39 protein-coding genes and 1 other RNA gene (1 of these 40 running past the window's edge) are annotated in these 57,671 nt (G+C 71.6%); 21 read left to right on the top strand and 19 right to left on the bottom strand.

The window, feature by feature from the left end:
- The 5 genes in view from ACLVWQ_RS28800 to ACLVWQ_RS28780 are tightly spaced (at most 29 nt apart) and all read left to right on the top strand, a layout consistent with a single transcriptional unit that may run on beyond the window.
- Nucleotides 1-1,133: the 3' portion of an extracellular solute-binding protein gene (locus ACLVWQ_RS28800; RefSeq protein ID WP_414112121.1), read on the top strand. It extends 163 nt beyond the left edge of the window; only the last 1,133 of its 1,296 coding nucleotides appear in the window; its start codon lies beyond the left edge, outside the window; its stop codon occupies nt 1,131-1,133.
- The gene (locus ACLVWQ_RS28795; protein WP_414112120.1) at nt 1,130-2,122 is read left to right on the top strand and encodes a carbohydrate ABC transporter permease; all 993 of its coding nucleotides are present in this window, start codon (nt 1,130-1,132) and stop codon (nt 2,120-2,122) included. The genes ACLVWQ_RS28800 and ACLVWQ_RS28795 overlap by 4 nt, the downstream gene beginning before the upstream one ends.
- A complete protein-coding gene (locus ACLVWQ_RS28790; protein WP_414112119.1) occupies nt 2,119-2,988 on the top strand; it encodes a carbohydrate ABC transporter permease in 870 nt (289 codons plus the stop codon). The genes ACLVWQ_RS28795 and ACLVWQ_RS28790 overlap by 4 nt, the downstream gene beginning before the upstream one ends.
- Before the next feature lie 29 nt (nt 2,989-3,017).
- Nucleotides 3,018-5,330: an alpha-xylosidase gene (yicI, locus tag ACLVWQ_RS28785; RefSeq protein WP_414112118.1), complete on the top strand. Its 2,313-nt coding sequence runs from the start codon at nt 3,018-3,020 to the stop codon at nt 5,328-5,330.
- Nucleotides 5,331-5,332: 2 nt separating this feature from the next.
- A complete protein-coding gene (locus ACLVWQ_RS28780) occupies nt 5,333-6,343 on the top strand; it encodes a LacI family DNA-binding transcriptional regulator (RefSeq protein ID WP_414112117.1) in 1,011 nt (336 codons plus the stop codon).
- An 84-nt stretch (nt 6,344-6,427) separates the two neighbouring features.
- Here the strand turns inward: ACLVWQ_RS28780 and dacB are convergent, their stop codons facing one another.
- The 6 genes from dacB to ftsE all read right to left on the bottom strand — a co-directional run bounded on the left by dacB (nt 6,428) and on the right by ftsE (nt 12,270).
- A complete protein-coding gene (gene dacB / locus ACLVWQ_RS28775) occupies nt 6,428-7,963 on the bottom strand; it encodes a D-alanyl-D-alanine carboxypeptidase/D-alanyl-D-alanine-endopeptidase (protein ID WP_414112176.1) in 1,536 nt (511 codons plus the stop codon).
- Between the two features lie 230 nt (nt 7,964-8,193).
- Nucleotides 8,194-8,582, bottom strand: a transfer-messenger RNA (tmRNA) gene (ssrA, locus tag ACLVWQ_RS28770).
- Between the two features lie 137 nt (nt 8,583-8,719).
- Entirely contained in the window at nt 8,720-9,253 is a 534-nt protein-coding gene (gene smpB, locus ACLVWQ_RS28765; RefSeq protein ID WP_414112175.1) for an SsrA-binding protein SmpB, read from the bottom strand.
- Between the two features lie 129 nt (nt 9,254-9,382).
- Nucleotides 9,383-10,549: a S41 family peptidase gene (locus tag ACLVWQ_RS28760; RefSeq protein ID WP_414112116.1), complete on the bottom strand. Its 1,167-nt coding sequence runs from the start codon at nt 10,547-10,549 to the stop codon at nt 9,383-9,385.
- Between the two features lie 67 nt (nt 10,550-10,616).
- Entirely contained in the window at nt 10,617-11,534 is a 918-nt protein-coding gene (gene ftsX, locus ACLVWQ_RS28755; RefSeq protein WP_414112115.1) for a permease-like cell division protein FtsX, read from the bottom strand.
- 46 nt (nt 11,535-11,580) lie between these two features.
- Nucleotides 11,581-12,270, bottom strand: a complete 690-nt coding sequence (gene ftsE / locus ACLVWQ_RS28750; protein WP_149514170.1) for a cell division ATP-binding protein FtsE — start codon at nt 12,268-12,270, stop codon at nt 11,581-11,583.
- A 306-nt stretch (nt 12,271-12,576) separates the two neighbouring features.
- Here ftsE and ACLVWQ_RS28745 point away from each other — a divergent pair, with 306 nt between their 5' ends.
- On the top strand, nt 12,577-12,768 hold the full coding sequence (locus ACLVWQ_RS28745; protein WP_414112114.1) for a hypothetical protein: 192 nt from the start codon (nt 12,577-12,579) through the stop codon (nt 12,766-12,768).
- Nucleotides 12,769-12,956: 188 nt separating this feature from the next.
- Here the strand turns inward: ACLVWQ_RS28745 and ACLVWQ_RS28740 are convergent, their stop codons facing one another.
- The 4 genes from ACLVWQ_RS28740 to ACLVWQ_RS28725 all read right to left on the bottom strand — a co-directional run bounded on the left by ACLVWQ_RS28740 (nt 12,957) and on the right by ACLVWQ_RS28725 (nt 18,694).
- Nucleotides 12,957-13,574: an LPXTG cell wall anchor domain-containing protein gene (locus ACLVWQ_RS28740; protein ID WP_414112113.1), complete on the bottom strand. Its 618-nt coding sequence runs from the start codon at nt 13,572-13,574 to the stop codon at nt 12,957-12,959.
- A gap of 326 nt (nt 13,575-13,900) precedes the next feature.
- Nucleotides 13,901-15,007, bottom strand: a complete 1,107-nt coding sequence (gene prfB / locus ACLVWQ_RS28735; protein ID WP_414112112.1) for a peptide chain release factor 2 — start codon at nt 15,005-15,007, stop codon at nt 13,901-13,903.
- Nucleotides 15,008-15,619: 612 nt separating this feature from the next.
- Complete coding sequence (locus tag ACLVWQ_RS28730; RefSeq protein WP_414112111.1) at nt 15,620-16,858, bottom strand: serine/threonine-protein kinase; 1,239 nt, start codon at nt 16,856-16,858, stop codon at nt 15,620-15,622.
- A 168-nt stretch (nt 16,859-17,026) separates the two neighbouring features.
- Nucleotides 17,027-18,694, bottom strand: coding sequence for a serine/threonine-protein kinase (locus tag ACLVWQ_RS28725; RefSeq protein ID WP_414112110.1), 1,668 nt, complete (start codon nt 18,692-18,694; stop codon nt 17,027-17,029).
- 442 nt (nt 18,695-19,136) lie between these two features.
- Here ACLVWQ_RS28725 and ACLVWQ_RS28720 point away from each other — a divergent pair, with 442 nt between their 5' ends.
- The 8 genes from ACLVWQ_RS28720 to ACLVWQ_RS28685 all read left to right on the top strand — a co-directional run bounded on the left by ACLVWQ_RS28720 (nt 19,137) and on the right by ACLVWQ_RS28685 (nt 35,525).
- Nucleotides 19,137-23,033, top strand: coding sequence for an FHA domain-containing protein (locus ACLVWQ_RS28720; RefSeq protein ID WP_414112109.1), 3,897 nt, complete (start codon nt 19,137-19,139; stop codon nt 23,031-23,033).
- 405 nt (nt 23,034-23,438) lie between these two features.
- The gene (locus ACLVWQ_RS28715) at nt 23,439-24,857 is read left to right on the top strand and encodes an ABC transporter substrate-binding protein (protein ID WP_414112108.1); all 1,419 of its coding nucleotides are present in this window, start codon (nt 23,439-23,441) and stop codon (nt 24,855-24,857) included.
- A gap of 9 nt (nt 24,858-24,866) precedes the next feature.
- The gene (locus ACLVWQ_RS28710; protein ID WP_414112107.1) at nt 24,867-26,219 is read left to right on the top strand and encodes a carbohydrate ABC transporter permease; all 1,353 of its coding nucleotides are present in this window, start codon (nt 24,867-24,869) and stop codon (nt 26,217-26,219) included.
- A gap of 119 nt (nt 26,220-26,338) precedes the next feature.
- Nucleotides 26,339-27,142, top strand: a complete 804-nt coding sequence (locus ACLVWQ_RS28705; protein WP_414112174.1) for a carbohydrate ABC transporter permease — start codon at nt 26,339-26,341, stop codon at nt 27,140-27,142.
- A 182-nt stretch (nt 27,143-27,324) separates the two neighbouring features.
- Nucleotides 27,325-29,607: a CDP-glycerol glycerophosphotransferase family protein gene (locus tag ACLVWQ_RS28700; RefSeq protein ID WP_414112106.1), complete on the top strand. Its 2,283-nt coding sequence runs from the start codon at nt 27,325-27,327 to the stop codon at nt 29,605-29,607.
- Between the two features lie 79 nt (nt 29,608-29,686).
- Nucleotides 29,687-31,909, top strand: a complete 2,223-nt coding sequence (locus ACLVWQ_RS28695; protein ID WP_414112105.1) for a CDP-glycerol glycerophosphotransferase family protein — start codon at nt 29,687-29,689, stop codon at nt 31,907-31,909.
- 71 nt (nt 31,910-31,980) lie between these two features.
- Nucleotides 31,981-34,212 (top strand): CDP-glycerol glycerophosphotransferase family protein, encoded by a 2,232-nt coding sequence (locus tag ACLVWQ_RS28690; protein ID WP_414112104.1) that lies wholly within the window; start codon nt 31,981-31,983, stop codon nt 34,210-34,212.
- Entirely contained in the window at nt 34,209-35,525 is a 1,317-nt protein-coding gene (locus ACLVWQ_RS28685) for a hypothetical protein (protein ID WP_414112103.1), read from the top strand. Before ACLVWQ_RS28690 ends, ACLVWQ_RS28685 begins: the two co-directional genes overlap by 4 nt.
- Before the next feature lie 55 nt (nt 35,526-35,580).
- On the opposite strand, the gene ACLVWQ_RS28680 is transcribed toward ACLVWQ_RS28685, so the two are convergent.
- Complete coding sequence (locus tag ACLVWQ_RS28680) at nt 35,581-35,994, bottom strand: organic hydroperoxide resistance protein (RefSeq protein ID WP_414112173.1); 414 nt, start codon at nt 35,992-35,994, stop codon at nt 35,581-35,583.
- A 135-nt stretch (nt 35,995-36,129) separates the two neighbouring features.
- Between ACLVWQ_RS28680 and ACLVWQ_RS28675 the strand changes: the two genes are divergently transcribed.
- Nucleotides 36,130-36,645, top strand: coding sequence for a MarR family winged helix-turn-helix transcriptional regulator (locus ACLVWQ_RS28675; RefSeq protein WP_414112102.1), 516 nt, complete (start codon nt 36,130-36,132; stop codon nt 36,643-36,645).
- A 7-nt stretch (nt 36,646-36,652) separates the two neighbouring features.
- Here ACLVWQ_RS28675 and ACLVWQ_RS28670 read toward each other — a convergent pair whose 3' ends face one another.
- Complete coding sequence (locus ACLVWQ_RS28670; RefSeq protein WP_414112101.1) at nt 36,653-38,305, bottom strand: hypothetical protein; 1,653 nt, start codon at nt 38,303-38,305, stop codon at nt 36,653-36,655.
- Between the two features lie 102 nt (nt 38,306-38,407).
- Between ACLVWQ_RS28670 and ACLVWQ_RS28665 the strand changes: the two genes are divergently transcribed.
- The 3 genes from ACLVWQ_RS28665 to galE all read left to right on the top strand — a co-directional run bounded on the left by ACLVWQ_RS28665 (nt 38,408) and on the right by galE (nt 42,441).
- Entirely contained in the window at nt 38,408-39,694 is a 1,287-nt protein-coding gene (locus tag ACLVWQ_RS28665) for a glycosyltransferase 87 family protein (protein WP_414112172.1), read from the top strand.
- Nucleotides 39,695-39,787: 93 nt separating this feature from the next.
- Complete coding sequence (locus tag ACLVWQ_RS28660) at nt 39,788-41,464, top strand: glycosyltransferase (protein WP_414112171.1); 1,677 nt, start codon at nt 39,788-39,790, stop codon at nt 41,462-41,464.
- On the top strand, nt 41,461-42,441 hold the full coding sequence (gene galE, locus ACLVWQ_RS28655; RefSeq protein WP_414112100.1) for a UDP-glucose 4-epimerase GalE: 981 nt from the start codon (nt 41,461-41,463) through the stop codon (nt 42,439-42,441). The genes ACLVWQ_RS28660 and galE overlap by 4 nt, the downstream gene beginning before the upstream one ends.
- Nucleotides 42,442-42,638: 197 nt before the next feature.
- Here galE and ACLVWQ_RS28650 read toward each other — a convergent pair whose 3' ends face one another.
- The gene (locus tag ACLVWQ_RS28650; protein ID WP_055517933.1) at nt 42,639-42,860 is read right to left on the bottom strand and encodes a hypothetical protein; all 222 of its coding nucleotides are present in this window, start codon (nt 42,858-42,860) and stop codon (nt 42,639-42,641) included.
- A gap of 152 nt (nt 42,861-43,012) precedes the next feature.
- Nucleotides 43,013-43,663, bottom strand: a complete 651-nt coding sequence (locus ACLVWQ_RS28645; protein WP_414112099.1) for a TetR/AcrR family transcriptional regulator — start codon at nt 43,661-43,663, stop codon at nt 43,013-43,015.
- A 137-nt stretch (nt 43,664-43,800) separates the two neighbouring features.
- Here ACLVWQ_RS28645 and ACLVWQ_RS28640 point away from each other — a divergent pair, with 137 nt between their 5' ends.
- Nucleotides 43,801-44,712, top strand: coding sequence for an ABC transporter permease (locus tag ACLVWQ_RS28640; RefSeq protein ID WP_414112098.1), 912 nt, complete (start codon nt 43,801-43,803; stop codon nt 44,710-44,712).
- Between the two features lie 31 nt (nt 44,713-44,743).
- Nucleotides 44,744-45,565 (top strand): ABC transporter ATP-binding protein, encoded by an 822-nt coding sequence (locus tag ACLVWQ_RS28635; protein ID WP_414112170.1) that lies wholly within the window; start codon nt 44,744-44,746, stop codon nt 45,563-45,565.
- A 108-nt stretch (nt 45,566-45,673) separates the two neighbouring features.
- Here ACLVWQ_RS28635 and ACLVWQ_RS28630 read toward each other — a convergent pair whose 3' ends face one another.
- The 5 genes from ACLVWQ_RS28630 to ACLVWQ_RS28610 form a co-directional block, all read right to left on the bottom strand.
- Nucleotides 45,674-46,810, bottom strand: a complete 1,137-nt coding sequence (locus ACLVWQ_RS28630) for a glycosyltransferase (RefSeq protein WP_414112097.1) — start codon at nt 46,808-46,810, stop codon at nt 45,674-45,676.
- The gene (locus ACLVWQ_RS28625; protein WP_414112096.1) at nt 46,807-49,731 is read right to left on the bottom strand and encodes a CDP-glycerol glycerophosphotransferase family protein; all 2,925 of its coding nucleotides are present in this window, start codon (nt 49,729-49,731) and stop codon (nt 46,807-46,809) included. Before ACLVWQ_RS28625 ends, ACLVWQ_RS28630 begins: the two co-directional genes overlap by 4 nt.
- 143 nt (nt 49,732-49,874) lie before the next feature.
- A complete protein-coding gene (locus ACLVWQ_RS28620; protein WP_414112095.1) occupies nt 49,875-54,800 on the bottom strand; it encodes an NAD-glutamate dehydrogenase in 4,926 nt (1,641 codons plus the stop codon).
- 565 nt (nt 54,801-55,365) lie between these two features.
- Nucleotides 55,366-56,031: an HAD family hydrolase gene (locus ACLVWQ_RS28615; protein WP_414112094.1), complete on the bottom strand. Its 666-nt coding sequence runs from the start codon at nt 56,029-56,031 to the stop codon at nt 55,366-55,368.
- Nucleotides 56,032-56,126: 95 nt separating this feature from the next.
- Nucleotides 56,127-56,642: a DUF6912 family protein gene (locus ACLVWQ_RS28610; protein WP_414112093.1), complete on the bottom strand. Its 516-nt coding sequence runs from the start codon at nt 56,640-56,642 to the stop codon at nt 56,127-56,129.
- A 313-nt stretch (nt 56,643-56,955) separates the two neighbouring features.
- Here ACLVWQ_RS28610 and ACLVWQ_RS28605 point away from each other — a divergent pair, with 313 nt between their 5' ends.
- Nucleotides 56,956-57,486 (top strand): Rv3235 family protein, encoded by a 531-nt coding sequence (locus tag ACLVWQ_RS28605; RefSeq protein ID WP_414112092.1) that lies wholly within the window; start codon nt 56,956-56,958, stop codon nt 57,484-57,486.
- Nucleotides 57,487-57,671 lie beyond the last annotated feature (185 nt).

The following is a 57,671-nucleotide window of genomic DNA, read 5'->3' as shown; positions in this document are numbered from 1 at the left end:
AGGAGGCCGTCAAGGAGTTCGAGAAGAGCCACCCGGGCGTCGAGGTGAAGTTCGAGGAGAAGGGCTTCGAGCAGATCCAGAAGACGGCCCCGATGGTCCTCAACTCCAATGACGCGCCCGACCTCATGGAGTACAACAAGGGCAACGCGACAGCCGGGCACCTCTCCCAGCAGGGGCTGCTCACCGATCTGTCGGCGGAGGTGACCTCGCGCGGCTGGGACAAGAAGCTCAGCGCCGGCGTGCGGACCACCAGCCAGTACGACGCCAAGGGCGTGATGGGCTCCGGGAAGTGGTTCGGGGTCCCCAACTACGCCGAGTACACGATGGTGTTCTACAACAAGGACCTCTTCAAGAAGTACGGGCTCGCCGAGCCGAAGACGTTCGACGAACTGACCGCCGTCATGGACAAGTTCGTCGACGAGGGCGTCACCCCGCTCGCCAACGGCGGCGCCGAGTACATGGCCCACCAGTACCTGTACCAGCTGGCCCTGTCGAAGGCCGACCGCTCCTGGGTGGACTCGTACGAGCTCTACAAGGGTGAGCCGGACTTCCACGACGCCGCCTGGACGTACGGCGCCGAGACCTTCGCGGACTGGGTGAAGAAGGGCTACATCAGCGAGAAGTCCACCAGTACGAAGGCCGAGGACGCCGCGGTCTCCTTCATCCAGGGCAAGAGCCCGATCCTGTTCTCCGGCAGCTGGTGGTACGGCCGCTTCGCCGAGGAGACCACGTTCGACTGGGGCACCTTCCTGTGGCCTGACTCGAACCTCACCCTCGGCTCCGGCGGCAACCTCTGGGTGGTCCCCAAGGGCGCCAAGAACAAGGAACTGGCGTACGACTTCATCGACATCACCATGTCGAAGAAGATCCAGAACCTGCTCGGCAACAACGGCGGTGTGCCGGTCGCCGCCGACCCCGCCGCCATCACGGACCCGCAGTCCAAGACGCTGATCTCCGACTTCAACACCCTCTCCGAGCGGGACGGTCTGGCGTTCTATCCCGACTGGCCGGTCCCCGGCTTCTACGACGTCCTCGTCTCCGAGACGCAGAAGCTCATCACGGGGAGCGCGAAGCCGGACGCCTACCTGGACGCGGTGAAGGCGGCGTACGACAAGGGCGTACAGGACCGATGACGGTCACCGTCGAACAGGGCGGCAGGGGTGCTCGAAAGGGGAGGAGCGCCGGCGCGCTCGAAGCGCGCCGGCGCCCGACGGCACCGCGTCGCCCCCGTGACTCGTACGCCCTGTTCCTGCTCCCCGGAGCCCTCGCCTTCCTCGTGATCGTCGTCGTGCCGTTCCTGATGAACACGGGCGTGAGCTTCACCGAGTGGCAGGGCGTCGGCAGCCCCGAGTGGACCGGGCTCGCCAACTACCGGGAGCTGCTGGACGACGCGCAGTTCTGGGCGTCGTTCCGGCACAGCCTCTTCATGGTCGTCGCGATGGCGGCCGTGCCGACGCTCCTCGGGCTCGTCCTGGCCGCCGCCCTCTTCGACTTCGTCGCCAAGCACTTCGGCAGCAGAACGGCCGCCGTGCTGCGGGCCTGCTTCTATCTGCCGCAGGTGCTGCCCATCGCGGTCGCGGGCATCGTGTGGAGCTGGATCCTCGCGCCGGAGAACGGCTCACTGAACGAGGTCCTGAAGGCGATCGGGCTCGGGAGCCTCCAGCAGGACTGGCTGGGCGACCCCGACCTCGCGCTCTACAGCGTCATGGGCGTGATGGTCTGGGTGCAGCTCGGCTTCCCGCTCGTCATCTTCATGGCGGGGCTGCAACGCGTCGACCCGCAGCTGTACGAGGCCGCCGAGCTGGACGGGGCCGGCTGGTGGCGGCGGTTCTGGCACGTGACGCTGCCGCAGATCAGGCCCGAGATCTACGTCGTGCTGCTCTGGTGCACGATCGCCGCGCTCAAGGTGTTCGGCGCGGTGTACGTGCTCACGAAGGGCGGTCCCGGCGGGGCGACCGACGTGCCGTCGTACTTCTCGTTCACCACGTTCTTCGAGAAGACACAGATCGGGTACGGCGCCGCGATCTCCACCGTCCTGACCCTGGTCGTCCTGGTGCTCGCCCTGGTGGGCCTGAAGCTCCAGACCCGGGCCGAGGACGCCGAACAGGGAGTTGTGCGATGACCGCCCCCCGCCTGAGCCCAGGCCCCGGTCCCGGCCTCGGCCTCGGCGTACGCCTGCGCCGCTACCCCGTGCTGCTCGCCCTGGGCATCGGGGCCCTGTTCATGGTCCTGCCCTTCCTGATCGTCGCGGTCAACGCGGTGAAGTCGCCCACCGAGTACTCGGCGAACGGCCCTCTCAGCCTGCCCGAGGGGCTCTACCTCGACGGTCTGCAGGACTTCTGGGAGCGCGTCGACTTCGGGCAGAAACTCGTCAACTCGGTCCTGATCAGCGGGTCGGTCGCGCTGGGCGCGGTCGTCCTGTCCGTCCTCAACGCGTACGCGATCGGCATCGGCCGGATCAAGGGCCGCACCTGGGTCCTCGCCTTCTTCGTGCTGGCGAACATGCTGCCGCAGGAGGCCCTGGTCTACCCGGTCTACTACCTGAGCAAGGAAGCCGGTCTGTACGACACCCGGCTGAGCGTGATCATCGTCTTCACCGTCATCCAGGCCGCCTTCGGCACGTATCTCCTCTCCGCCGTCCTCGGACAGTTCCCGCGGGAGATCATCGAGGCCGCCCGGATCGACGGGGCGAACAAGTGGCAGGTGCTGTGGCGGATCGTGGTGCCGGTCAGCCGGCCCACCATCGGCGTCCTCCTGGTCTTCTTCTTCATCTGGACCTGGAACGAGTTCCTGCTCCCCCTGGTGATGCTGATCTCCAACGACAACCAGACCGTGTCGGTGGCGCTCGGCGTCCTCCAGGGCCAGCGCCTGATGGACGCCACCATGACGAACGCGGCCGCGCTCCTCGGCGTCCTGCCCGCCATCGTCTTCTTCCTCGTCTTCCAGCGGACGCTCACCCGCGGCATCGCCGTGGGTGCCGTCAAGTAGGCCCGACAGGCCTGATAAGGGGTGTGCGCGTGAAGTTCACCGACGGCTACTGGCTGCTGCGCGAGGGCGTGAGCGCCGCCCACCCGGTCGAGGTCCTCGACGTGACCGCCGAGTCCGGGGCCCTGGAGATCCACGCGCCGACCCAGCCCATCCGCCACCGGGGCGACCTGCTGAAGGGACCTGTCGTGACGATCGGCGCGCACGCCCCGATGCCCGACGTCATCGGCGTCACCTTCACGCACTTCGAGGGCGAGGAGGCCCGTGGACCGCAGTTCGAGCTGGGCCGGGAGGAGTTCCGGGCCCACGCCTCGTACGACGACGACTCCGCGACCCTCACCTCGGGCGCCCTGTCCGTGCGGGTGAACCGCACCGGACCCTGGCACGTGGACTTCCTCGCGGACGGCCGCACCCTCACCGGCAGCGGACCCAAGGGCATGGGCATCATGCGGGACGCGGGCAGCGGCGGCCACTACCTGCGCGAGCAGCTGAACCTCCGGGTGGGCACGCATGTGTTCGGGCTCGGCGAACGCTTCGGACCGCTGGTGAAGAACGGCCAGGTCGTCGACATGTGGAACGCCGACGGGGGAACGGCCACCGAACAGGCTTACAAGAACGTGCCGTTCTATCTGACGGACGCGGGCTACGGCGTCTTCGTCGACCATCCCGGCCGGGTGTCGTTCGAGGTCGGCTCGGAGGCGGTGTCCCGGGTCCAGTTCAGCGCCGAGACCCAGCAGCTGACGTACTACGTGATCTACGGCCCGACGCCCAAGGACATCATCCGCAAGTACACGGCGCTCACCGGCCGTCCGGCGCTGCCGCCCGCCTGGTCGTTCGGGCTGTGGCTGTCGACGTCCTTCACGACGTCGTACGACGAGGCGACCGTCAGCTCCTTCATCGACGGCATGAAGGAGCGGGAACTCCCGCTGTCCGTCTTCCACTTCGACTGCTTCTGGATGCGCGAGTTCAACTGGTGCGACTTCGAGTGGGATCCCCGGGTCTTCCCGGACCCGGAGGGCATGCTGGCCCGCCTCAAGGAACGCGGACTGCACATCAGCGTCTGGATCAACCCGTACATCGCGCAGCGCTCCCCGCTGTTCGCGGAGGGCAAGGCGCTCGGGCATCTGCTGAAGCGGCCCGACGGCGGTGTCTGGCAGTGGGACCTGTGGCAGCCCGGCATGGCGCTGGTCGACTTCACGAGCCCGGCCGCCCGCGACTGGTACGCGGCGAAGCTGGAGGCGCTCCTCGCGCAGGGCGTCGACTGCTTCAAGACCGACTTCGGTGAGCGGGTCCCGCTCGACGTGGCGTACGCGGACGGCGGCGACCCCGAGCGGATGCACAACTACTACGCCTACCTCTACAACCGGACCGTCTTCGACGTGCTGCGCAAGCACCGCGGGGAGTCCGAGGCGGTCGTCTTCGCGCGCTCGGCGACAGCCGGCAGCCAGAAGTTCCCGGTGCACTGGGGCGGCGACTGCGAGGCCACGTACGAGTCGATGGCCGAGTCGCTGCGCGGCGGACTGTCCCTCGGCCTGTCCGGGTTCGGCTACTGGAGCCACGACATCGGCGGTTTCGAGGGCACACCGACGCCCGCCCTGTTCAAGCGGTGGCTCGCCTTCGGCCTGCTGTCCTCGCACAGCCGGCTGCACGGCTCCTCCTCCTACCGCGTGCCGTGGCTGTTCGACGAGGAGGCCGTCGACGTCCTGCGCCTGTTCACCCGGCTGAAGCTGCGCCTCATGCCGTATCTGTACGAGGCCGCCCGCACCGCGCACGCGGAGGGGGTGCCGATGATGCGCGCGATGGTCCTGGAGTTCCCCGACGACCCCGGGTGCGCGCATCTGGAGCGGCAGTACATGCTCGGCTCCGACCTCCTGGTCGCGCCGGTGTTCTCCGACGACGGCGACGTGTCGTACTACGTGCCCGAGGGCACCTGGACCCACTTCCTGACCGGCCGGACGGTGACCGGGCCCCGCTGGGTGCACGAGCGGCACGGGTTCTCCAGCGTGCCGCTCCTCGTCAGGCCGGGCGCGGTGATCCCGGTGGGCGCCGTCGAGGACCGGCCCGACTATCCGTACGCGGACGGGGTCACCCTGCACGCGTACGATCTGGCGCGCGGCGCGCAGGTCACGGTGGCCGTGGACGCGGTGACCTTCACCGTCGTACGGGAAGGGGACACGCTGCGGGCCTCGTCGAGCGATCCGGCGGCACCCTGGGCGCTGACGGCGGGCGGCCGGACCGTACGGGCGAGAGCCGGGACGGGGTTCCTGTCCTTGGAACTGGAGCAGGGTCCGGAGCCGGGTCTGAGGCAGGAACTGGAGCAGGAGCAGGGGCGGGAGCGGGGCTGAGCATGGTGAAGATCACCGATGTGGCACGGCACGCCGGAGTGTCCCCCAGTACCGTCTCCTACGCGCTGAGCGGCAAGCGGCCGATCTCCGAGGAGACCCGGCAGCGCGTCGAGGACAGCATCCGCGAGCTGGGCTACCGCCCGCATGCGGGCGCCCGCGCCCTGGCCAGCAGCCGGTCGAACGTGCTGGCGCTGGTGGTGCCGCTGCGGGCCGGCATCCACGTACCGGTGGTGATGCAGTTCGCGGTGTCCGTGGTGACGGCCGCCCGCCGCCACGACCACGACGTGCTGCTGCTCACCCAGGAGGAGGGCGAGGAGGGGCTGCGGCGGGTCGCGGACACCGCCCTCGTGGACGCGCTGATCGTGATGGACGTCCAGCTCCACGACGCCCGGCTGCCGTTGCTGCGCGCCCTCGACCGGCCCTCGGTGCTCATCGGGTTCCCGGCCGAGCCCGCCGGACTGACCTGCATCGACCTGGACTTCAAGGCGGCGGGCGAGCTGTGCGTGGAGCATCTGGCGGGGCTCGGGCACCGGGTGATCGCCCTGGTGGGCTCACCGCCCGAGGTGTACGTACGGGAGACGGGGTTCGCCCAGCGGGTGGTCCGGGGCTTCACGGCCGCGGCCGACCGCAACGGCATCGCCTCCTCGGTCCACCCGTGCGAGGCGGCGCCCGCGGCGGCCCGGCAGATCGCCGAGCGGCTCCTGCGGGAACGGCCCGCGCTGACGGGGGTCGTGGTGCACAACGAGCCGGTCCTGGAGCCGCTGATCGACGCCTTCGAAGCGCTCGGGTTACGGGTCCCGGGGGATCTGTCGGTCACCGCGATCTGCCCGGACGAGCTGGCCTCGGGCGTCCGGGTGCCCGTCACCTCGATCGCCATACCGTCCGACGAGGTGGGCGCCGGGGCGGTGGAGCTGCTGATGCGGAAGTTGGGCGGCACACCCGTACCGGAGGCGACGCTGCTGCCGCCCCGGCTGACGGTACGGGCGAGCACGGCACGGCGGACGACCGCGTGACCGTGGCGGAGCTGCCGTCCGTTCCAGGGCGGCCGTTCCAGGGCGGCCGGAGCCGGGAGCCGCCCTGGAACGGGCCTCACTCGCTCAGCACTTCGCCGGTTTGAGCCAGGCGCACTCCAGGTCCTCGGCACGGTTCCCGGCGCGCTCGGCCGCCCGCGCGCCGTCCGGCTCCGCCGTCACCGTGTCGTCCGCCGTGGAGCCCGCCAGGGTCACCACGATGGCGTCCTCCAGCGGTTTCACGGACGAGACGAGGTAGTTGTTGAGCACGATGCTGTAGACGAGTTCCCGTCCGTCCGCGTCCTTCACGTACCCGGAGAGCGCGGACGCCCCCGTCAACGACCCCGTCTTGCCACGGGCGTTGAGCGCGGCCGGCGTGCCGCACATCCTGGTCCGCAGGGTGCCGCCCACGAAGCGTTCGGAACCGCACGCGACCGGCAGGGACTTGTACCAGTCGGCGTACCAGGGCTCGGCCCGCACCGCGAGCAGCAGCTCGGCGAACTGCCCCGCGGTGAGGTTGTTCATCCGGGACAGCCCCGACCCGTCGACCTGCCGCAGCGTGCCGGTGTCGACGCCGACGCCCTTCAGATAGCCGGCGACGGCGGCGAGTCCCGCGTCCCAGCTCCCCTCGCCGGAGACCTTGTCGCCCATGGCCTTGGTGAGGATCTCCGCGTGCATGTTGTTCGACAGCTTCATGAACGGGATCAGCAGGTCCTTCAGCGGCATGGAGGCGTGCGAGGTGAGCTGCCGTGCCGCCGCGGGTGTGGCGCGCCCGAGCTTCGTGGCCCCGGTGACCTTCACGCCGTGCGCGGCGAGCGCGTCACGGAACACGGCGGCGGCGTACCCGGTGGGCTCCCACACGCTCACCCATTCCTTGGCACCGGAGCCGCCCACCGGGGTCGTACCGCTGACGACGATCGTGTTGGTGCCGTGCTCCCGCTCCACGGTGAGGTCGTTCGACCCGCCCGCCGCGACCGTCGTGGCCCGTACGTCGATGTCCACGTACTTCGTCTTCGGGGTGAGCGTGACCTGGGGCTTGTCGCCGGCCGCCGTACCCGGTGCGACCTGGACGATCACCGACCCGGTGTCGTAGTCGGTGTCCGGCGCGACACTCAGCGCGCTGATCTGCGCCGAGTAGTACGCGGACTCGTCGTCGGCGGCCCAGGAGCGGCCGAGGCGGCTGCTGTCGAAGCGGGTGTCGTCGGCGAGGAGCCGCCCGTCGACCCGTGTGACGCCCGACTCGGCGACACGGGCGGCCAGGGCGTCGTAGTCCTCGGCCAGAGCGGTCGGGTCGCCGGTGCCGCGCAGATACAGGTCGCCGCTCAGCGTGGAGCCGTGCCGGCGCCCGGTCGTCAGGACGTCCGTGGTGAACGTGTGGTCCGGTCCGAGGATCTCCATCGCGGCGGTCGAGGTGAGCAGCTTGGTGTTGGAGGCGGGCATCAGGCGTGAGGTGGGCGCCCGTTGGTACAGCACGTCCCCGCTCGCGGCGTCGGCGACCACGACGCCGGCCGCTCCGCCCGCCAGCCTGCTGTCCCCGAGGATGGTGTCGATGGCCTCCGGCAGCCCGCTGCTTCCGCCGTCCGCCCCGGCCGGCGCGCTCCAGCCGAGCCCGGCCACCAGCATCCCCAGCACCACGGCCCAGGTCCACCGGCTCCCGCGCCGGTGGGGAGTTCCGTGAGATCTGTATCTGTCGGCTTCTCCGAGTCGTCTCATGCGACAGCAGCATCCAGGACGACGGGCCCGGAGAACAGTGCGCGACCCCTACGGGCATGGCGCGGGTACGACGAAGGCCCGGGTACGACGAAGGCCCCGCTGCCTGGGCAGCGGGGCCTTCGTGTCACGCAAACATGGGAAAGTGGAGATGGCGGGAATCGAACCCGCGTCCAACGGTGCGGAATCAGGGCTTCTCCGAGCGCAGTTCGCTGAGATTTTCTCAGCCCCGGAGATCACGCGAACAAGTCTCCGACGGGCTCAGTCACTGTTTGATTTCCCATCGAACCCCGTGACCGGGCTCGACGGTTTAGTTCCCTAGATTATGCCAGGGTCCGGGTCGGGAACACCCCCGGGCTGACACCCATTATGGGTCCTTCAGTCGCTACTTATTAGGCAGCGAGGGCGAAGGACTGGGAATCGCTCTTGGAATTGGCGATTATTGGTTGCGACATATGGTTAACGAGATCATTGCCGCTTCCTCGGCTCGCTTCCCCTGCTTCGACATCCGCTGTCGAAACCGATCATCCCCATGTTGTTTTTTCAAACCCTCCGAGGAGGGCGCGTGCACCTGCTGTGAGGTGCAGTGCCATCGTACGTGACCAACGCGCGTCGATGCCACTGTATTCCCCGGCGGTCCGCATTCCCGGCGGTCGGCCGCCGGGTGCCCTACTCGCCGCGCTGCTTGCGCTTGACCGCCGCGATCGCCCGGTCCGACTCGCGCCGGTCCTGCTTCTCGCGCAGCGTCTGGCGCTTGTCGTACTCCTTCTTGCCTCGGGCGAGCGCGATCTCGGCCTTGGCGCGGCCGTCCTTGAAGTACAGGACCAGGGGCACGATCGTGTGACCCGTCTCCTCGGACTTCGACGACAGCTTGTCGATCTCCTCGCGGTGCAGGAGCAGCTTGCGCTTGCGGCGCGCGGAGTGGTTGGTCCAGCTGCCCTGGCTGTACTCCGGGATGTGGGCGTTGTGCAGCCACGCCTCGTTCCCGTCGATCTGGACGAAGCCGTCGGCCAGCGAGGCACGCCCCTGGCGCAGCGACTTCACCTCGGTGCCGGTGAGCACGATCCCGGCCTCGTAGACATCGATGATCGCGTAGTCGTGCCGGGCCTTCTTGTTCTGCGCGACGATCTTGCGCTTGCCGTCCTTGACCTTGCCCTGCGTTCCACCGCCCTGCTTCGGCTGGGATTCCTTCGGTACGTACATGCCCTTGCTCATAGTGCTGGCCATTTTCGCACTAGAGGGGGGCCGGAGGGAAAGCCGATTACCCGGGCCGCCGCACGGCCGGGCCGCGACGGACGGCCGCGAGGGGTTACGGGGGACGGCCCTGAGGCGCTACGAGGGGTCCCCGAGCCCGCTCAGCACGGTCTCGGCGCGCTCCAGGGCGCCCTCCTCGACCTCCAGGTCGGGGGCGATGCCCCGGGCGTCCACGGTGCGTCCCGAGGGGGTGCGGTAGTGCCCGACCGTCAGCTCGGCGACGGATCCGTCGGGCAGCCGGCTCGGCATCTGGACGGAGCCCTTGCCGAAGGTCCTGGAGCCGACGACGACCGCGCGGCCGCGGTCCTGCAGACCGCCGGTGAGCAGCTCGGCCGCGCTCATCGTGCCGCCGTCGACGAGCGCGACCAGGGGTCTGGCGGTGTCGCCGCCGGGATCGGCGTGCAGGGCCCGCTGGTCGCCGTTCACGTCGTACGTGGCCACGAGGCCGCCGTCGAGGAAGGCGGAGGCGGCGGTGACGGCCTCGGTGACCAGGCCGCCGGAGTTGCCCCGCAGATCGAGGACCACGCCCGAGTCCACGGGCGCGTCGGCCACGGCGGTCCGTACGAGGTCTCCGGAGCCCTTGGTGAAGGCGGAGACCTTGATGACGGTGATGCCGCCGGGCAGTTCACGCGCGCTCACGGAGTCGGTCGACAGCCGCGCCCTGCGCAGGGTCTCGCGCCACGCGTGCGTGCCGCGCTCCAGACCGAGGTCGACGGTGGTGCCGGCGTCGGCGTCGGTGGCGTCCCCCCGCAGTAAGGAGACGACCTCGGTGACGGGCCTGCCGTCGACCCGGTGGCCGTCGACGCTGCGCAGCCGGTCGCCCTCGCGGATGCCGGCGGTCGCGGCGGGCGAGCCGGACCGCACCCGGGTCACCTCGATGCGTCCGCCGCGCTCGCGCCGGGCCCAGAGGCCGACTCCGGTGTACTGGCCGTCGAGGGCCTCCTCGAACTCCTCGTACTCGCCCTGGGAGTAGACCGCGCCCCAGCGGTCGCCGCTGCGGCTGACGGCCCGCTCGGCCGCCTCCACGGGGGACTTGCCGTCGGCCATCGCCTCGGCGGCCGCGTCGGCGACGTCGTCCTGGTGGCCGCCCTGGGCGGTACGGGCCGACGGGGTGGCGGTCTTGCGGCCCGGGGTGTCGAAGGAGCCGGTCGCCGCACCCGCCGCGAGGACGCTCGCGAAGACCAACGTCAGGGCCGCCCCGCGGCGGATGCGGCGGGGCTGACAGAACAGGTCGCGGCCTGACATGCCGGTGAGTCTAGGACAACGAGAAGGGCCGTACCGGCGGTTGCCGGTACGGCCCTCTTGGCATGTGTCACACCTTCAAGTACTTGCGCAATGCGAAGAACGCGGCCAGCGCGGGCATCAGAAGGCTGGTCGCGAGGATCAGCGGCAGCTTCGTGAGAACGGCGTCCCAGCCGATGAAGTTGATCAGATTCAGCTTCTCGGACAGGGCCAGGCCGTGGTCGATGATGAAGTACCGCGCGATCAGCAGGAAGGCGCAGGCGACACCACCGCCGATCAGTCCGGCGACGGCGGCCTCCATGATGAACGGCGCCTGGATGTAGAAGCCGGAGGCGCCCACCAGGCGCATGATCCCGGTCTCACGCCGACGGCTGAACGCGGAGACACGCACCGTGTTGACGATCAGCATCAGCGCGACGACGAGCATCATCGCCATCACCGCCCGCGCCGCCCAGTTCATGCCGTTGAGGAGCCCGAAGAGGTTGTCGAGGATCCCCTTCTGGTCCTGCACGGACTGCACGCCGTCCCGGCCGTCGAAGGCGGTCGCGATGACCTGGTACTTCTCCGGGTCCTTCAGCTTGATGCGGAAGGACTCCTGCATCTGGTCCGGGGTGAGCGAGGCGGCGAGCGGTGAGTCGCCGAACTGCTCCTTGTAGTGCTTGTAGGCCTGGTCGCTGGACTCGTGGCTGATGTTCTCGACCACCGCCATCTTGTCCAGGTCGGTCTGGATCTGCTTCTTCTGCTCGCTGGTGACCGCTCCCTTGGCGCAGTTGGGGTCGGACTCCGCGTCGCTCTTGTTGCAGAGGAAGATCGAGACGTTGACCTTGTCGTACCAGTACCCCTTCATCGTGCCCACCTGGTCGCTCATCAGGAGCGAGCCACCGAACAGGGCGAGGGACAGGGCGACGGAGACGATGACGGCGAAGGTCATCGTCAGGTTGCGGCGGAGACCGACACCGATCTCCGACAGAACGAACTGGGCGCGCATGGCGTCTTCTCAGGCCTTTCCGTGGACGGACGCGTGGGGTTCGCGGTCAGTGCTGATAGCCGTAGACGCCACGCGCCTGGTCGCGGACGAGGCGACCCTTCTCCAGCTCGATGACACGCTTGCGCATCTGGTCCACGATGTTCTGGTCGTGCGTGGCCATCACGACGGTGGTCCCGGTCCGGTTGATCCGGTCGAGCAGCTTCATGATGCCCACCGAGGTCTGCGGGTCCAGGTTTCCGGTGGGCTCGTCCGCGATCAGCAGCTTGGGCCGGTTCACGAACGCTCTCGCGATCGCGACGCGCTGCTGCTCACCGCCGGACAGCTCGCCCGGCATCCGGTCCTCCTTGCCGCCGAGGCCGACGAGGTCGAGGACCTGCGGGACGGACTTGCGGATCTCGCCCTTCGACTTGCCGATCACTTCCTGCGCGAAGGCGACGTTCTCGGCGACCGTCTTGTTGGGCAGGAGGCGGAAGTCCTGGAACACGGTCCCCAGCTGGCGGCGCATCTGCGGCACCTTCCAGTTGGAGATGCGCGCGAGGTCCTTGCCCAGCACGTGCACCTGGCCCTGGCTGGCCCGCTCCTCGCGCAGGATGAGCCGCAGGAAGGTGGACTTTCCGGAGCCGGAGGAGCCCACCAGGAACACGAACTCTCCGCGCTCGACCTCCAGGGAGACATCCCGGAGGGCGGGGTGGGTCTGCTTGGCGTAGACCTTGGAGACATTGTCGAATCGGATCACGGATGCACCACAGGCCGTCGGGGTATCGGGGGCTAGACGAGCGTGACCTTACGCGACCCGGGTACACCGGCGCAGGTGCCGGGACGGGTTGCTTGAGGGTTGTGCGCATTTGTACCGGGCACATATACGGGAGGGGCTCGCCGGAGCCCCGTCTGGGGCGCGGGGAGAACCGCCCCGCCCAGCCCCCGCAAGGGCTCCCGCACGGGAACCCGCGCACCTTCCGGAGGAACCTGGCACAGTGGAGGGGGAACGGATCCGTTCCCGAGAGCGTTGTCCACATGGAACCGGTGCAAGGAGGGCGAGCGCATGACGTACGACCGGCTGGTGTGCGCGAACTGTGCCGCGCCCGTGAACGAGGGCCGCTGCCCCGTCTGCCGTGCGAGCCGTCAGCGGCTCCAGCACGAGGGCCCCTTCGGCGGGCTCAACCCCATGGCGCTGATCGCACTGCTCGCCGTGCTCATCGCGGCGGTGGCACTGCTGGCGCACCAGACCGCCTGAGCGTGGATGCAGCCGTGGCGACAGCCATGGAGACACTCGTCACACGATCGCGGAGCATCGGGTGCCGGGGCCGCGCCGGCACGGACGAATGATCAGCTGAGGACATGCGAGAAGGGCCCGGAGCTGGTGGCTCCGGGCCCTTCTCACGTCCTCACGCGTGGCCACGCGAGGACGTCTGTGGCGTGCTGTCAGGCAGCGGCGCCGCGGCCGTTCATGAGACGCGGCAGCATACGGAAGCCGATGCCGCCGGCGATCATCGTCGCGGCGCCGATCAGCAGGTACGTGATGTTCTCGGCGGCGCCGGTCTCGGCCAGCTCACCGCCGGTGCCCTGGGCGGAGGTGTCCGAACCGGTGTCGGTCAGGCTCTCCTTGCCCTCACCCTGCTCGACGGGGTTGGAGCCGCCGCCGTCGGGGTTGTTGTTGTTGCCGCCGGAGCCGCCGCCGTTGTTGTCGTCACCCGGGGTGCTCGGCGCGTCGGTGGGGTCGTCGGTGGGCCCGTCGGTGGGCTCCTCCGTCGGCTCGGTGGGCTCCTCGGTGGGCTCGGTCGGCTCCTCCGTGGGCTCCGTGGGGTCGTCCGTGGGGTCCGTCGGGATCACGGTGGGGTCGTCAGTGGGATCCGTGGGGATCGTCGGGTCGTCGGTCGGGTCGTCATCGGCGACATTGATACCGACCCCGAGCTCCACGCCGGCGACGTTGGCGTTGATGTCGAGTGCCGAAGCGGCACCGGCGGCGGTCAGTGAGGCACCGGCGGCGATCACCGCGCCGGCGGCTATCCGCGCGACCCGGATCCGCGTCTTCTTGGTCATCTGGCTGCTACCCCCAGTAGCTCATCGTCAAATGGTGCAGCGCCCGGGGCCGCGACATCGGGGTGGCTCAGTGAAGCCCCCGGTTCACACGCGCCCCAGAAATACGCATGCCACGCGTCAGCCTTCCTATTTTTCAAAGTCGCGTCAAGGTCGTTGCGACCGCGATGTCCAGATGAAGGTCTTTTGACCGGCACAGCGTCATGTGAGTGTGATGTAAAACCCACACATCAGCCGACACAGCCCATCAGAAAGGGCAACTACCGTCCGGTGGACCGCAGTTGCCCTGCTGGTTGCTCTGTCGACAAAGTGACGTGAGCGAATGTCGCTTACTTCTCCTGCTGCTTGCGCCAGCGAATTCCGGCCTCGAGGAATCCATCGATCTCACCGTTGAAAACGGCCTCGGGGTTTCCGACTTCGCACTCCGTGCGCAGGTCCTTGACCATCTGGTACGGGTGCAGGACGTACGAACGCATCTGGTTGCCCCAGGAGTTGCCGCCGTCGCCCTTGAGCGCGTTCATCTTGGCCTGCTCCTCCTGGCGGCGCCGTTCGAGCAGCTTGGCCTGGAGGACGTTCATCGCGGTCGCCTTGTTCTGGATCTGCGACCGCTCGTTCTGGCAGGAGACGACGATGCCCGTCGGGATGTGGGTCAGCCGCACCGCGGAGTCCGTCGTGTTGACGCCCTGTCCGCCGGGTCCTGACGAGCGGTACACGTCCACGCGCAGCTCGGACTCGTCGATCTCGACGTGGTCGGTCTGCTCGACGACGGGCAGCACCTCGACGCCGGCGAACGACGTCTGGCGGCGGCCCTGGTTGTCGAAGGGGGAGATCCGCACGAGCCGGTGGGTGCCCTGCTCGACCGAGAGCGTCCCGTACGCGTACGGGACCTGGACGGCGAAGGTGGTCGACTTGATGCCGGCCTCTTCCGCGTACGAGGTCTCGTAGATCTCTGTCTTGTATCCGTGCTGCTCGGCCCACCGGAGGTACATGCGCTGCAGCTTCTCGGCGAAGTCCGCGGCGTCGACGCCGCCGGCCTCGGCGCGGATGTTGACGAGGGCCTCGCGGGAGTCGTACTCGCCCGAGAGCAGCGTCCGGACCTCCATCTCGTCCAGGGCCTTCTTGACGGCGACGAGCTCGGTGTCGGCCTCGGCACGGGTGTCCGGGTCGTCCTCCTCCTCGGCCATCTCGAAGAGCACGCTGAGATCGTCGATGCGTCCGCGGAGGGTCTCGGCCTTGCGCACCTCGGCCTGGAGGTGGCTCAGCTTGCTGGTGATCTTCTGCGCCGCCTCGGGGTCGTCCCAGAGGGACGGAGCCGCTGCCTGGTCCTCGAGCGCGACGATGTCCGCCCTCAGCTTGTCGAGGTCCAGGACGGCCTCGATCGACTCCATGGTCGAGGAGAGGGACTTGAGCTCTTCGGATACATCGACGACTGCCACGCCCCCCAGCGTAACGGCTCCGCCAAGTTGGCTCCGCCCTGAGTACGGGGCCGTGCGGCCACGGCCCTTCTCCCGCCCCCGGGGGCTGCGCCCCCAGACCCCCGCATCGGCCTGAACGGCCTCGTCCTCAAACGCCGGACGGGCTGAAAGACCACGACGGCCGGGCGGCACTGAAAAGCAGGGCGCAGCCCGCTTCTCAGGGGCGCGAGGAACTGCGCGCCCAGCCACAACCGGCCCACACCCGGCGAACGGCCCGCTTTCAAGGGGCGCGGGGAACTGCGCGCCCAGCCACACCCCACCCGCACTCGACGCACACACCCGGGGAGGCGAGGGCGAAGCCCCGCCCTCAAGGGGCGCGAGGAACTGCGCGCTCAGCCCCCACCCACCCGCACCCGCCGAACGGACCCGAGAGGCGAGGGCGAAGCCCCGCCCTCAAGGGGCGCGAGGAACTGCGCGCTCAGCCCTCACCCACCCCGCACCCGCCGGACGGACCCGGGAGGCGAGGGCGAAGCCCCGCCCTCAAGGGGCGCGGGGAACTGCGCGCTCAGCCCCCACCCACCCGCACCCGCCGGACGGCGAACCGTAGGGGTTCGGGGGCGAAGCTCCCCGAATTCACGGTGCGGCCGGAGCGGAGCTCTCCGTGTCCGGCGGCGTCGCGTCCGCGTCGTCCCCCGACATCGCGAACCACGCCCCACCCCCCACCGCGGCGACGAGCACGACCCCCGCCACCCCCAGCGTGATCCTCCGCCGCCGAGCGGACGCCCGATGCCGCGCGGACCCCGGCCGCGGCGCCCCCGCCGCCCGCGGCGCCCGCGCCGTGCCGAGCGCGCCCCCGGCCAGCTCGTCCGGCCCCGGCACCCTCATCGACGTGTGCGTGTCCCGGTTCGAGTCGGGCTTGGCGCCAGGGACCAGCGGAACGGCCCCCCGCCGCACCCGCTCCCGCGGAGCCTGCGGCTCGGCCGGCTGCTCGTCCTCGTACGCCGCGTCCGTCTCACCGTCCGGCTCGTCGACGTCCAGCGGCGGCATCCCCACGAGCAGGGGCAGCTGCTCACGCAGCCGCTCCCCCAGCTCGGACGCCCGCAGCCGGGACGCCGGTGCCTTGGCCAGGCACTGTACGAGCATCTGCCACAGCTCTTCCGGGATGCCGGGCAGCGGCACCACGGTCTCGGTGACGTGCCGGCGCAGGATCGCTCCCGGATGTCCGCCGCCGAACGGCGTGAACCCCGCGAGGAGCTCGTACAGCACGGTCGCCAGCGCGTAGATGTCGACGGCGGCCCGTGGCGGGAGCCCCTCGATGATCTCGGGCGCCAGATAGTCCGGCGTCCCGATGATCTTCGTCGCGCGGGTCCGCCGCGGTGAGTCGATGAGCTTGGCGACGCCGAAGTCCGTGAGCAGAGCGGGGTGCGAACCGCCGGGTCCCAGGGGGCCCTGCATGTCGAGCAGCACGTTCTCGGGTTTCACGTCCCGGTGCACGACCCCCGCCGCGTGCGCCGCGGCGAGCCCGTCCGCGATGTCGGCCACGATCGCGACGGCCGCCTCGGGGGCGAGGCGCCGCTCCCGGTCCAGCCGGGTGCGCAGGTCCGTGCCGCGGACGAGGTCCATGACCAGCGCGAGATCGTTGCCGTCGACCACGAGGTCCCGCACGGAGACCACGTGCGGATGGTCGAGGCCGAGCAGGGCGGTCCGCTCCTGCACGAAACGTCCCACCAGTTCCTGGTCGGACGCCAGGTCCTCGCGCAGCAGCTTGATGGCGACGGGCCCCTCGGGTCCCTCACCCAGCCACACCGTGCCGGCGCTGCCCCGCCCCAGGATCTGGTGCGCGGTGTACCGGCTGCCGATCTTCCGTACCAAGACTGCTCCTACGGGCGCGTGTTGGCGACAAAACTACGCGCACGGAGCGCCAACCTTCACTTCGGCCGCGGAAATCACCCCCCAGGTATCGACAAATCCCCAGAACCGCGGTGCGGTTCCGGGGATCCCGGCCGGTCCTCAGGCGCGTTCAACCGCCCTCGGCCGTCCTCAGCCCAGCTTCTCGACCCAGCCGGAGACGGTGCCGTACCAGTCCTTGAGCTGCTCCCAGTAGCCGTTGGACGTCCCGATCCAGTCCTGCAGCGGGCTCAGCTCCCAGACCAGCCAGCCGGCCACGAACAGGATGACGACCGTGAACAGGCATCCCTTGAGGCAGCCGAGCCCGGGAATCTTCATCGGGTTGGCGCTGCGCTGCCTCGGCTCGCGCGGCGGCCGGGGTTCCCGCGCGGGGCGCGGCGCGGGCTGCTGGGGCTGCTGCGGCGCGGGGGCGTACCCCTGCGGCTGCTGCCCGTGGCCCTGCCCCTGGGCGTAGCCGTAGGACTGGTTCTGCGGCGGGCCCTGCTGCTGGCGCCCGCGCGGCTGGGGCCGCTGCTGGGGCGGGGGCGGTGGCTGCTGCTGGGGCGGCCGTGCGACCTGTCGCTGGGGTCGGCGCCGCAGCGGGTCATCGTTCGGGTCGAGGTACGGCTGCACCTGCGTCGGCTCGTTGCGGTCGCGAGCCGCGCGCAGCTGGTTCTGCCAGGGGTGCGGGTCCTCGGGGCCCGCCCCCGCCTGGTTCGACGGCACCGGCGGCAGCACAGCGGTCGGGTCGGCCGCGCCGCGGTGGGGCAGTACGGAGGTGGGGTCGGCGGCGCCCGCACCGGCGTGCGGCAGGACGCTGGTCGCGCCGTTCGGGTCGTACGAGGCGGCGCCCTGCGGGAGCACCTGGGTGGGGTCGGCGGCGCCGGGGGCGTCCGGCACGGCGGCCGGCGCCGGATCGGGGGCGAGCAGGACGCCCACGGCCTCGGCGGCGGCGATCTGCGCGGAGTTCGCGTGCACCCCGATGCCCTCGGCGACCGTGCGCAGGCCGCGGGCGAGGTTCTCGGCGCTGGGCCGTTCGTCGGGGTTCTTGCGCAGGCAGCGCTCGATGACGGTCCACAGCGGGTCGGGGACCGTGGAGGGCCGGCGCGGCTCGGCGCTGAGGTGCTGGTGGAGGACTTCGAGGGCCGAGCCGCCGCCGAACGGGGGGCGGCCGGTTACCAGCTCGTACATCATGATTCCGGCGCCGTAGATGTCGACGGCGGAGGTCTGCGGACGGCCCTCCGCGGACTCGGGCGCCACGTACGCGGGCGTGCCGACGAACTCGTGGGTACGGGTCAGTCCCGGGGAGTCGGCCAGGCGGGCGATGCCGAAGTCCGTCAGCATCGGGTGCATCTGGCCGTCGACCTGCTGGAGCATGACGTTCGCGGGCTTCAGGTCGCGGTGCACGACACCGTCGGCGTGGCTGGCGGCGAGCGCGTCGGCGACCTGGGCGGTGAGCAGGGCCGCGGCGACCGGCGAGAACGGGCCGTTCTCGCGCAGGTAGCGGTGCAGGTCCGGGCCGTCGATCAGGTCCATGACCAGCGCCAGCAGATCGCCCTCGACCACGAGGTCCCGTACGCGCACGATGTTCGGGTGGGTCAGCCGGAGCAGCACGGAGCGCTCCCGCAGGAACCGCATCACGATGTCCGGATCGCCGGCGAGCTCCTCCTTGAGGACCTTGATCGCCACGGTCTCACCGGGCTGGCCCGCCACGGCCGCCTCGGCGCCCGCGGTCTCGCGCTGGCGGGCCCGCCAGACGGTGCCCGTGGCGCCGCGTCCGAGCGGCTCCTCGAGCAGGTACTTGCTGCCTACCGGCCGCACGTCATGCGCTCCCTGCTGCTTGCTGACTGGTCCGTCCACCGCGCTACGGGTGGTTCCGACCCACTGTAATGCCGCCCGACACGGCACCGGGCTGTCGTCCCGCCGCGGTTTCTCCGGCCTCGTCCGCTCGTGTGTCCCGCCCACTCATGCATTACGTGGGGCTGTCCCGTATGTGTTCGATGAAAAGACGCTCGCTTCGGGTGGTTTGGTTGCCGGACCTTGACGTGATCGATCTCAATCGGGCATTCGTCAGGCACTTTTGGGGGCAGAGCCGACCAATCAAGATCACTTGACTGTGGGGGACGGGCGAGTTGTCAGTGGCAGGTGCGAGGATGCTTTCCGTACTGGCCGATGTGCCCGTGCGCGGTGGGGGGATCTGCGGTGGGGGACCGCGGGACAGCCTCGTCGCGGGCGCCCGCGACAGAAGGGACCGCTGACGGCGATGCAGATCCGGCTGACCGTCGTAGACCCGCTGGGCACGCGCCCCGACGGACGCCCCGCGTCCTGCGACGTGCTGGTCACAGCGCCCGCCGGGACCGCGCTCGCGGCGGTGGCCCCCGGCCTCGCCTCGGCGGTCGGGGGCGAGGGCCCCGGGGTGCTGTACGCGGAGGCGGAGCGGCTCGACGCACAGCGCTGCACGCTGGGTGAGCCCCCTCTGATGGACGGCGCCGTACTGTCCCTCGGCTCCCCCGCGCAGCCCGGACCCGATGTCGACCCCGCCGCCGCACAGCTGCGGGTGGTCGCCGGGCCCGACGCCGGAGGCGTCCATCTGCTGCACGGCGGCCGGATCGACGTCGGCCGCTCCGCCGACGCCGACGTGCCGCTGGACGACCCGGACGTCTCCCGGCTGCACTGCGCCGTGACGGTCGCGCCGGACGGCCACGTCTCGGTCGCGGACCTCGGCTCGACGAACGGCACGGTGCTGGACGGCCGCCGCGTGGGCGAGCGCCCGGTGCGGTTCGCGCCGGGGTCGCTGCTGCGGGTGGGCGAGTCGGCGCTGCGGCTCGCCCCGGCGGGCGAACCGCCCGCCGTCCGGGAGACCGCGCCGGACGGCGAGGGGCACATACGAGTGGTGGCGGGCGTCCGGCGGGGGCCGTCGACGACGGCCGGCGGTCCCGGCCGCGGCTCCGACCCGGAACCCGGGGCCGGCCTCAGCCCAGGTCGTTCGAGGGCGGATCGGGAACCGGGTCAGGGATCGAGGCAGGGACCGGGCCAGGAACCGGCCTACGGAGCGGGCCAGGGGGCGGGGCGCAGCGCCGGCCACGGGGCGCGGCAGAAATCGCGGCAAGGGCCGGACGGACGGGGACAAGGACAGAGTCAGGGGCAAGGGCAAGGGCGGGGGCAGGGGGCCGAACGCGGTCGAGAGGCGGACCGGGGTCGGCAGGCGGCTGCGTCCGCCGGGGCCGGGCCTGGCGCCGGACGCGGCGCCGGGGACGGGGGCGCGAAGGTGCCCCGGGCGCGCGGTGGGGACGGCTCCGTGGAGTCACGGGACTCCCGTTCCCGGGTCGCACCGCCGACCTCCGAGACCCATCACGGCTACGGCACCGGCGGGTGGGGCGCCGCCGAGGGCGGGGACCCCGGATCCGGCTCCCCGGGGCACCGGCCCGCGGGACCAGGACCGGGATCGGGGCCGGGACCGCATGTGGTGCCCGGTCAGGGCGGGGCGCCGCGCATCGAGCGCACCGGCTCCGACTCCGGCTCCGGCTCCGGCTTCGCAGGACCGACCCAGGAGGCCGGGGAGGACCCGGACCCGGACGTCCAGGGGCCCGGTGAGGTCGGGCGGAAGGGCACTCCCCTCCGGGGGACGCCCATGCCGCGCGGCGCGCGCAAGCGCGGGCTCTCCGCGTGGGCCCGCCGCCTGTCGGGCACCCGGGGCGAGGACCAGTACGACGACGAGGCCGACGAGGACGCGTACGGCTCGTACGAGGCCGCGTTCGCCGAGCCCGTCGCCCTGGGCGTGCCCTCGCCCGAGCTGTGGCCCGACCCCGCCGTGCTGCTGCTGTCGGCGCTCGGCCCCGGGCCGCGGCTGTGGGAGCGCGGGCCGGACCATCCCGAGACGCTCACGGTCCGGCTGGGCACGGCGGACCGGACCACGCCCGACGGCTCCGGGCTGCTGCCCTCGGTGCCGGTCACCGCGGGGCTGCGGGAGGTCGGGTCGCTCGGCCTGGCCGGGCCGCGTGAGCGCCTCTCGGGGCTCGCCCGCGCGGTGGTGGCCCAGCTCGCCGCGCTGCACTCGCCCGACTCGCTGGAGATCACCCTCCTCTCCACGGACCGCTCACGCTCCCTGGAGGAGCGCATCGCCGAGTGGTCCTGGCTCGGCTGGCTGCCCCATCTGCGCCCCACGCACGGCCAGGACTGCCGCCTCCTCCTCGCCTACGACCGCGAACAGGCGACGACGCGCACGGAGGAACTGCTCCGGCGCCTGGAGGACCACCTGGCGGAGACGGGCCGCGCCGCCGAGAGGGGCCACGGACCCCGCCCCGGCGAGGGCCCGCCCCCGGACAGCAGGAACGACAGGAACGACAGGAACGACAGCGGGGCTTTCGCGCCGCGGCCGAGGAATCCCGCGAACCCCGGCGTCGGCGCCGGCGCGCCCGGGAGCCGTCCCGTCGCCCGCGACGACAACACCCACCTGGGGCTCCCCCGCAGCGGCACACCACAGCCTTCCTGGGCGCGGCTGGAGACCCCGGCGCAGGCCGAGTGGACCGGCCCTCTCACCGTCGTCGTGGTGGACGGGGACCCCGGGTCGGCCGGTGTGCGGGAAGCCGTGGCACGGCTCACGGCCGAGGGCCCCCAGGTCGGGATCCACGTCATCTGCCTCGCCGAGACCCCGGCCGCCTCGCCGTCCTCGCCGGTGGCCGACACGTACGAGGCCGCCTGCGCGGTGTCGCCCGCGTTCCGCGAGTGCGGGGCCGTCGCGCTGCTCAGCGGCGACGTGGCGACGGCCCTGCGCCTGCTGCGCGTGGCGTCCGGCGCACCGGCGCACGGCACGTCGGGCGGGCCCGTCGGCCACGGCACGGTCGCCGCGGTGGACGCCGTCTCCATGGCCTGGGCCGAGCGCTTCGCACGGGCCCTGGCACCTTTACGAGCGGAGGGCGCGGTCGGCGAGCAGCTCACCCGCGTGTCCGCGCCGCTGCCGCAGGCCGCGCGGCTGCTGGACGAGCTGGGTCTCGCGAGGGCCACCCCGGCGTCCCTGATGACGCGCTGGGCGGACGCGGCCGACGACACCGAGGCGCTCGGCGGCCGGGCCACGGCCGTGCTCGGCGCCGGGCCGCGCGGGCCGGTCGGTGTGGACCTCGCGGCCGAGGGCCCGCACCTGCTGATCGAGGGCCCGTCCGGCAGCGGGCGTACGGAGATGCTGCGGTCCGTCGCCGCGTCGCTGGCCGCCGCCGAGCGGCCCGACCGGCTCGGCATCGTGCTGGTCGACGGGCGGGACGGTCCGGGTGGCTCGGGCCCGGGAGGCTCGGGCGCCGGTGCCTCGGCGGGCCGCGGGGACGGGCTCCTGGTCTGCACGGACCTGCCGCATGTGACGACGCATCTGGGTGCCCATGACCCCGTACGGATGCGGGAGTTCGCGCAGTCCCTGTCCGCGGAGCTGAAGCGGCGGGCGGAGTTGCTCGGGCGTCTCGACTTCGCCGAGTGGCACGCGCGGCGGGAGGCGTCGGTGGCAGGGCCGGGGGCCGGGTCGGGCCGGACGTTCTCCCCGCGCTCGACGACTGGTTCCGGCGCCGGTTCCGGTGCCGGGGCCGGGGATATCGACTCGTCCACCAGCGCCACCCTGCGGCTGCGGCCCGCCGCGGCGCGGCCCCGGCCGGACACGGGGCCTCCGCTGCCCCGGCTCGTCGTGGTCGTCGACGACCTGGACGCGCTGCTCTCTCCCGCGCTGGGCTCCCCCGGGCGGCCCGCCGCGGGTTCCGTCGTACGGGCCCTGGAAGGCGTCGCCCGGGACGGCGAGCGGCTCGGGGTCCATCTGGTGGCGGCGACCCTCGGCGGGGCCCGTACGGACGAGACGGAGCTGGCTCGGCGGGCCGGGGTGCGGGTGGTGCTGGAGGCGGCCGGGAGCGGGCCCGAGGAGCCGTCGCCCGGACGGGGGCTGCTCAGCGGGCCGGGTGGGCGGGCCACGGCGTTCCAAGGGGGCCGGGTCACGGGGCGTATTCCGCGTACGGCGACGCTGCGGCCCACGGTGGTGCCGTTGGAGTGGGCTCGGATGGGGGATCCGCCTGCGCGGCGGCCCGTGCGTGAACTGGGGAACGGGCCGACGGATCTGGCCCTGCTGGCCAGCGCGCTAGAACGGGCCGCGCGCTCGGTCTCCGCGACGGAGGTCCCCTCGCTCCTGTAACTGTCCCTGGGGGCTCGGACCTCCCGCCGCTGCGCGGAACTGGACCGGCTGACCCACCGGGCCACCGCGTCCGTCCGCCGGCTGGCGCCGCTGCGTGAGGAGCACGACCCCCGGACCCCCGCATCGGCCTGACCGGCCTCGCCCTCGAACGCCGGACGGGCTGAGGTGGTAGGGGCGCGGGGAACTGCGCGACCAGCCCCCACCGGACCCGCACCCGCCCCGTGCCCGCCCCGCACCCGACGCCGCTGAAATCCACGCCCGGCGTGGGGTTAAGACCCCACGTCACGACGCGGTTACGATCACGGCCTTGACAGCGCAGGCGCCCTTGCCGACGTCGAGCGGACGGGCGTAGACCAAGAGCGCACGGGACAGCGCTCGGACGTTCGACGGAGAACGGGGCAAGCCATGCGCAGCAGCACTCTTCGTATCAGCGGGTCGCACAGGACGGGCAAGGCGGGCAGGACCGGCAGGACAAGCACCGTCGCCAGGGCCGCCGCCGCCCTCGTCGCGGGAGCGGTCGCGCTCACGCTCACGGCGTGCGGCGGTGACGACGAGAAGGACGACGGGGGAAGCGGCGGCGAGACCGGCAGCGCCGCGGCCAGTGTTCAACTCCCCAAGCTCGACGGCCAGAAGCTGGAAGTCGCGGCCGTGTGGACCGGACCCGAGCAGGAGAACTTCACCAAGGTCCTGGACGAGTTCGAGAAACGCACCGGCGCGGAGGTCGGCTACGTACCGACCGGCAACAACACGTCCACGTTCCTCGGCACGAAGATCCAGGGCGGCAAGCCGCCGAACGTGGCGTTCCTTCCGCAGGTCGGCGTCCTCCACCAGTTCGCCCAGAAGGGCTGGGTGAAGCCGCTGGGCACCGAGGCACAGGCCCAGCTCGACAAGAACTTCTCGGCGGGCTGGAAGGACCTGGGCGCCTACGAGGGCAAGCAGTACGGCGTCTACGCGAAGGCCGCCAACAAGTCGCTGGTCTGGTACAATACCGCGGCGTTCGAGGCGGCGGGCATCACGGCCGAGCCCAAGACCTGGGACGAGTTCGTGCAGACCGCGCAGACCCTGTCGGACGCGGGATCGCCCGCGGTGTCGGTCGGCGGGCAGGACGGCTGGACCCTCACCGACTGGTTCGAGAACGTCTACCTCTCGCAGGCGGGCCCCGAGAAGTACGACCAGCTGGCCGAGCACAAGATCAAGTGGACGGACCCCTCCGTGAAGGAGGCCCTGACCACGCTGGCCCAGCTGTGGGGCAAGGACGATCTGCTCGCGGGCGGCAAGGCGGGCGCGCTGCGCACCGAGTTCCCCAAGTCGGTGACGAACACCTTCTCGGGTGACACTCCGGCGGCGATGGTCTTCGAGGGCGACTTCGTCGCGGCGAACATCAACGCCGACACGAAGGCCAAGATCGGCACGGACGCCAAGGTGTTCCCGTTCCCGGCGGTCGGTGCCGAGTCCCCGGTGGTCAGCGGTGGTGACGTGGCCGTGGCGCTGAAGGACGACAAGGGCTCGCAGGCCCTGCTGACCTTCCTGGCGTCGACCGACGCGGCCGAGATCTGGGCGGCGCAGGGCGGCTTCATCTCCCCCAACAAGGAGCTGGACCAGAAGACGTACAAGGACGACGTCACCCGGGACATCTCCAAGGCGCTGCTCGCGGCGGGCGACGACTTCCGCTTCGACATGTCCGACCAGGCGCCGGCGGCCTTCGGCGGTACGCAGGGCACCGGCGAGTGGAAGGCGCTTCAGGACTTCCTGAAGAACCCCTCGGACGTCGAGGGCGCGCAGCAGCAGCTGGAGACGTCCGCCGCCAAGGCGTACAAGGGCTGACGGCCGCCGATGTCGTCGCAGGCAGCGACGGCGGGGGGCCCGGCAGGTCCGGTGCCTCCCGTCGGCAAACGCAAGAGTGTGATGGGTACGCGGCCGTGGGTGGCGGGTCTGTTCCTGCTGCCCGCGATCGTGCTGCTCGGCGCGCTCGTGGTCTACCCCATCGGGTACTCGGTCTGGCGCAGTCTGTACGACGCCGACGGTTCGGGCTTCGTGGGCCTCGGCAACTACGGCGACCTGTTCAGTGACGACGCCACCTTCACCGCGGTCAAGAACACCGCGATCTGGGTGGCGGTCGCCCCCGCGCTGGTCACCGGGCTCGGTCTGATCTTCGCCGTGCTGACCGAACGGGTGCGCTGGTCCACGGCGTTCAAGCTGGTCATCTTCATGCCGATGGCGATCTCCATGCTCGCCGCGGGCATCATCTTCCGGCTGGTGTACGAGGCGGACCCCGACCAGGGCGTGGCCAACGCGGTGGTGGTGGGCGTGCACGACACGTTCGCCGACGCGTCGGTCTATCCGAAGGCGCGCCCGTCCACCGAGAGCGATCTGAAGGCGTCCGGCGGGGGTTCGTTCACCTCCACGGGCACGGTGCGCGCGGGCTCCCCCGCGCTCGTCCCGCTGGTCGGCATCGCGCCGAACAAGGTGCCGGGCAGCCCCGGGGACGCCAAGTCCGCCGAGCCGTCGGGCGACGGCGTGTCCGGCACGGTCTGGCTGGACTTCAAGCTGGGCGGCGGCGGTGAGAAGGGCGCCGTCGACGCGGGCGAGAAGGCCCTGCCCGGCATCGAGGTCGAGGCGGTCAAGGACGGGAAGGTGGTGGCCTCCGCGAAGGCGGGCGACGACGGTACGTTCACGCTGCCGGCCGCCGCCGACGGCGCGCAACTGCGCCTGCCCTCCTCGAACTTCGCGGCGGCCTACAACGGCGTCGACTGGCTCGGCCCGAGTCTGGTCACCCCGGCCATCATCGGGGCGTACGCCTGGATGTGGGCGGGCTTCGCGATGGTGCTCATCGCGGCCGGTCTGGCGGGCGTGGACCGCAATCTCCTGGAGGCCGCCCGGGTCGACGGGGCCAACGAGTGGCAGGTGTTCCGCCGGATCACGGTCCCCCTGCTCGCGCCGGTCCTCGTCGTCGTCCTGATCACCTTGATGATCAACGTGATGAAGATCTTCGACCTGGTCTTCATCATCGCTCCGCAGCCCAGCCAGGACGAGGCCAACGTCCTGGCCCTGCAACTGGTCAACGCCTCCTTCGGCGGCGGCAACAACCAGGGGCTGGGCAGCGCGATCGGCATCGTCCTGCTGCTCCTGGTGATGCCGGTGATGATCGTCAACATCCGCCGACTGCGAAGGGAGCGCCGACGGTGACCGCACCCTCCGTACCTCCGCCAGCACCTCCGAAGGGATCCGCCGTGGCCGTGGACACGTCCGGGCCGCCCCGGCGTTCGCTGGGCTCCCGGCTCGCCGGTGGCGCGGCCGGCGGTGTGATGCGGGTCTTCCTCATCCTGGTCGCGCTGCTGTGGGTGACCCCGACGGTCGGGCTGCTCGCCTCGTCGTTCCGCGACCCGACCGACATCTCCGCCTCCGGCTGGTGGGACGTCTTCAGCAAGCCGTCCGAGCTGACCACCGAGAGCTACTCGACGCTGCTCGGCAAGGAGGAGATCACCGACGCCCTGCTCAACACGGTGTGGATCACGGTGCCGGCCACCGTGCTGGTCGTCGTCATCGGCGCCATGGCCGGATACGCCTTCGCCTGGATGGACTTCAAGGGCCGCGACTGGTGGTTCGTGGCCGTGGTGGCCCTGCTGGTGGTGCCCATCCAGATCGCCCTGATCCCGCTGGCCGACCTCTTCGGCGACCTCGGGATCTTCGGCAGCGTCATCGGGGTCGTCCTCTTCCACGTGGGCTTCGGCCTGCCGTTCGCGATCTTCCTGCTGCGCAACTTCTTCGCGGAGATCCCCCGTGAGCTCCTGGAGGCGGCGCGGCTCGACGGGGCGGGCGAGACCCGGCTGTTCGCGACGGTGATCCTGCCGCTGGGCGGGCCCGCCATCGCCTCGCTGGGCATCTTCCAGTTCCTGTGGGTGTGGAACGACATGCTGGTGGCGCTGATCTTCTCGGACTCCGACTCGCGCCCGCTGACGGTCGCGCTGACCGAGCAGACCCGGCAGTTCTCCGGCAACATCGAGACGCTCGCGCCCGGCGCGTTCATCTCGATGGTGATCCCGCTGGCCGTGTTCTTCGCGTTCCAGCGGCAGTTCGTGTCCGGTGTGATGGCGGGGGCGGTGAAGTAGCAGAAACAGCGCGGGAATACGCGCGTACGTGCGCTTTTGCGCACGTGTCCCGGAGGGGTGGGCCGTCGCCGGTCCGCCCCTTCGCGTTCACCCGGGGTCCCCCACATGCCGCATCCGGCGTAACCACGTAACCCCTTTGGCCGTTGCCGGGCAATATGGCCGCGCCGACCCATGGATGTCCCTTGCCCCGGTTCAGTGTCATTGTCCCCGCGTACCAGGTGCGGGCGTATCTGCACGAGTGCATGACATCGGTCCTGGAACAGTCCTTCACCGACTTCGAGTTGATCGCTGTCGACGACTGCTCGCCCGATGCCTGCGGTGCGATCATCGACGAGTTCGCGGCCCGCGACGCACGCGTGCGGGCCGTCCACCTGGCGGAGAACGAGGGGCTCGGGCGGGCCCGCAACGCGGGTATGCGGTACGCGACGGGCGACTACCTGGTCTTCCTCGACGGCGACGACACCCTCACCCCGCACGCGCTGCGGGAGATCGCCGACCGCATCAAGGAGACCGGCGATCCGGACGTCCTGGTCTACGACTACGCGCGCACCTTCTGGTCGGGCGAGACGGTCCGCAACGTCCAGTCGGGGCGGCTCACCGAGGAGGGCCCCGCGCCGTTCCGCCTCGACGACCGGCCGGGGCTGCTCGACGTCCTCATGGTCGTGTGGAACAAGGCGTACCGCCGGGAGTTCGTCGAGCGGGAGCAGTTCACGTTCCCGCCCGGCTACTACGAGGACACCCCCTGGACGTACCCGGTCCTGATGACCGCCGAGACCATCGCGACGCTCGACCGGGTCTGCGTCCACTACCGGCAGCGCCGGCAGGGGAACATCCTCGGCACGACCAGCGACCGGCACTTCGACGTCTTCGGCCAGTACGACCGCGTCTTCGCCCATCTCGACGCGCACCCCGAACTGGCCCACTGGCGCCCGGTGCTGTTCCGGCGCATGGTCGACCACCTGTCCGCGGTGTTCCTCAAGCGCGACCGGCTGCCGCACGGCTCCCGTGCCGCGTTCCTGCGCAAGGCCCGCGCCCACTACGGCCGTTACCGCGTCGAGGAGACCGGCGCCCCGTCCCGCAACCGGCTGCGGCACGCCCTCGTACGGCTCGGCAGCCATCGGACGTACCGCGCCCTGTGGGCGGCGGCGCGGCTGCGCAGACGCGCCGCGCGCCTCACGCGGGCGCTGGCCCGCGGGGTGCGGACCGCCGCGCTCCGGCTGCACTACGGCGTACAGCGCCGGCTGCCCGTGCGCGGCGACCACGCCGTGTTCGCCGGGTACGGGGGCCGCGGCCACGGCTGCAACCCGGGAGCCCTGGAGGCGGCGTTCCGCACGCACGCGCCGGGGATGCGCACCGCCTGGGTCGCCGACCCCGCGTTCCACCACACGGTCCCGACGGGGACCCGCAGGCTGACGCCGGGCTCCGCCGCGTACTGGACGGCGCTGGCCCGCTCCAAGTACCTCGTCGACAACGTCGGATTCGACCGCCGACTGGTCAAACGCCCCGGCCAGATCATGATCCAGACGCAGCACGGCACCCCGCTCAAGCGCATGGGCCTCGACCTCCAGGAGCGCCCGGCGGCGGCGCGCGGCACGGACTTCGCCGAGCTGCTGCGCGACGCCGACCGCTGGGACTACTGCCTGTCGGGCAACCGCCACTCCACCCTCGTCTGGGAGCGCGTCTTCCCGGCCGGGTACACGACGCTGGAGTACGGCCAGCCGCGGAACGACGTGTTCCAGCGGGCGACGCCGGCCGACGTGACCCTGCTGCGCCAGTCCCTCGGCATCCCCGAGGGCGCGGTGGCGGTCCTGTACGCGCCGACGCACCGCGACTACCTGCGCGGCCAGCGCACCGCGCTCGACCTGGAGCGGGTGCTGCGCCGGCTGGGCCCGCGGTTCGTCCTGCTGACCCGCGCGCACCACTCGTACGGGGCTCCGCTGGCCCGCAGCGGCGGCCGGCTGATCGACGTGTCGGACCACCCGAGCGTCGAGTCGCTGTGCCTGGCCTCGGACGCGCTGGTCACCGACTACTCGTCGCTGATGTTCGACTACGCGGGCCTGGACCGGCCGATCGTGATCCACGCGGACGACCAGGAGGCGTACGAGGCGGCGCGCGGGACCTACTTCGACCTGCGGACGTGCCCGCCCGGCGCGATCGCGCGCAGCGAGGACGAGCTGATCGACATCTTCGCGACCGGCCACTGGCGCGGTTCGCGCGCCACGCAGCTGCGGGCCGCCTTCCGGGAGCGGTTCTGCCCCTACGACGACGGGCGCGCCGCAGAACGGGTCGTACGGCGTGTCGTGCTCGGCGAGACGGCCGGTCTGCCGGCGGTGGTGCCGCCCGAGGAGCGGCGTCCGGTGCCGTCGGCCGCCGCCGACCGGCACCCGTCCTCGCCCCTCGCCACCGTTCCCGCACCCGGGCCCGCCGCACCCGAGCCCCACGTTCCCGTCGTCGACAGACCCTGAGGCGCTCCGGCCCGCCCCCGCCGGGGACGACGGCACCACACAGCACCACGCGGCACGGACAGAGAGAGCACCACACGACATGCCCCGCTTCAGCATCATCGTCACCGTCCACGACGTCGCGGGGCGGCTCCCCACGACCCTCGACGCGGTCCTCGCCCAGCCGTACGGCGACTTCGAGGTGATCGTGGCCTGCGGGAGACCGGACTCCCCCGCGGGCATCCTCGCCGCCGCGTACGCACAGCGCGACACGCGGGTCGTGCGGGTCACCGGTGCGCGCGAGGCCGGGCTGCGGGCGGCCACGGGCGCGTACGTGCTGTTCCTGGACACGGGTGACGTGCTGACGCCGGAGGCGCTCGCCGGGGTCGACGCGCGGCTGCGGGAGACCGGCGAGGCCGATGTGCTGCGCCTCGGCCACGCGCGCGTGCCGTGGTGGGAGGGCGAGCCGACGGTGGAGACGTGCACGGACACGGACCCCTGTGACGTACGGCTGCCGGTCTGGGCCACCGTCCACCGCCGCGCCTTCCTCCGCGAGCACGGGCTGCTCGCCGTCCCCGAGGGCCGGTACGCGGACCTCGGCTGGGCCGGGCTCGTGGTGCTCGCCGCCGGGCGGAGCGCGGTGCTGGACACGGTGTGCGTACGGCGGCACGAGCGCCGGCGGAGCAGCGGCACGACCGCCGGTACGGCGAACGGCACGGCGAGCGGCACGGCATCCGGGAGGGCATCCGGGAGGGCATCCGGGAGGGTGTCCGGCGCGCCGGACGAACTGCTCGACCAGGTCGAGCTGGTGCTGGACCGGGCCGCCGGGCGGGAGCTCCCCGAGGACCGGTTGGGCGCCCTGTTCGGGCAGTTGTTCTCCGAGGTCCTCGACCTGGCGTCCGGTACGCCCTGCGGCCGGGCGTTCTTCCGCCGCGCGGCCCGCCTCCACCGCCGCCACCGCCCGGCGGGCCACCGCGTGGCGGGCCTGCGCGACCGGCTGCTGCGCCGGGGCGCGTACACGGCGTTCCGGGCGCTGCCCGCCCTCGCCCGGCGCACGGCGCGGATCCGGGCGTACGCGACCCGCACCGCGCTGCGCAGGCGCCGCGCCCTCACCTACCGGTGGTACCTGCGCAGGCCGCTGGAGGAGAACCTCGCCGTCTTCGCCGCCTACTGGGGCCGCGGCTACGCCTGCAACCCGGCGGCCATCCACCGCAAGGCCCGTGAACTCGCCCCGCACATCCGGTCGGTGTTCCTGGTGAAGGAGAAGGAACTGCCGCACATGCCGCGGGACGTGGAGAGCGTGGTGATCGGGAGCAGGCGGTACTGGGAGGTGATGGCGCGGGCGAAGTACACGTTCAACAACGTCAACTTCGACAACTCCGTGCGCAAGCGCCCCGGCACCGTGCACGTCCAGACCCACCACGGGACGCCGCTGAAGCGGATGGGCGTCGACCAGATCGAGTACCGGGCTGTCGCGGCGGCCACCGGGAACTTCGGGCGGCTGATGCGGCGCGTGGACCGCTGGGACTTCTCCCTGTCGTCCAACGCCCACTCCACGGAGGTCTGGTCGGGCGCCTACCCGAGCGCCTTCACGCACCTGGAGTACGGCTATCCGCGCAACGACCGCTTCTGCACGGCGGCCCCGGGAGAGGTCGCCGCGATCCGGGAGCGGCTCGGCGTCCCGGAGGATCGGGTGGCGCTGCTGTACGCGCCGACGTTCCGGGACTATCCGCGGGACGTGTCGGCGCAGTTCGACCTGGCGCGGTTCTGCGCGGAGCTCGGGGACGAGTTCGTGGTGCTGCTGCGCGCGCACTACTTCCTCGACGGCGACGCCGGCCTGCGGCAGGCCGTCGCCGACGGGCAGCTGATCGACGTGACGTCGCTGCGGGACACCGAGGACGTCTGTCTGGCCTCGGACGCGCTGATCACGGACTACTCGTCGATCATGTTCGACTACGCCAACCTCGACCGGCCGATCGTCACGTACGCCGACGACTGGGACGTCTACCGCGACACCCGGGGCGTGTACTTCGACCTGCTCGCCGAGCCGCCGGGCCGGGTCGCCCGTACGCAGGACGAGCTGATCGGGGTCCTCAGGTCGGGCGAGTGGGCCGACGAGCGCTCCGCCGCGCTGCGGGCCCGGTTCCGTGAGCGGTTCTGCCAGTTCGACGACGGGCGGGCCGCCGAGCGGGTGGTACGACGGGTGCTGCTCGGGCAGCCCGAGGAGGAGCTGCCGCCGGTGATCCCGCTGCGCGAGCGTCTGCCGGTGCCGGCCGCGACCGTGTCGCGCGCCCGCACGTCACGCCCCCGCACACCGGCGCGCTGATGCCGTCCCGCCCTCCGGCGAGCGAGAGCAGCCCAGCAAGAAGCCAGCGAGTTCCCGGACCTGGAAGTGCCATGCCCCGCTTCAGCATCGTCGTGCCCGTCCACAACGTGCAGGGCTACCTGCGCACCTGTCTGGAGTCGGTCCTCGGCCAGTCGTACGGCGACTTCGAACTGATCGTCGTCGACGACCGCTCCCCGGACGGGAGCGGGGCGATCATCGACGAGTTCGCGGCCCGCGACGAGCGGGTCGTGGCGGTGCATCTGCCCGTCAACGGCGGTATCGGCCCGGCCCGCAACCACGGGGCGCGGCTGGCGCGCGGCGAGTACCTGCTCTTCCTGGACAGCGACGACAGCTACACCCCGGGCACGCTGCGGGCGATCGCCGAGCGTGTCGACGCGACCGGGCGCCCGGACATCGTTCTGTTCGACTACGCGCGCACCCACTGGTACGGCGCGGTGAAGCGCAACCGGGACGCGGAGGTGTTCGGCGCGCCGGGCCCCGAGGTGTTCACGGTCGCCGAACGCCCGGAGCTGCTCGACCTGTTCACGGTCGTGTGGAACAAGGCGTACCGCCTCGACTTCTTCCGCGAGGGCGGCTTCACCTTCCCGACCGGCTTCTACGAGGACGCGGTGATCGTCTACCAGACGCTGTGGACGGCCCGCACGATCACCCTCGTCGACCGGGTCTGCGTGTCCTACCGGCAGCGCCGCCAGGGCAACGCGATGCGCACGCCGAGCCGGGAGCACTTCGAGGTGTTCGCGCAGTACGAGCGGCTGTTCCGGTTCGTCGAGGAGCGGCCGGAGCTGGCGCGGTGGCGCGGTTTCCTCTACGACCACATGGCGGACCACTACCTGTTCATCCTCCGGCAGCGGGACCGCGTACCGCCGTCGTCCCGGCCCGAGTTCCACCGGCGTGCGGCACGGGACCTGCGCGCGTACCGGCCGAGCGGCCACCGGCCCGGTCCGCACCTCCCCCGGACGTCGCTCGCTCTGCTCACCCGCGCCCCGTACGCCCTCTACGCGCTGCACCGCGTCGCCGCCGTGAAGCGGGCCGGGCTGCGCAGGCGCCACCGGGTGTGGCGGCGCCGGCTGCGCCGGGTGCTGCTCGGACTGCACCGGCGGCTGGTCCTGCGGCGGGCGCTCGACCCGAACCTGGCCCTGTACTCGGCCTTCTCGCACCGGGGCGTGCTCGGCGACCCGGCCGCGATCCACCGCACGGCGCGTGAACTCGCCCCGCACATCCGGTCGGTGTGGGTGGTCGGCAAGGAGCACGTGGACGCGCTGCCGCCGGGGATCGAGCACGTCCTGCCGGGCAGCCGGGCCTACCGCAGGGTCACGGCGCGCGCCACCTATCTGATCAACAACGTCAACTGGGCGAACGACCTGGTCAAGCGCGAGGGCGCCGTCCACATCCACACGCACCAGGGCACGCCCGTGAAGTCGATGGGCGCGGATCTGCTGAAGTACCCGGGCGCCAGGCGTGGTTACAGCGTCCCGAAGATGCTGCGCAGGGCCGACCGCTGGGACTACAGCCTGGTCGCGAATCCGCACTCCGAGCTGGTCTGGGACCGCGCCTACCCCTGCGGCTTCGTGTCGCTGCGCTCGGGCAGCCCGCGCAACGACTGCCTGGTCCGGCCCGAACCCGGCCGCCGGGAGTCCGTACGCGGGCGTCTGGGCGTCCCGGACGACAGCACCCTGATCCTGTACGCGCCGACCAGCCGCGACCACCGGCAGGGCGGTTACGCGCCGGACTGCGACCTGGAACGCCTGGTCGCCGGGCTGCCCGGGGACCACGTCCTGGCGGTCCGGCTGCATCCGTCGCTGGCCCGGCACCCCGAACGGGGGCTCGGACTACGGGACCTGGCCGGGCGCGGCCTCGTCCTGGACGTCACCGACGAGCCGGAGGTGGCGGACCTGCTGCTGGCCTCCGACGCGCTGATCACCGACTACTCGTCGCTGATGTTCGACTACGCGCACCTGGACCGGCCGATCGTCCTGCACACCTACGACCTGGACACGTATCTCGCCGCGCGCGGCACGTACTTCGACGTCACCGAGCGTCCGCCGGGCCATGTCACCCGTGACGTGGACGCGTTGGCGCGGCTGTTCGCGTCGGGCGCCTGGCGGGACGAGGAGTCGGCGCGGCTGCGGGCGGACTTCCGGGCACGGTTTCGCGGGTACGACGACGGGCGGGCCGCGGAACGGGTGGTACGGACGCTGATGCTGGGCGAGGACATGGCCGCGGCCGTGCCCCTGGTTCCGGCGCCGGGCAGCGCGCCGAGCGACGCCCTGACCCGCTCATGAGGGCTCGCCCGGCCGCGTGGGTGCTGTTCCTCGCCGCCCTGTTCGGCTGCCTCCAGCTCGCCAACGTCACCGGCCGGGACACCGCCGACAGCCGCAACTACCTGTCGTACGCGCTGAGTCTGGGCGGTGCGGACAAGGCGGAGGCGGCGGGGCGGAGCATCACGTACCTGTGCGCGAGCCGGGGCGAGCGGGCGTCGCGCGACCACAGCGTGGACGTCCGGCGCTTCCGCGCCCCCGACCCGGGGCCGGGTGTGCGGGCGGAGTGCCGCGACTACTACCACTGGAGTGTCGGGCGGCGGCTCGACGCGGGGCAGACGTCCGGGTGGACCGCGCCGTTCATGAGCGAGCGGTTCATGCGGATCTTCGAGGTACGGCCCGGATATCCGCTGCTGCTCGTGCCGTTCGTGACCGTGTTCGGCGTGACGTGGGGGCTGTGGGCGGCCGGGGTGTGTGTCGCGGCGGCCGGGGGGGTGCTGGTGTTCCTCGTCCTGCGGACGCTGGGGGCCGGGACGGGGCCCGCGCTGATCGGGCAGGGGCTGTACTACGTCCTGCCGACGGGTGCGACCGCGATGCGCCCGATGACCGAGGGCACGATGACCGCGCTCACGCTGGCGGTGCTGTGGGGCTGCGCGCTGGTGCTGCGCGGGCGGCACGGCGGTGGTCTGGTGGCGGTGTCGCTGGCGCTGCTCTTCACCGTGAAGCACTCGCAGGCGCTGTTCCTCGCGGGGTGTCTGGCCGGGGCGTGCTGTCTGATCGGGGGGTACCGGAGGAGGACGGGGCGGCCGGTGGGGGCCGCGGTGAGGACGCTGCTGGCGGTGACGGTCACGGCGGCGGCGGGCACGGTGCTGCTCGCCCGGCTGCTCCGCTACCCGTCCGAGTCGGACAGCCTCCAGGACCTGCTCACCGACCACTTCTTCCGGCCGGACCGGAAGCGTCCCTGGCACGAGTTCTTCCAGCTGGAGAACAGCTTCTGGCTGGAGTGGCTGCGGCGGCAGCTGCTCGAACCGCTGTTCCTGGTGCTGGTCGCGGCCGGGGGGTGGGGGGCGGTGCGGGCGCGGCCGGCTTTCGGCGTGGTGCTGGTGGCTGCCGCCGGGACCGGGGTGCTGAGTGTGGCCGCGCACCCCGACATCGCGATCGACCGGTTGATGGTGATGGTGTGGCTGGTGCCGGTGGTGGGGCTGCCGTTGCTGTTGACGCGCTATGTCGCCGACCGGTCGCCGGAGCCCCCGCCCGCCACCACCCGGGTCCCTGTGGAGGCCGTGCGTCGGGTGCGGGTGGGTGGGGGCTTGTCGCGCAGTTCCCCGCGCCCCTGAAAAGCGGGGCTTCGCCCCTGCTTTTCAGGCCGCCCCGTCCGGCGTTCGAGGAAAGCTACTCGATGACCAGCTCGACCGGGATGTTGCCGCGGGTCGCGTTCGAGTACGGGCACACCTGGTGCGCCTGCTCCACCAGCTTGCGGCCCGCCTCGGCGTCCACGGCCTCCGGCAGCTCCACGCGCAGCGTCACCTTGAGCGCGAACCCCTCACCCTCCTTGCCGATACCGACCTCCGCGGTCACCGCCGCGTCACTGACGTCGACCTTCGCCGCCCGCCCGACCACAGCGAGCGCGCTGGCGAAACAGGCCGAGTAGCCGGCGGCGAAGAGCTGCTCCGGGTTCGTGCCCTGGCCGTTGCCGCCCATCTCCGTCGGAATCCCCAGCTGCAGGTCGAGCTGACCGTCGGAGCTGTAGGCCCGGCCGTCACGGCCGTGGGTGGCGGTGGCGACGGCGGTGTAGAGCGCGTCCATGGAAACCATCCCTCTCAAGATCTCACGATCGAAGTCGTGTCGACGGGCCCTGGTCCGGGCCGCCGCACAACCAAAGTAGAGCACACAATTAAATTGTGCACAACTAAATGACGCACCCGGGGTACCCTGGACGCCATGACCACGACGTCCGCACCCGACCCCACCGCAGCCACGCCCGACTCCGCCGCGCACGACGAGGACTTCCTCCGCCTCGACCAGCAGATCTGCTTCTCCCTGAACGCGGCCTCGCGCGCCTTCGGCGGTCTGTACCGCGTCGTCCTGAAGGACCTGGGGCTCACCTACCCCCAGTACCTGGTCATGCTCGTGCTGTGGGAGCACGGCGAGCTGCCCGTGAAGAAGGTCGGCGAGCACCTGCGGCTCGACTCCGGGACGCTGTCACCCCTGCTGAAGCGGCTGGAGACGGCCGGGCTCGTACGCCGCGAGCGCAGCGCCCGGGACGAGCGGTCCGTGGTGGTCGGACTCACGGACGAGGGCGCGGCCCTGCGCGCGCGGGCGCTGCGCGTACCGCGCCGGATCGCCGCCGCGACGGGGTTCGACGTGGCGGAGATCCTCGACCTGCGGGCCCGGCTCGACCGGCTCACGGACGCGCTGGACGCGGCGGCACTGGAGGAGCCCCTCAGCGACGAGTGACCCGCGCTCACCTGCTCACGGCGCCCGCGCTCCGCGCCCTGCGCTCGTACAGCCGCAGGACCGACCCCTCCCGGACGAACTCCGCCCGCCGCACGAACTCCTCGCCCACCACACTGAGCTTGACCCGCTCGGTCGGTTCCGGCGGCCACCAGGCGGACCTCAGCGCGTACGGCTCGGCGACCACCCACAGGCGGTCGAGGCCGTCGAGCCTGCGGCGCAGTTCGCCGGGGCCGGTCTCCCGCCCGTAGAGGGTGCCGGAGACGGGCCCCGGCTCGCGCAGCGCGATGTCCCGCGTGCCCCGGAAGCCCGCCGGGTACGCCACCGCCGCGCGCCTGCCGATCGCCGGGAGGAAGAGCACGGGGTCGCCGGGGCTCATCCGCCGGGCGGCCGCCGCGGAGACGGCTGCGAGGTTGTCGGGGCGCCGGGCGGGGTCCCGGTCCTCGCGCAGGACGGGGAGTTGCGACACGAAGGCGAGCCCGATGGCGAGGACACCGAGGAGTGTGCCGCCGTACCGCACCTGAGGACCCCGCGTCCGAAGGCCCCGCGCCCGCGACCCTCGCGCCACCGCTCCGGCCAGCCGGTCCGCGCCCGCCGCCGCCAGCAGCGGCGCCCCCGCGAGCGCGTACAGCACATAGCGGTCGTCGAAGAGCGGCCAGTGGCGTGAGACCGCCAGGAGCACCGCGGGCGGCAGGACCAGCAGCGGGAGCGCGACCGCGGGGAGGGAGAGCTCACCACGGCGGGCGAGCGGGACGCGCAGGGCGAGGGCGATCAGCAGCAGGTACGGGCCGAGGACCAGCCGGGTGGGCCCCGCGAAGGAGCGCAGGAGACCCTCGACCGTGCCCGTGCCGGGAGGCCTGAGCCAGGCGACCTGCCCGGCCTGGCCGCTGGAGACCAGGGCGAGCGGAAGCAGGACGAGGAGTACGGCTCCGGCGGCGCGGGCCCAGTTCCACCACACCCCGCGCGGCGGCCGTACGAGGGCCAGGGTGGCGGCGTGCGCGAGGAGGAGCAGGACGGCCATCTCGTGGAGCAGCGCGGTGCCGGCGACGACACCTCCGTACGCGCACCAGACGGACACCCGGCCACGGCGACGGATGCCGCCACGGATACGGATGCGGGCACGCGCGCGTGCGTCGGTCTCCACCGCCTCCACCGCCCGCACGAGCAGCAGGGTCGCTCCCGCGGCGCCGGCGGCGACCAGGGCGTACGACCGGCCCTCCTGGGCGAAGTGCCCGGTCATGGGCGTCACCGCGTACAGCAGCCCGGCCCACAGGCCGACCCGGGGGCGGGCGAGGCGCACCCCCAGGGCCGCGACGAGGCCCGCGGTCGCGGCGGCCGCGCAGAGCGAGGGCAGGCGCAGGACGACCTCGTCGGCGTGGAGGGTGAGGACGGGGTGCATGAGGAGGTAGTAGAGGCCGTGCACCGCGTCCACGGAGTGCAGCAGGTGCCAGATCTGCGGCAGCGAGCGCCGCGCCACCTGGAAGGTGACCGCCTCGTCGCGCCACATCCCCCCGCGGTCGATCCCCCACAGACCGATCACGGTCATGGCGATCACGGGCACGAGAACAGGTACGAGAACAGGTACGAGAACGGGTGCGAGAACAGGCACGAGCACGGTGGGGACCGAGGAGGGAAGGGCGGTCCACGGACGCTTGACGACCATGCGTCAGATCTTGTGCTATTAGTTCACCTTTGTCGGTGATTGACCCGTCATCAGACGATATCGACAGTCTCGCGGCTTACGATCCTGCGGGTGAAGCCCTGGATGAAGCGCCGGACCACGTCCCGGACGATGCCCCGCCCCCTGACTCTCGTCACCCTCGCCGCCGTCTGGTCGGCCACCCGCGCCCTGATGCTGTGGCTGCTCTTCCAGGACGACCGCGCCCCGCTCGGCCTCGGCGGCGTGGGGCGTGAGGTGTACGAGCTGTACGCCCGCTGGTACGGCGTGCTCGTCCACGGCGCGTTCCCGTCGGGCGACCGGCTGTGGCAGTACCCGCCGGGCGCGGGCCCCGTGCTGATGTCGCCCGGACTGCTGCCGTGGCTGACGTACTTCCAGGCGTTCGTGGCCCTCACCCTGGCCACCGACCTCCTGGTCACCGCCGTCCTCACGCGCGCGGGCACCCGGCCGGGCCGCAGCCTGCGCGGCGCGGCGCTGTGGACGGCGGCCCTGCCGCTCCTGCTGCACATCCCGCTCGCCCGTTACGACGTACAGGTCACCGCCCTCGCGGTCATCTCCCTGTTGACGCTGTCGCGCTCCACGCGCGCGTGCGGCGCGTTCGCCGCGCTGGGCACCCTGGTGAAGGTGTGGCCCGTGCTGGCGCTGATCGGCACTCCGCGGGGGCGTACGACGAAGGAGACGTGGACCTCGGCCGCCGTCACCGCGGGCGCGCTGCTCCTGGCCCTCGCCGTCCTCTTCCGCCACCCCTTCGACTTCCTGCGCCAGCAGGGCGGCCGGGGCGTGCAGATCGAATCGCTCGGCGGCACGGTCCTCTCCTTCGCGCACCACGCGGGCTGGCCGGGGCGCGTGGGCTACCGGTACGGCGCCATGGAGTTCACCGGGCCGTACGTCGGCTCGGTCGCCGCAGTGTCGCTCGCGCTCACCGTCGCCGCCTTCGGCGCCCTGCTGCTGTGGCGGCTGCGCTCACGGCGCTGGACACCGGCGACGCCGTACGACGCCGCGCTCAGCGCCGTGCTCCTGTTCACCGTGACGAGCCGGGTCATCAGCCCCCAGTACCTGGTGTGGCTGATCGGTCTGGCCGCCGTGTGCCTGACCTCCCGGCACACCACGCAGCGCCCGGTGGCCGCGCTGATCACGGTGGCCGCCGCGGTCAGCTCCCTCGCGTACCCCGTCCTGTACGACGACGTGGTGGCCTGCACCTGGACGGGCTCCCTGCTGATGCTCGTCCGCAACGGCCTGCTGGTGACGGCCGCCGGGCTCTCCTTCCACCGCCTGTGGACGGCGGGGATCCGGCCCGCCGGAACGCGGCCCGAGGAGACGGAGCCGCCGTCCGGCTCGCGTCACCTCACCCACGAGACAGTAAGCGTCTCCTAACGGATGATCACCCACCGCTTTCCACCGTTCCGCCCCATGACGACCGCGCGCGCCGTGCCGGCAGGTTCTCCCCGCCCGTCACGGCTGCCGCGGATGTCCCAGGTACCGCAGGTGTCGCAGGTGTGCGTCGTCGTCATCGGGTACGACGACGCCGCCCATGTGACGGACGCGGTGCGCTCGGCCCTGGCGCAGGGGCCCGCCGTCCGCGAGGTGATCGCCGTGGACGACTGCTCGGCCGACGGCAGCGCGGACCTCCTGGACCGCCTCGCGCTCGACGAGCCACGGCTGAAGGTCGTCCGCCGCGAGGTCAACAGCGGCGGCTGCGGCAGCCCCCGCAACGACGGCATCGACGCCGCCACGGCTCCGTACCTGATGTTCCTGGACAGCGACGACGTACTGCCGCCGGGCGCGGTGGACGCCCTGCTGGCCGCCGCCGACGGGCGCGGCACCGAGGTCACGGCCGGTCTGTGCGTGCGCCGCGACCTGCCGTCGGGCCGCGAGGTCCGCTGGCAGCCCGAGCTGTACGCCGGGGCCGCTGTCGTGGCCCGTCCGGCGCGGCGCCCCCGGCTGGTCCACGACACGCTGTGCGTCAACAAGCTGTACCGCACCGACTTCCTGCGCGAGCACGGCATCCGCTTCCCCGAAGGGCACTTCCCCTACGAGGACTTCGTCTTCACCGCGCGGGTGCTCGCCGCCCGTCCCCGCATCGCGCTGATCCCGGACACCGTGTACGTCTGGCACGTGCGCCGCGGCGCCGGACGGCTGTCGATCTCGCTGGACAGGTCGGGCGTCGACAACTGGCGGGCCAGGATCACCGCGCACGCCCAGGCGTACGACGTCCTCCTGGCCGCCGGTGAGAAGCGGCTGGCCCGAGCCTCCCGGGCGCGGTTCCTCGACCACGCGCTGCGGATGTACGCGCGCGAGCTGGACCTGCGGGGACCCGGTTACCGGCGTGAGTGGTGGGCCCTCACGCGCGCGTACCTCGCGACGTTCGACGCGGGCGACTTCGCGCTCGCACCGGCGCCGGGGAGGGTGGTCGCACAGGTGGTGCTGGCCTCCGAGAAGCCGTGCGACCTGACCCGCGTCAAGGAGGTCGCGGCCCGCCCGGCCCGGCTGCGGCCACCGTACGCGCGAGCCGCCGACGGTACGCCGGTGTGGTCCACGGACCTGCCCCAGGTCACCCTGGAACACCTCCTGTTCCGGCCCGTACGCCTCCTGCCGGTGGCCGTCGACGCGGAACTGCGGCCACGCGCGCGGGGCACCCGGCTGCGGCTTCGCCTGTACGAGCTGTACGGGCGGATGGCGGACGCGGCGCCGGCGTCCGTGGTGGCCGAGTTCGTGAACCGGCAGGACGGGGCGGCCGGGCTCACGCTCACGGCGCGGTTCCGGCCGGACGCCACCGATGCCGCCACCGATGCGGAGGGTGCCGCCGATGCCGTCGATGCGGAGGGTGCCTGGACGGCCGAGGCGGCGGTCGACCTCTCGGCGCTCGGCTCCGGCGTCTGGGACCTGCGGCTGTGCCTGCGCTTCCACGACGGCACCAGCCGCGAGACCACCGCGCACGCGAGCACGGGCCCGGGGCTGCTGCGCCGGTCGGTCGTGCCGAGCGCCCGGCACGGTGTGCTGCTCGTCCAGCCCTACGCGACGCACTCGGGCTCGCTCGCCCTGCGGATCGCGCCGGGCCCGCGGGGAGCGGCGACCGTGCTGGGCCGCAGGATGAGGCGTTTGCTTCACTTGCCCGAAGACACACGAGGGGACGGCTGTAGATGACCTGGCTGATCACCGGCGGCGCCGGCTACATCGGGGCGCACGTCGTCCGTGCGATGACCGAGGCGGGCGAACGGGCCGTGGTGTACGACGACCTGTCCACCGGGATCTCCGAGCGCGTCCCGGACGGGGTGCCGCTCGTCGTCGGCTCGACCCTGGACGGTGAGCGGGTCGCCCGTGCGCTCAAGGACCACGCCGTCACCGGTGTCGTGCATCTCGCGGCGAAGAAGCAGGTGGGCGAGTCGGTGGACCTGCCGCTGCACTACTACCGCGAGAACGTCGAGGGGCTGCGGGTGCTGCTCCAGGCGGTCACGGCCGCCGCGGTGCCGTCCTTCGTGTTCTCGTCCTCGGCGGCGGTCTACGGCATGCCCGACGTCGACCTCGTGACCGAGGAGACGCCCTGCGTGCCGATCAACCCGTACGGCGAGACCAAGCTGGCCGGCGAGTGGCTGGTGCGCGCCACGGGCCGCGCGCACGGTCTGTCGACGGCCTCACTGCGCTACTTCAACGTGGCGGGGACGGCGACACCGGAACTGGCCGACGTGGGCGTCTTCAACATCGTCCCGATGGTCTTCGAGAAGCTGACCGCGGGCGAGCCCCCGCGGATCTTCGGCGACGACTACCCGACCCCGGACGGCACCTGCGTCCGCGACTACATCCACGTCGTGGACCTGGCGGAGGCCCATGTGGCGGCCGCGAGGCGGCTCGCCGCGGCCCCCGGCACCGATCTGACCCTGGACATCGGCCGCGGCGAGGGGGTCTCGGTCCGCCGGATGATCGACCGGATCAACGAGATCACCGGTCACACCCTCGCCCCGACCGTGGCTCCCCGCAGGCCGGGCGACCCGGCCCGGGTCGTCGCCTCGGCCGACCGCATCACCGCGGAGCTGGCCTGGAAGGCGAAGCACGGCCTGGACGACATGATCACGTCCGCCTGGGAGGGCTGGGTACGGCTGCATCCGCGGGCACGCCGGAGCTAGCGCCCGCCGGCGGCACGGGCCGGCCCGGTGTCTGCCGGGCCGAACTGTGCTGGTTCAGCCCTTACCGATGCGGACCCCGCCGAACCGGGCCCCGCCGATCCGGGCCCCGGCCCCGCTGATCCGCCGGGCCGTACAACGCACTCGCCGCGGGCCGGACGTGGTCCTGGGCCGCGGCGAGGGTGCTCCGACTGGATCCGTCAGAGCTTGTCCATACGGGTGTAGGGGCTGACGATACGGGCCTGGCGGGAGCCGAAGTCGACGAGCATCGCGATGCCCTCCTCGACGCCGACAATCCTGCCCAGGCCGAACTGGTCGTGCGTAACACGGTCACCCAGGGCGAAGTGCTTGGCGACCGGGACAACCGGAGCTTTGAAGGGACTGGTGGACAGGTGGCGCCGGGGCGCGGATGGCTTCGTCATCGTGTTTCCAGTATGCGCCCCCGGAGGCCCCGAGAGTGAGGCGTGGATGACAACGATCCGGACGCTACGGGGGCCGCGCGCCCTCCGAGAGGTGCCCGGAGCTGGGCGGCAGGCCCCGCCGAACCGCAGGTCGAGCGGCCGTCCACGCCCCTCTACAGCGCCTTGAGCGCCGCCGCCGTGGCCCGGGTCAGACTCTCCAGATATCCCTTCGGCGGTTTGGGGCCGCGGATCACCACGGCGCGCCAGTAGAGCGGTCCGGAGATCACGTCGAGGGCCAGTTCGCCGTCGATGTCCGTACGGATCTCACCGCGCTCCCTCGCCGCCGCGACGATGCCGTCCGCGACGCCCGCCTGCCCCTCCCGCAGGGCCTTCTGCAGGGCCTCCGCTATCTCGGGGTTGCGGGCCGCCTCGGCCTGGAGGTCGGGGACGACCTGCGAGGCGACCGGGTGACGCAGGGCGCGCGAGGTGACCTCGTACAGCAGGCGCAGGTCGCCCTCCAGGGTGCCCGTGTCGGGCGCGGGCAGCCCTTGCACGGCGATCGCGGAGACCAGGTCGAGCACCAGGTGCAGCTTGGAACGCCATCGGCGGTACACGGCGGTCTTGCCCACGCCCGCGCGGCGCGCGATCCCCTCGATGGACATGCGCGCGTACCCGACGGCCGCGAGTTCCTCGAAGACGGCCCCCCTGATCGCCTCGGTCACGTCCTCCCGGAGCACCGCCGCCCCGGCGGGTGCCCGGCGGCGCGGCTTCGGCGTCGTCTGCGACTCCGGCTGCTGGGGGTTCGTCGTCATGCCGACCAGCATAGGGGCGTAACGACGAAACGGTTGCGTTGCGACGTCGGATCGGCCTACGCTCACGTCACGACGATACGGTCCCGTCCCGACGTAAAGACGAGCCCAACCGCAGGTAAAGACACCCCCTCACACTGAAAGCAGCGGATGTGAGTCAGGTCCTCGACACACCGTTCTCGGCACCGCCCGCGGACGACCCCGCGGCACTCGCCGCCCGCCATGGCCTCACGGTCAGCGGCGCACGGCCCTCCCTGTCCGCGTACGTCCGCCAGTTGTGGGCGCGCCGGCACTTCATCACCGCGTTCGCCACGGCCAGGCTCACCGCCCAGTACAGCCAGGCGAAGCTCGGCCAGGTCTGGCAGGTGGCCACTCCCCTGCTCAACGCGGCGGTCTACTACTTCATCTTCGGCGTCGTCATGGGCACCAGCCGTGGTGTGCCGGACTACGTCCCGTTCCTGGTCACAGGCGTGTTCGTGTGGACGTTCACCCAGAGCTCGATCATGGCGGGCACCCGGGCGATCTCCGGCAGCCTCGGCCTCGTGCGCGCCCTGCACTTCCCGCGGGCCGCGCTGCCCGTGTCGTACGCGCTGCAACAGCTTCAGCAGCTGCTGTTCTCGATGGCCGCGCTGGTCGTGATCCTGCTCTGTTTCGGTGTGCCCGTCGGTGTGTCCTGGCTGCTGGCCGTGCCGGCACTGGCACTTCAGTTCGTGTTCAACGCGGGCGTGGCGCTGGTCGTGGCCCGGCTGGGCGCGAAGACCCCGGACATCGCCCAGCTGATGCCGTTCGTGCTGCGGACCTGGATGTACGTCTCGGGGGTCATGTGGAGCATCGAACGGGTGCTGAGCGGCCACCCGGACATGCCGCGTGTCGTGCTGCTCGCCCTGCGGTGCAACCCGGCCGCCGTCTACATCGACCTCATGCGGTTCGCGCTGATCGACTCGTTCCACGCGAGCCAGCTGCCCGACCATGTGTGGCCGCTCGCGGTCGGCTGGGCGCTGCTCGCCGGTGTCGGCGGGTTCATCTACTTCTGGAAGGCAGAGGAGACGTACGGCCGTGGCTGAACAGAGCGCAGTGACCGACAGGACCGACGAAATCCCCACCGTCGAAGCGGACCCCAACCCGCCCGTCGTCGCGGACCGGATCCCGACCGTCGTCGCGGACCGCGTCGACATCGTCTACCGCGTCAACGGCACGGGGGTGGGGCGTGGCAGCGCCACCGCCGCGCTCAACCGCATCCTGCGCGGGAAGAAGAGCGAGCAGGCGGCGGGGGTGCGCAAGGTGCACGCCGTGAAGTCCGTCTCCTTCACCGCGTACCGGGGTGAGGCGATCGGTCTGATCGGCACGAACGGATCGGGCAAGTCCACCCTGCTCAAGGCCGTCGCCGGGCTGCTGCCGGTGGAGCACGGGCGGATCTACACCGACGGGCAGCCCTCCCTGCTCGGCGTCAACGCGGCGCTGATGAACGACCTGACCGGCGAACGCAACGTCCACCTCGGCGGGCTCGCGATGGGGATGTCCCGGGAGCAGGTGCGGGAGCGGTACCAGGAGATCGTCGACTTCTCCGGGATCAACGAGAAGGGCGACTTCATCACCCTGCCGATGCGGACGTATTCCTCCGGGATGGCCGCGCGGCTGCGGTTCTCCATCGCCGCCGCGAAGGACCATGACGTGCTGATGATCGACGAGGCCCTCGCCACCGGGGACCGCTCCTTCCAGAAGCGCTCCGAGGCCCGGATCCGGGAGCTGCGGAAGAGCGCGGGCACGGTCTTCCTCGTGAGCCACAACAACAAGTCGATCCGGGACACGTGTGACCGGGTGCTGTGGCTGGAACGGGGGGAGCTGCGGCTGGACGGGGGCACGGAGGAAGTGCTGAAGGAGTACGAGAAGTTCACCGGGGGCGGGGGGAAGGGATAGGCGGCGAGAGGGAGGCGGGTCGAGGTGTTCGCCGACTGCGGGTGCGTGGGGGCCGGGCGTGCAGTTCCCCGCGCCTCTGCGGGGCGCGCCCCGGCGCTCACCCCGCTGTCAGCGTTCCAGGAAGCCGAACAAGTTCTCCCATCTGTGCACGATCTCCGTCGTCGTGTAGCGCTGGATGTTGACGCGGGCCCTGTCGCCCATGCCGTCCCGCAGCTCCTTGTCGGACATCAGGGTGTCGAGGCGGCGGGCCAGTTCGCCGGTGTTGCCGAGGGTGGCGAGGAGGCCGTCCTCGCCGTCGCGGACGATCTCGTGGACGCCGGGCGCGCAGTCGAAGGCGGCGCAGGGCACGCCCGTCACCATGGCCTCCATCAGGGCGAGCGGGAAACCCTCGCCCCGGGAGGACTGCACGAAGACGGAGCCACCGCGCAGCGCGCCCGGCACATCGCCCGTGGGCCCCATCCAGTCGACGCAGCCGTCGAGCCCGAGAGCCGTGCACTGCTTCTTGAGGATCTCCTCGTCCTCGCCTGAGCCGTAGATCCGCAGGCGCCAGTCCGGATGCCGGGGCGCGACCTCCGACCAGGTGTCGAGGAGCATGTCGATGCCCTTCTGGTGGTGCAGCCGGCCGATGCTGACGACCACCTTCCCGGTGCGCGGCGACGGCACCTCGGGCATGAAGGGCAGCGGGTTCGGCAGGTAGGAGGCGTTGTTCATGCCCTGCCCGATCCACAGGTCGGCGTCCTCGCGGGTCAGCGCCAGCATGCGGTCGACGTCCCGGTAGTGCTTGCGCACCCGGGGGAAGCGCGAGGACATCCGGGAGTACGCGAACGACTCGTGGCTCATCCCGATCACGGTCAGCCCGCGTGTGTCGGCCTGGGCGACCCACTCCATGGCCCACACCTGCGTGACGATCACGACCGCGCCGGGCCGCGCCGTCCGGAACAGCGCGGTGAGTTTCACGGCCTCCTCGCGCATGCTCGCCTCGCGGGCCCGGCCGGGGCGCGGCGGCTGTCCGGCGTACAGGGTCGTCGTCGGGTACGGGACCTCGCCGAGTTCCTGGGCCACCTCGGGCGGTGTGATGCCGACGACGTGGACACGGTGGCCGCGCGCGGTGAAGAGCCGGGCCATCTGGTGCGACCAGCTGGTCACCCCGCCCATTTCGTCGACGCTGTTGGAGACGAAGAAGACGTCACGCGGCACAGCCGTGCTCGCGGGGCTCACGGGGGTCACCGGGGCCACGGGGGTCATGCGCGCCTCCACTGGGAGAAGAACTGGTCGACGATGCTCTGCGCGGCGGTGCCCTGGTCGTACTCGCCGAACTCGGCCACGAACCCCTCGCGTGCCTCCGCGTACTTCACCACCTGCTCGTCGAGGGAGGCGAGGGCGACGTACAGCTCCTCCTCGGTGCGCACGACCGGGCCCGGGGCGCGTTCGAGGAGGTCGAAGTAGGTGCCGCGGCCCTCATGGACGTACTCCTCGTAGTCGTACGCGAAGAAGAACATCGGCCGGCCCAGGAGCGCGTAGTCGAACATCACGGACGAGTAGTCGGTGATCAGTCCGTCGGCGAGGGCGAGCAGCGGGGTCACGTCGTGGTGGGCGGAGACGTCGACGACCCGCCCGCGCACGGACGGCGGGAGGACGACGTGGTCGAGGTAGTGGGAGCGCACCAGGAGGACGTACCGGTCGCCGAACTCGTCGGCGAACCGCTCCACGTCGAAGGGCAGCTCGAACCGCCGCTGCCTGCCGCCGTGCTGCCGGAAGGTGGGCGCGTACAGCAGGACGGCCCGGTCGTCGGGGATCCCCAGCTCGGCGGCGAGGACGCCGCGTTCCCGTGTCCCCGTCTCCTCCTCCCGCCTTCTGGCGTGCACGAGCGCGTCGTTGCGGGGGTAGCCCACGCGCAGCAGCGTCCGTTCCTTCAGGCGGAACGCGCGGGCGAGGGTGCGTACGTCGTGCTCGGAGCGGATGAGGAACCGGTCGAAGCGGTCGAGGACGCGCTGCTGTTCCGTCTGCGCGTGCCGGGTCTTGAGCTTCCAGGCGGGTTCGTCGAAGCCCATCCGCTTGAGCGCCGAGCCGTGCCAGGTCTGGAGGTACGTGGTCCCCGGCCGCTTGGTGAGCTTCAGCGGATAGCTCTGGTTGTCGACCCAGAACTCGGCACGGGCCAGCGCCTTGAGATAGGGCAGCGACCAGCGGCGTACGAGCGTGGCGTCGGGCGGGAAACCGGCCGGACCGCTGCCCGTGTACGACCACACGGCGTCGAAGTCGAGGTTCTGGCGCCGCATCTCCTCGTAGAGCGCCTTCGGGCTGTCGCTGTACTGCCGGCCCAGGTGGCTCTCGAAGACGACGAGGCCCTTCTTGAGGGGCAGCCGGCTGAACACCTCGTGGTAGACGCGGATCTTGGTGTCCCCGGAGGTGAGCCTCCGCCGCACCGCCTTCGCCTTCCGGTACCCGGACTTGGCGAGCCGGCCGGGTGTTCCCCGCACGCTCCGCCCGACGAACGCGTCGACCTTCTCGCGGGTGAGGACCCGGAAGGAGAGGTGGCCGCGGGCGGAGACCTCGGGGACGACGTGGCCGGCGACCAGCCTGCTGAGCCGGGGCCGCACGGGCAGCCGGCCGACGGCGAGGCCCGGTTCGGCGGCGGTGAGCCGGGTGGTGGTGGGCACGCCGTCGACGTGGAGGCGCAGCCGTACGTCCCACACGGCGTCCACGATGCCCAGGGGCCGCAGCCCGCGGGTGAGGTCGGCGGACGCCTCCCAGGCGATGGAGGCGCCCTCGTGCCGCAGGGTGCGCACGGGGAAGCGGAAGGTCTGCAGGCGCACGCCCTTGCGGCGGGCGGCGAACTCCAGCTCGCCGCCGAGCCGCGCGCCGGGCGGTACGACGCCGAGGGGATTGACGATGCGCCCGGCGAGCCGGACGGTACCGACGGCCGCGCCGCCGGCCTCCTCGTAGCCGGTCAGGACGTTGCGCAGGAACATCTTCTCGACGGGCTTGGCGTGGTAGCCGAGGTCGGTGACATCGAGAACGTGCCGCGCGAAGGCACCGTCGCCGATGTCGCTGTCACCGTCGTCGCCGTCGCCGTCGAGGTGCTCGGCGCACCAGTAGACGCGGCCGTCGCGTTCGACGAGCGGTGCGGAGACCTTGTCGCGGTTGGTGAGCGTGTCCACGGCCGGCAGCAGGTTGTCCCAGTCGCTCTTCTGCAGGAGGTAGGCGCAGATGGCGTGGATGGGCTCCACCTCGTCGAAGGCGGCCCGGTCGATGGACTCCAGGTAGGCGCGGGCGATGGCCGCGAACTCCGCCCGGTAGGCGGCGTCCCGCAACGGCAGGTCGCGCAGGTGCAGCACCAGGTCGTGCTTGAGGAACTTGACGTCCTTGAAGAACTTGAGCTCCGGCAGCCCCCGGTCGGCGAGGAGCCGGTCGACGCGTCGGTGGATCTCCATGCGGTGCGCGAAGTTGGCGATCTCGGCGCGCCGGTTGCTGATCGACTTCGTCGGGGCCTTGTCGACGACGTTCCAGTCGTAGACGCGGTTCGGGATGAGAGTGATCCGGCGGGCCGCCGCGTACGCCTGTGCGGAGAAGAGCAGGTCCTCGTAGTGGATGCCGACGGGGAACCGGAGCCCCTGCTCGACGAGGAACGCGCGGCGGTAGCACTTGTTGGTCGACAGGGTGTCGAAGACCAGCAGGTCAGGCAGTTCGGAGACCGAGTCCAGGGTGCGGGTGCGCGCGTACAGCCAGGGGTACCACTTGACCTCCTTGCGGGTGCGCGAGTCGACGTGGACGCGTACGCACAGCCCGGAGACGAGGTCGGCGCCGGTCGTCTCGGCCGCCTCCAGCATGTTCCGGCAGGCGTTGCGCTCCAGCACGTCGTCGCTGTCGAGGAAGACCACGTACGTGCCGCGGGCCTGCGCGATCCCGTGGTTGCGGGGCGCGCCACAGCCGCCGCTGTTCTCGTCCAGCCGGTGGGCCCGTACGCGCCCGGGGTGCCGGGCGGCCAGCTCCCGCGCGACGTCGTACGAGCCGTCCGTGCTGCGGTCGTCCACGATCACGACCTCGACGTTGCGCAGGGTCTGCTCCAGCGCGGAGCGTACGGCGGTGGGGAGCCGTGCCTCGTCGTTGTAGACGATCACGACGACGGACACATCCGGTACGGGCGCCTGAAGCGATTCCTCATTCACCCCATTTACCCTAAATGCCACCCCCCGTTCACGCAGTTCCCCGCGCCCCCGAATGGGGGCGCGGGGAACTGCGCAATCTTTTGGCGGGGTCTGGGGCGGCAGCCCCAGGGACGGGACGGGAAGGGGCGGCGGGGGCGAGGAACCTACGCGTGCGTGCGCAGCATCGTCCGCATCGTCCGCATCGCCACCGAGAGATTCGCCAGGTCGAACGCCTCCGACCCCTGAATCTCCTCCAACGTCGCCCGCGCCCGCGTAAGGATCGCCACGTTCTTCTTCTCCCACGCCGCGAACCGCTGCTCGGGCTTCGACTTCCCGTTGCCCACCGCGAGCACGTCCGCGGTGAGCGCCGCGTGCGCCGCGTACAGGTCCTCACGGATGGACGCACGGGCCATGGACTGCCAGCGGTCCTCCCGCGGCAGCTCGATGATCCGGTCCATCAGCTGGGTGATCCGCAGCCGGTCCCCGAGGTCGTAGTAGACCTCCGCGACGCGCATCGGGTCCTTGCCCGTCCGGTCGGCCACCGCGACGATGTCGAGCGTCGGGAAGGCAGACGAGAACCCGGCCACCCGCTGCGCCAGCTCCGCCGGCACCCCGGCCTCGAACAGCTCGTCGTAGATCCGCTGGTACCACTCCTGGTCCGCGCCCTTGAGCAGGTTGGGCACCTCGGCCCACACGCGCGTGACCCCGTCCCGGAAGAAGTCGATCGTCTCGGCGAGCTGGATCGGCTGCGGCCGGTTGTTGAGCAGCCAGCGCGTGGCCCGCTCGACGAGCCGGCGCGAGTGCAGCCGGATCCGGGTCTGCACCCCCGCGTCGACCGTGTTGTCGAGCGCCTCGACCGCGTCCCACACGGAGCTGGAGTCGAAGATCGCACGGGCCGCGGTCTGCGCCCTGACGATCTCCTCCAGGGAGGCCCCGGTCTCCTCCCGCAGCCGGTGCAGGAAGCTCGTACCGCCGGTGTTGACCGTGTCGTTGACCAGCACGGTCGTGACGATCTCGCGGCGCAGCGGGTGGCTGTCGATCTGCTCGGCGAACTGCCGGCCGAGCGCGGTCGGGAAGTACGCGTGCAGCAGGCTCCGCAGGTACGCGTCGTCGGGCAGCGACGTGTGCAGCAGCTCGTCGGCGACCGTGATCTTCGTGTACGCGAGGAGGACGGCCGTCTCCGGCTGGGTCAGCCCGTGCCCGGCGTTGAGCCGCTCGCGGATCTGCCGCTCGGTGGGCATGAACTCCAGCGCGCGGTTGAGGTGGCCGGCCCGCACCAGGTGCCGCAGGTAGCGGTGCTGGGCGTGCAGCATGCTCGGCGACTGGGCGAGGGCGTTGGCGAGCGCCGTGTTCTGCGCGTAGTTGTTGCGCAGGACGAGCGTGCCGACCTCGTCGGTCATCCCGGCGAGCAGCTTGTTGCGCTGCTTGACGGTCATGTCGCCGTCCCGGACGACCGCGTTGAGCAGGATCTTGATGTTCACCTCGTGGTCGGAGGTGTCCACGCCCGCGCTGTTGTCGATGGCGTCGGTGTTGACCTTGCCGCCGGCCTGCGCGAACTCGATGCGCCCGAGCTGGGTGAGCCCGAGGTTGCCGCCCTCGCCGACGACCTTGACCCGCAGGTCGGCGCCGTCCACGCGGATGGCGTCGTTGGCCTTGTCGCCGACGTCCGCGTGCGACTCGGTGGACGCCTTCACGTACGTACCGATGCCGCCGTTCCACAGCAGGTCGACCGGGGCCGCGAGGATGGCGCGCATCAGGTCGGCGGGGGTCATCTTGCCGACGTTGCCCTCGATGCCGAGGGCCTCCCGGATGTGGCTGTTGAGCTGGATGGCCTTGGCGGTACGGGGGAAGACGCCGCCGCCCTGCGACAGCAGCGCCTTGTCGTAGTCGGCCCAGGACGAGCGCGGCAGCTCGAAGAGCCGGCGGCGCTCGGCGTACGACGTCTCGGCGACCGGGCGCGGGTCGATGAAGATGTGCCGGTGGTCGAAGGCGGCGACCACGCGGATGTGCTCGGAGAGCAGCATGCCGTTGCCGAACACGTCACCGCTCATGTCGCCCACGCCGACGACCGTGAAGTCCTCGCTCTGCGTGTCGACGCCCAGCTCCCGGAAGTGCCGCTTCACGGACTCCCAGGCGCCGCGGGCGGTGATGCCCATCTTCTTGTGGTCGTAGCCGGCCGAGCCGCCGGAGGCGAAGGCGTCCCCGAGCCAGAAGTTGTACGACTCGGCGACCCCGTTGGCGATGTCCGAGAACGTCGCCGTGCCCTTGTCGGCGGCGACCACGAGGTAGGTGTCGTCCTCGTCGTGCCGTACGACGTCGACGGGCGGTACGACCTCACCGGCCACCATGTTGTCGGTGATGTCGAGCAGCGCCGAGATGAAGGTCTTGTAGCTGCGGACGCCCTCGGCCATCCAGGCGTCGCGGTCCGCCGCCGGGTCCGGGAGCTGCTTGGCGACGAAGCCGCCCTTGGCGCCGACGGGCACGATGACGGTGTTCTTGACCATCTGCGCCTTGACGAGCCCGAGGATCTCCGTGCGGAAGTCCTCCCGCCGGTCGGACCAGCGCAGTCCGCCGCGCGCGACCTTGCCGAACCGCAGGTGCACGCCCTCGACCCGCGGCGAGTACACCCAGATCTCGTACGCCGGGCGCGGCGCGGGCAGGTCCGGGATGGCCTGGGGGTCGAACTTCATGGAGACGTAGTCGTGCGGTACGCCGCCGCCCGCCTCCTGGAAGAAGTTCGTGCGCAGGGTCGCCTTGATGACGGTGAGGAAGGACCGCAGGATCCGGTCCTCGTCCAGGCTGGCCACCTGGTCGAGGGCGGCGTCCAGCTCTTCGAGGAGGGCGTCGGTCAGCTCCGTGCCCGCCCGCTGCCGGTCCGGCGACATACGTGCCTCGAAGAGCGAGACGAGCAGCCGGGTGGTGTGGACGTTGCTGCGGAGGGTGTCCTCCATGTAGTCCTGGCTGAAGGTCGAACCGGCCTGGCGCAGGTACTTGGCGTACGCGCGCAGCACCATCGCCTGCCGCCAGTTCAGGCCGGCGCTCAGGACGAGGGAGTTGAAGCCGTCGTTCTCGGCGCGCCCGGTCCAGGTCGCCGCGAAGGCCTCCTGGAACCGCTCGCGGCCGTCGTCGCCGAGGTGGTCGCCGGTGCCGGTGCCCGGCAGGCGCAGACCGAAGTCGTAGATCCACGCGGACGCGCGGTCCGGGCAGCGCAGCTCGTAGGGCCGCTCGTCGGTGACCTCGACGCCGAGGCGGGTGAGGACCGGCAGGACGGCGGAGAGGGAGACCGACTCGCCGATGCGGTAGATCTTGAAGCGGCGCTCTCCGGGAGCGGCGCCGACCGGCTCGTACAGGCTGAGGTCGAAGTCCTGGCCCTCGCCGAGCTGCTCCAGGCGGACCAGGTCCGCGACCGCGGTGCGCGGGTTGTGGTCGGCCTTGTAGCCCTCGGGGATGACGTTGCCGTAGCGGCGCAGCAGTTCGGCCGCGCGCTCCTCGCCGCACTCCGCGTTCAGTGCCTCGGCGAAGCCGTCGGCCCAGGAGCGGGCGGCCTCGACGAGCCGCGCCTCGATACGGTCCTTGTCGGCGTCGCTGAGCTGCGGCAGCTCGGTGCCCTGCGGGACCCGGACCACGAAGTGCAGCCGGGAGAGGATCGACTCGGTGTTCCAGGCGGTGAAGTCGACGCTGGTGCCGCCCAGTTCCTCCTTGAGGATGTCGATGATCCGCAGGCGTACGCCGGTGGTGTAGCGGTCGCGCGGGAGGTAGACGAGCGCCGAGTAGTAGCGCCCGTACTCGTCCTGGCGCAGGTAGAGCCGCAGCCGGCGCCGCTCCTGGAGGTACAGGACGGACGTGGCGATCGCCCGCAGCTCGTCGGCCGGGGTCTGGAAGAGCTCGTCGCGCGGGTACGTCTCCAGGATCTGGAGGAGGTCGCGGCCGTCGTGGCTGTTGGGCGAGAACCCGGCGCCGCGCAGCACCTCGGCGACCTTGCGGCGGATGACGGGCACGCGGCGCACGGACTCGGTGTAGGCGGCGGAGGAGAACAGGCCGAGGAAGCGCCGCTCCCCGACCACGTTCCCGTCGGCGTCGAACTTCTTCACGCCGACGTAGTCGAGGTAGGACGGCCGGTGCACGGTGGAGCGGCTGTTCGCCTTGGTCAGGACGAGCAGCCGGTGCTCACGGGCCTTGGCGCGGGCGTCGGCGGGCAGCCGTTCGAAGGACGGGCTGACCGGGTGGCTCTCCTCGCTCCCGTGCTGCGGGTCGGAGCGCAGGATGCCGAGCCCGGTCCCGGCGACGGCGCCCAGCGAGTCGTCGTCGTGCAGCTCGTACTCGCGGTACCCCAGGAAGGTGAAGTGGTCGTCGGCGAGCCAGCGCAGCAGCTCGCGGGCCTCCTCCACCTCCTGGTCGCGCAGGTCGTCGGCGGTGGGCTCCTTGGGGAGCTCCTCGGCGATGCGCAGCGCCGAGTCGCGCATCTTCTCCCAGTCCTCGACGGCCTCGCGGGCGTCGGACAGGACACGCAGCAGGTCGGCGGTGATCTGCTTCAGGTCGGCGCGGTCGCTCTCGCGGTCGAACTCGACGTGGATCCAGGACTCGACGGAGGCGTCGTGCGGGAGCTCGCCGGTGGGCCGGGTCCTGAGGACCTCGATGAGCTTGCCGGTGAGGTCGCGCCGCACGACGAACTGCGGGTGGATCACCACGTGGATGCCGCGCCCCTGCCGGGACAGCTCGTTGGTCACGGAGTCGACGAGGAAGGGCATGTCGTCGGTCACGACCTCGACGACGGAGTGGCTGCACATCCAGCCGTTCTCTTCGACCGTCGGGGTGTGGACCCTTACGTTGGCCGTGCCCTGGGGGCGGTTCTCGGCCAATCGGTAGTGCGAGAAGGCGGCTCCGAAGACGTCGACCGGGTCCCGGTCTCCGAGGTCCTCCGGAGCGGTGTGCAGGTAGTAGCGCTGGATGAACGCGAGCAATGTGTCCCGGTCAGGGGTGCTCTCGTCCGTCTTCCCGGTCGGTAGGTGCCCCCCTGCCGGGCTGTTCTCAGCTACCCGGGCGGCCCTTTCGAGCAGCTCGGCCTTGGCTTCGTCCAGCTTGGTCTGCATTGTCCCCTGGCTCCTGTCGCGCGCCGTTGCGTGACGTCGTAGAACGTGAAATGACGTAGCGCCTCGACGCGGGGTGTCCGGTCTGTTCCGACGCTATGCCGGGATGAGAGATGAGCGGGGCGGTATCGGCCATTCTTGACGGCTCCGGAGGGTGTGACTCTGCTCTCGGTGCCTGATCCGCGGCTGCCCGCTCGCGAAGACCAGCGACCGCCCGGTCACGGATGTCGTCCGTGCGGTCCGGGCGCAGGGCAGGGGCGACGATGCCCCCGCGACGTATCGCGCTGATCACGGGACAAGGCTATCTCGCCGACGGGGGATCACTCATGTACCGCATGTGTACAAAGAGCCCCCACCTTTGTGACACTCTGCACAGTTAGCTCCGCGGGTGTGCCGGGGGCTGTTGCGGGTGCGGGCTGGTCGGTGCGGGCCGAAAGGCGGGGCGCACGCTCGAAACCCGGCTCAGGGCCCACTCACCCAGGGGCGCGGGGAACTGCGCACCCCAGCCCTCACCAACCCGCACCTGCCTGCCCACCCGCCGCCTACCCGCGCCCCCCGCCGGAAGGCGTCACGCCGCCAACCACTCGGCGACCGTCACCGCCTCCGCCAGCGTGTCCACCACCGGCACCCCCACCCCTTCGAGACTGGCCCGGCTGTGCGACCCGCCGGTGTACAGCACGGCTTTCGCACCCACGTGCCGCGCGGCGACCGCGTCGTCCGTCGCGTCCCCGATCACCACCGCGCGAGCCGGATCCACTCCCGCGAGCGCCTCCAGATGGCGCACCATGTGCTCGGCCTTGCTGCCGCCGGACGGCCCGGTCCGCCCGTCGACCCGCACGAAATGCGGCTCGATGCCGAAGCCGCGCACCAGCGGGACGAGCTCCTCGTGCCCGTACATGCTCAGTATCGACTGGCTCCGCCCCGCGGACACCCACTCGGAGAGCAGTCCGGGCACCCCGTCGGTGAGCCCGCACCCCACCCGGTGCTCGGCGTAGTACCGCTGGAAGACCAGATCCATGACCTCCCACTCGTCGTCCGTCGGCAGCCGTCCGATCAGCCGCTCGTAGAACTTCGGTACGGGTACGCAGTACAGCTCGCGGTACCGCTCCAGGGTGATCGGCGGTATGCCCAGCTCGGCGAACGCCGCGTTCGTCGCACCGATGATGGCCTCGTTGTCGTGGAACAGCGTCCCGTTCCAGTCCCAGACGATGTGTGTCGCTCCGTGCATCCCCATATCCAAAAAGTACCCGCCCCCACCGACAACCCATCAAAGAAGCTTCGAGCGGGCCGCCGGAGCGCCTGCGGCACCCAACGCGCCCCCTGGATGCGTCAGTCGCCGAGCCCGACCAGGTTCGGAATCTCCTGCGTGGCGAACCACAGCAGCTCGTGGTCCTCGGCCCCGTCCACCACGAACTGCGCGTCGTCGTCACCCCGGTCCGCCGCGCCCAGCGCGTCCGCGGCCGCTGTCACGTCCGGGCCCGCCTCGTCCGCGTCGACGTGCACGGCCGCGGCGTCGGTCAGCGACACGGCACCGGCGACCCGCACCTCCCCGAGGGACGCGGGGTCGAGTCCCCGGTCCGGGTCGGAGACCGCCGCACCGTCCGGCACGTCGGCGGCGACGACGACCCGCCGGCGCGGGACACCGGGGTCGAGGGCGACCAGCCGCAGGGAGGCGAGCGCTGCCCGGTTCAGCGCCGCGTACTCCAGTTCCTCGATGTCGTCGGAGAGGTACCACTCGCGCAGCGCGGGTGTGACGGCGTACGCGACGAAGGGTCCCGAGCCGAGCTCACCCGTCTTGTACGCCTCGGCGAGACCGGAGAGGGTCAGGGGGACGTAGACGCGCATGGCTGGCCGCTTTCGTAAGGGGATTCCGTGGTCGGCTCCGCGGGCGGGCCTGGCCCTCAGGATACGTGCGGGTGTCCTCTTTCGAGTTCGCGCCCACCCTCCGCCGGGCGTCCACCACCGGCTCGCCCGTCACCCGGTGGACCCCGGCCCCCGCATGCCTCCCCCTCACCCTCATCACTCTGATAGGTGAAGATTTCGACGGCCCCGACACCGGCCCGGCCTCCTTGCGGTGACCCGCCCCGGCCTCGTACAAGGTCCCCGACGGAAAGTTACCGACTGGTATCAACCGGTCCGACGCGAATGGGGCTCCGCCGTGAACAAGGTGATGACCAGGACGAGGCGCACCCCGGGCACCCGACCGCCGGTCCGCCACGACACCCGTCGCCCGGGTGCGCCGAGGAGCAGGACGGCCCCCTCCGCGCCCCGGAGCAGCGGCCTGGCGACCCCGCCGCGGACCGAGGCCGTCCGGGGTCTCGCGGGAACCGCCGCATCCCCCACGCCCCCGCCCCGCCCCACCGACCTCTTCGCCGAACGCCTCGTCGAGGTGCTGAGCGGGCGGCGCCCGGTCCACAGCATGCTCCGGCACACCGCGGGCCGCGCCTACGACGAACTGGCCTGGCTCGCCGAACGCGGCCCGCTCCGCACACGCGGCACCCGCCCGGTCGTCCGGGACATCGGCTACTACGTACCTCGCCAGGGCGCCGTCGAGGCCTTCGCCCGCATCGGCGCCGGCGACCAGCTACGCGCGATGGCGTTCCGCCTGGAACAGGGCCCGGACCTCCGCTGGCGCTGCACAGCGGTAGAACTGGGCGGCCCCCGCATGCCCCACCCCACAACCGACTGACCCACAAGCCCCCGGAGAGGGCACACACAACACCCCGACACCAGCCGCGCCCCTCAGGGGCGCGGGGAACTGCGCGCTCAACCCCCACCCACCCGCACCCGACACACCACCACCACCCGACCCACCCAGGGGCGCGGGGAACTGCGCACCCAGCCCCCACCCACCCGCACCCCGCATCCCGCATC

The organism is Streptomyces sp. CWNU-52B, from assembly GCF_047444975.1.
Taxonomy (GTDB): Bacteria; Actinomycetota; Actinomycetes; order Streptomycetales; family Streptomycetaceae; genus Streptomyces.
Note: the sequence above shows the minus strand (reverse complement) of the source record. Positions and strands in the feature narration are given on the sequence as shown.

Coding starts and splice junctions, on each gene's coding strand:
- ACLVWQ_RS28795 (WP_414112120.1), top strand. CDS start 1,130: ATGACGGTCACCGTCGAACAGGGCGGCAGGGGTGCTCGAAAGGGGAGG.
- ACLVWQ_RS28790 (WP_414112119.1), top strand. CDS start 2,119: ATGACCGCCCCCCGCCTGAGCCCAGGCCCCGGTCCCGGCCTCGGCCTC.
- ACLVWQ_RS28780 (WP_414112117.1), top strand. CDS start 5,333: ATGGTGAAGATCACCGATGTGGCACGGCACGCCGGAGTGTCCCCCAGT.
- dacB (WP_414112176.1), bottom strand. CDS start 7,963: ATGCTGGTGGCCGGGCTCGGCTGGAGCGCGCCGGCCGGGGCGGACGGC.
- smpB (WP_414112175.1), bottom strand. CDS start 9,253: ATGTACGTACCGAAGGAATCCCAGCCGAAGCAGGGCGGTGGAACGCAG.
- ACLVWQ_RS28760 (WP_414112116.1), bottom strand. CDS start 10,549: ATGTCAGGCCGCGACCTGTTCTGTCAGCCCCGCCGCATCCGCCGCGGG.
- ftsX (WP_414112115.1), bottom strand. CDS start 11,534: ATGCGCGCCCAGTTCGTTCTGTCGGAGATCGGTGTCGGTCTCCGCCGC.
- ACLVWQ_RS28745 (WP_414112114.1), top strand. CDS start 12,577: ATGACGTACGACCGGCTGGTGTGCGCGAACTGTGCCGCGCCCGTGAAC.
- ACLVWQ_RS28740 (WP_414112113.1), bottom strand. CDS start 13,574: ATGACCAAGAAGACGCGGATCCGGGTCGCGCGGATAGCCGCCGGCGCG.
- ACLVWQ_RS28720 (WP_414112109.1), top strand. CDS start 19,137: ATGCAGATCCGGCTGACCGTCGTAGACCCGCTGGGCACGCGCCCCGAC.
- ACLVWQ_RS28715 (WP_414112108.1), top strand. CDS start 23,439: ATGCGCAGCAGCACTCTTCGTATCAGCGGGTCGCACAGGACGGGCAAG.
- ACLVWQ_RS28710 (WP_414112107.1), top strand. CDS start 24,867: ATGTCGTCGCAGGCAGCGACGGCGGGGGGCCCGGCAGGTCCGGTGCCT.
- ACLVWQ_RS28705 (WP_414112174.1), top strand. CDS start 26,339: ATGCGGGTCTTCCTCATCCTGGTCGCGCTGCTGTGGGTGACCCCGACG.
- ACLVWQ_RS28695 (WP_414112105.1), top strand. CDS start 29,687: ATGCCCCGCTTCAGCATCATCGTCACCGTCCACGACGTCGCGGGGCGG.
- ACLVWQ_RS28690 (WP_414112104.1), top strand. CDS start 31,981: ATGCCCCGCTTCAGCATCGTCGTGCCCGTCCACAACGTGCAGGGCTAC.
- ACLVWQ_RS28685 (WP_414112103.1), top strand. CDS start 34,209: ATGAGGGCTCGCCCGGCCGCGTGGGTGCTGTTCCTCGCCGCCCTGTTC.
- ACLVWQ_RS28680 (WP_414112173.1), bottom strand. CDS start 35,994: ATGGACGCGCTCTACACCGCCGTCGCCACCGCCACCCACGGCCGTGAC.
- ACLVWQ_RS28675 (WP_414112102.1), top strand. CDS start 36,130: ATGACCACGACGTCCGCACCCGACCCCACCGCAGCCACGCCCGACTCC.
- ACLVWQ_RS28670 (WP_414112101.1), bottom strand. CDS start 38,305: ATGGTCGTCAAGCGTCCGTGGACCGCCCTTCCCTCCTCGGTCCCCACC.
- ACLVWQ_RS28665 (WP_414112172.1), top strand. CDS start 38,408: ATGAAGCGCCGGACCACGTCCCGGACGATGCCCCGCCCCCTGACTCTC.
- ACLVWQ_RS28660 (WP_414112171.1), top strand. CDS start 39,788: ATGTCCCAGGTACCGCAGGTGTCGCAGGTGTGCGTCGTCGTCATCGGG.
- galE (WP_414112100.1), top strand. CDS start 41,461: ATGACCTGGCTGATCACCGGCGGCGCCGGCTACATCGGGGCGCACGTC.
- ACLVWQ_RS28650 (WP_055517933.1), bottom strand. CDS start 42,860: ATGACGAAGCCATCCGCGCCCCGGCGCCACCTGTCCACCAGTCCCTTC.
- ACLVWQ_RS28645 (WP_414112099.1), bottom strand. CDS start 43,663: ATGCTGGTCGGCATGACGACGAACCCCCAGCAGCCGGAGTCGCAGACG.
- ACLVWQ_RS28630 (WP_414112097.1), bottom strand. CDS start 46,810: ATGACCCCCGTGGCCCCGGTGACCCCCGTGAGCCCCGCGAGCACGGCT.
- ACLVWQ_RS28620 (WP_414112095.1), bottom strand. CDS start 54,800: ATGCAGACCAAGCTGGACGAAGCCAAGGCCGAGCTGCTCGAAAGGGCC.
- ACLVWQ_RS28615 (WP_414112094.1), bottom strand. CDS start 56,031: ATGGGGATGCACGGAGCGACACACATCGTCTGGGACTGGAACGGGACG.
- ACLVWQ_RS28610 (WP_414112093.1), bottom strand. CDS start 56,642: ATGCGCGTCTACGTCCCCCTGACCCTCTCCGGTCTCGCCGAGGCGTAC.